Here is a 57671-nt window from a genome sequence, read left to right as displayed (position 1 = left end):
TTGGTCCGGTTGGGCCAATGGCACCTGTAGCTCCTGTAGATCCTATAACTCCTGTAGCTCCGGTTGGCCCCGTTGCACCTCGCGCCCCCGTTGCACCTGTGGCCCCGGTTGCTCCTGTCACTCCAGCATCTCCTCCTCCCGTAGCTCCTCTCAACGCAGCCAGTACACTATCCAATTTACTCTGCAGCAGCCATTGTTTCTTATTCAGTTCCTGCATTGTCTGCCTTATGCTGTCATTGACATTCAAAACATCCTGTACCGTTGCAGGTGGTCCCGATAAACCGGGTATCGTGCCGAGGACATACTGCAGCTTCTCACCTTCGGCATTGATGATATGACTTAATCCCAGCTCTTCCATCGCAATGGAAGTCAGGATTAAGTTAAAGGATTGATCTCGAGTTAAGAGCAAATCCGGAGTTATTTTAGGTGTAGCGTTGTTTTCTGCCATTTCACACCTCCGTCTCCAACACACTCTTCCAAGCAAGTATTACGATCAAAGCATACGGGTTCTATCCAAGGCACCCATGATTTGGCTCATCCTCATTTGCAGCATGACTTCCCTAAGCAGCACATCCTCCATCAACTGACATACCGAATGATTTACGGCAAGCAGATCATGAGCCGCTATATTTTCCATTGGCTCTAAGCAAGGTTGTAACGTTCCGACGACATACTGAATCTTCTCCGCTTCACTATTCACAATATGAGCTAGAGCTATTTCTTCAAGAGCTATAGCTGAGAGTAACAGTCGAATATTGCTCTCACTGACATTCATTGATCCCTCAGGAAAATTACCAAAAGCATCTTCATCAACCAATCCAGATCACCCCTTACGCTTAGATTGTCTCGGTCCTGATTTGGATTTGGGGTTCTTTATTAACAATAGAGGATATGGTGCAGTGCTGGGTTCCTGCGTAATCTTAATGAATCCGTCTCGTATGGAGGATGGATTTGAGCGAAGCACGTATCGGCCCATCTTATCCTGTAACTGCTTAGAGCTTCGGATCATATGTATTTTGACTGGAACCCATGTAAGCTTGTCGTCCTGATCCAGCCATTCCATCGTTATGCTCATCTTTTCATGATACAAATAAAGGAATTGCGCAATGATATGAGCATATGTATGTAAGCGCGGATTCAACCCCTCCTTCGAAGATATAAGCTGGAGCATCTCATGCCAGGATTCTAGCAATTGCTCGAAAGACTCATTCAGGGACAATAGGGAAGGTGCCATCTCCTCGGCAAAAACACGACTTATCGCGTTCTCAGCCCGGTTCTCTACTCTATCATTCCTCGTATTCATCGCAATGTCTCCGATCCTGAATCTCCATGACATTTTCTAGCTTTCGCAGCAGCAACCATTCCTTCATCACGATCACTTCCAGCAGTTTGGAAACCTGATCACTCAGCTTTAACACTTCTGCGCATGATGGTTCATATGATAAGCGTTTTTTTCCTACAAAAGCTTGAATTTTATCTGCCTCCGCGTGCAGTAAATGCGCAATCGCATTCTCTTCCATCGCGATGGACTTCAATAGATCGATAACAACCTCTTCTTCTGTCGGTCTAAAGTTCTCTTCGGGAATTTGCGGCATGCTCATCTTATAGTCCCTCCTTGTGCACACGAGACTGCACCTGAATTATCAATTGGTTTGAATCCTGCATTCCCATTTATTCATTACATTCATATTGATTTCTTACGGTCATTATTCGTGAATCATTGTTAATTTCTTCAATTTATGTCCCATCATCGGTTCATTTCAGATCATAACTTGAATATATATCTATCATATTCTTAAACATCCACCTGAAAATGGAGGTATTTTCATTGATTACAATTAGCTTATGTATGATCGTTAAGAATGAAGAGCGAGTTATCAACCGCTGTCTGTCAACCATTGCCAGCCTCGTTGATGAAATTATTATCGTTGACACAGGCTCCACGGACCGAACCAAATCCATCGTACAAACTTATACGGACTCCATCTATGATTTCACATGGATTGATGATTTTGCCGCTGCCCGCAATTACGCATTCAGCAAAGCAACGAAGGAGTATATTCTTTGGCTGGATGCAGACGATGTATTGCTAGAATCGGATCAACACAAGTTAAGCGAACTGAAAGAATCACTTCCTTCGGACATTGATTCGGTAACCATGTTATATAATCTAAGCTCGGATGAATACGGTAATGTGACATTTAGCTTGCGACGTAACCGTCTGGTTAAGCGAAGCAAGAACTTCCACTGGATCGGACCTGTTCACGAATATCTGGAGGTTCACGGGAATATCACGAACAGCGATGTTGCCGTGACTCATCTTAGTCTGGATGTCGACCCGGATACCGGCCGAAACTTGAGAATTTACGAAAAACGCGAACTGGCGGGCGAAGAGTTCACACCGAGGGATTTATTTTACTTTGCCAATGAATTAAAGGATCACAGTCAACACGAGAAGGCCATCCGGTATTATGAGAAGTTCTTACTTACCGGAAAAGGTTGGATCGAGGACATTCTCACGGCATGCAGCAGATTAGCGGATTGCTATCATGTGCTTGGTGACGATCAGGCTGCTTTCCTGGCATCCATTCGTTCCTTGCAGTTCGCCGCCCCACGTGCCGAATTTTGCTGCCGAATCGGATATCGCTTCTTGGAGCTTGGGCAATATGACAATGCTATATTCTGGTATAAACTTGCAACAGAGCTGGAATTACCTGTGGATTATATGGGATTCCATAACCCATCCTTCTCCACGTGGCTACCGAATCTGCAATTAGCGGTATGCTATGACCGGATCGGAGCGCATGCACTGGCTAATTCGCATAATGAAACTGCACTGACCTATCGCCCCGGTGATGAAACCATGTTGGCAAATCAATCCTACTTCCAAGCCAAACTGGAAGAGCTTGAAGAAGCTGAGACAAGGCGGAGCCTATCATGACCGCAGCGCGAATTCGGATTCTGATCGGCAGTCCTATCAGGCAAAGACCTGAGATATTGAATCATTTTCTCAATTCTTTACTTCGTCTGGAACAAGACAATCTCGAACTGAGCTACTATTTCATCGATGACAATGAGAACGAAGCTTCTAAGGAAATGCTGAACGCCTTTGTTAACAAGGGGCAGCGGGTTGTTATCCACAACACCGTCCATACTGACGAATATGTTCGTAACGACATCACCCATTACTGGAATGAGACGTTGGTCTGGAAAGTCGCGGATTATAAAAACCACATCATGCAGTATGCTTTAGACCTGCGTTTTGATTATGTATTCCTGATTGATTCGGATTTATTATTGGATCCCCGTACTTTGAAATCTCTTATCGAGTCAGACAAGGATATCATTTCTGAGATTTTCTGGACACGCTGGCAGCCTGAATCCCGCCCACAACCGCAAGTCTGGCTCAAAGACGAATATACCCAGTGGCAGCAGGCAAGAGGTGAGATTCTGGACGCGGAGCAGCAGGAAGAGCGCTATCAGCAGTTCGTTCAACAATTAATTGAGCCAGGCGTCTACGAAGTTGGGGGGCTGGGGGCATGCACATTAATCAGCCGCCGAGCGCTGGTACGAGGAGTCAATTACAAACCGATCTATAATCTGTCCTTCTGGGGTGAAGACCGGCATTTCAGCTTACGTGCCGTTGCATTAGGTTTCACTCTATATGTGGATACGCATTATCCGGCCTATCACGTGTATCGTGATGAAGATCTTCATAATGCCGGGCTGTTTATGCAAGCGACAGATTTGAAATCCTCCATGCCCGAACTTTCGCTAACGCAACTGGAGCGACAGACGGATAATGCTCTTCATTGCATCGTGCATCAAGGGACTACCCCTCGTCCTTCGCTAACGCTGTCCATGGTTGTAAAAAATGAAGGTAACCGCCATCTCCGCCAAGCCTTGGAACAGCATCGCCAGTATATTGATCAAGCCGTGATTATCGACGATGGAAGTACCGACAATACCATCGATATATGTATGGAGGTATTAAAAGGCATCCCGGTCCGGTTGATCAGTAATTCGCAATCCAAATTTCATAACGAGATCGAATTGCGCCAACAACAATGGCGGGAAACCTTGCACGTACATCCCGAATGGATTCTTAACCTGGATGCGGATGAGTGGTTTGAAGATGGGTTCGCCACTGCCCTGCCCGCCTTGTTGCAGCAAAGCGAACATGATATGTATTGTTTTCGCCTATACGATTTCTGGGATGAAACGCATTACCGGGAAGACGAGTATTGGAACGCCCATCATTACTACAGACCGTTCCTTCTTCGTTATCGTACCGGGATGGTCTATACCTGGAATGAATCAGCCCAGCATTGTGGACGGTTCCCGGCGAATGTATTCGAGCTGCCGCATCAGCTATCCCCTTTGCGTCTGAAGCATTACGGCTGGTCCAGAATTGAATATCGACAAGAGAAATCCGATCGATACCACAAACTTGACCCTGAGGCTGCTTATGGCTGGCGTGAACAATATCAATCCATATTGGATGCAGCACCCGTACTGAAGAAATGGCAAGAATAACGATTCAGCAAGGAGGTGGATCATGGTAAGAATCATTCATTCCCTTCCCTTATTCATCCGGGAGAGCTCACGCGAGAGCGACCTGCAAATGGCAACCCTTGCATTAGATTCACTCAGAAAATCTGATGAATCGATGATCGTTATTTATAATCAAGGCTGCCTGACGCACGAAGAATTGCAAGTATGGCTGGATGCGAGGGAAATCATAGGTACGCTCTTAGGAAGTGGACAGAATGTGGGTATTGCGGCTGCTAGACAAGCCTGCTTCGAGTACATATGGACACAGTATCCTGATGTGGAGTATATCTCAGAAATTCATGTTGATATGATATTTCCACCTAACTGGTATGAACCGCTGCTTGCCTATCTTGAACGTTCTGGAGAACCCATGGTGTCTCCAGGCATACTAACGGCCAGCGGAGAGCTGCAGCCTCTCCAAGAATTCATAACGCTGCCTGACGATCCAGATGAGCTCATCCGTACACTGCAACACTTATCACGAGAGGACATTGCCCAGGGCTTCGTGCACCCGGTTATACATCAAGCCTCCGTATTGCGCCAAATTGGTGGTTATGACACCCGATTCCTATCAGGCAAACAAGGATATGAGGATGACAGTCTACTTCTTGGTATGCGCTACTACATGGGAACACGTACGGCGTGGCGGCCCAAATGCTGTCTTGAATCTTGGGTGTTCCACACCACCATGGCCCAACGGATGTCACTACCTGATAAACATATCGATTTTGCCAGAAATGAAGAAGGTTTATTCAGGCAGTACGGGGTGTATGGTATCAACGAACTGCTACGGATACACGGTGAATCCGATTGGTTTCGTTACCTGCACGACAAATATATTGCCGACTACGAGGGAGTGAACGATCGACATGCTAAAGAGTGAGCAGCAGAAGCAGATATGGGATCGGCTCTGGTCTCATGAAGTATCCTACGACTGGGATTCACTAAGCCAGACGATCTATGAGAAGATCGTGCAAATTACGGGTGAAGTACAAGGGAAAGAGATCGTTGAGGCCGGCTCAGGCACGGGAAAAATCTCACTGCGCCTTGCGGCTGAGCGTGCGAAGGTGACTCTTGTCGATTATTCTCAGAATGCACTGGAAAATAGTAGAAGTGCCTTTCATCAAACGAATCTGCCCGCCACCTTCATCCTTTCGGATATCCAGAATATGCTGCTGCCGGATCAACATTTCGACCTGACCTGGAATGCTGGCGTGCTGGAGCACTTCGAAGAGGATGAGCGGGTCGTCATCCTGAAAGAAATGAGAAGAGTTACCAAGCCGGACGGGATTGTGGTCGTTCTTACTCCTTACGCCCTCTGTCTGCCATATCGTGCCGGAAAGGAAGCTGGCGAAGAACTGGAAACCTGGATGTACGGAACCGAATATCCGATAACCTCACTGCAGGATGAATTTGAACGGAGCGGTCTGACACTCATCGAAGAGCACAGCATTGGCTTTCTTAACAGTCTGGATTTCCTGGATTTCATCGAGAACTCCGCCAGCGTCAAACAGTGGCTGACCGCTTGGTATCATAGCTTGGATGAGCAGGAGCAGCGGCAAGTGCCCGGTTATCTGCTTGTCAGCGTAGGTCAACCCAAGGATGCGTCGTCTTTGTCTATTGCCAGATCCAATCTCCCTAAAGATCAGGAGCTTAGTTCAGAGGAACGACTAAAGCGTGCACAAGCGATCATCTCCACATATCATGACCGACGAGAGCACAGCCACTATTTGTCAGCTTACCGAGCAGAAGAAACGACATATTGGCTGCCACTACTCCCCATTCTCGATTCTTTGCTTACCGTTAAGGGAAGCAAGGTACTTGATATCGGTTCCGCTTATGGGACGCTGCTGATGTACAGTGTTCTGACAGGGGCAAGAGGGTTCGGCCTGGACATGATGCCAGATTACTGGTCGCGTGAGCTTGAAGCCGATTACGGCCTGTCCTTCAGTCTTTGTAACGTCGAAGCGGATCCCCTCCCCGGTCACGATATATATGACATCATCCTATTTACCGAAGTGCTGGAGCATATGAACTATAACCCGATTCCCGTGCTAAGAAAGATCAACGAGCGACTTATGCCGGGTGGCAGCCTACTCATCTCAACTCCGTGGAAGCGGCATTTTGCGCCGGATCATGCCTATCCAAGGCTTGAGGAAATGCCCTACTACAAACCTGGCGATACGTTTATAGATGCCGAGATTAGATACTATTCGATAGATGAAATGTATGTCCTTGCTCATTCCTCCGACTTTCAGGTTCGCTGGTTAGACGTTTACAACGGGCATCTGCTCTCATGGTTCATCAAACCATAACCGTTAACAAGAACAAGAACCTTCATATCCGCCTAGTAAGGGGATGATGAAGGTTCTTGTTCATTAAATTCTCTATTTTACATAAACCGTGATGCTCACGGTCTTGGAATTGTATTGCCCTTTGATGCGAGCAGTCCCTTTGGAAAGAGCTTCAATCCGACCATTGGTAACCTTGGCCACACTGGAGTTGCTCGTTGTCCATGTTGCACTGCTTCCGACACTCGTCTTCGCGCCTGTATCAAATTCCGCCGTTACGGTGACCGTCTTAATATCGCCCGGCTTCAGATCCAGTCGCTTGTCGCTCGCAGTCAGCTTCGTCATCCTCGGAACAACATTGACCTTAATGCTCACTTCCTTGCCTTGATAAGAGCCGGTAACAGTAGCTGTACCTTCCGCAACGGCTTTCACCGACGTTCTGGCTGCTGTCACGATCGCGGTATCCGAGGAAGTCCAGTTCATCTTGGATGAAAGTGCGACCGTCTTGCCATTACTGTAGTATCCTGTTGCTTTAATCGTTTTGGATTTCTTGATATTCAGATCAATTGTTACTGGGTCCACCACAATCTTCACGATTTCTTGTTCTACGACAACGGGAATCTTCACGTCTTTGTTCAGGTAAGTGCCCTTTAGCGTAGTTGAGCCTTTAACCAGACCCCTCATCGAACCGTCTCTAATGACGGCTGCCGAACCGGTAAGCGACCATTTGACAAGCGATGACACATCTTTCTCCTCGCCATCTTCGAAAACAGCCGTTACGCTTGGCAGCGGCAGCGTTTTGCCGATGACCAATTGAAACTCTTCCGCATCCGGAAGGAGCACAAGTACCTTCTCGTTAACCGTCACTTCCACGGTAGCGACTTCTCTGGAGCCGATTTTCCCAGTAATCGTGGCGACACCTGCATCGATCGCTTTGATTTTCCCATCATCAGTCGTTACGACATTCTCATCGCTTGTCGTCCACACCACCGAGCTGGTGAAATCTTTCTCCTCGTCATCGAGCAAGGTTCCCGTAACTTTCGGAAATGCTTTGTTCTCGCCTTTTAACACATCGATTTCCGTTTCAGCCGCTTCGAACTTCGTTACGGTTGGATGAACCGTAACCGTAAACTCCTTGCTTATTCCAAGATAGCTAACTTTAACCGTAGACGTTCCGGCTGATCTTGCTGTAATGACGCCGCCATTCACAGTGACCGCCAGCGGATTGGACGAAGTCCATTCACCGTTGACTTCAATCGACTGCGACGCAGCGTTTCGAACCTTGGTCTTAATCGTGACCGAATCATTCATGAACATTACCGGATTCTTCACAAAATCCGATTGATCCAGAATCAATGCTTCATACGGATTACGCACATATACATCAAGCGTAGCTGTTGTGCCCAGATAACTCACGCTGATCGTTGATTTACCAAGCGCAACCGGCTTCAGCTTCCCGTCTTCAATAACGGCAACAGCCGTGCTAGAGGATTTCAGTTCCACCTTGTCCGTCACATCTGTGCCTTGTCCGGTATCCGATTCGGATTGTTTGGCATATACCTTCAACTCAATTGGTGCATCGCCAACCAACAACTCTTGATCCTCACCAGGGACGATCGCCAGTTTCTGATAAGGAGCGATAACCTTAACGGTATAAGAAGCTTTAAGGCCTTTGTACTCGGCTGTAATCGTTGCCGTACCCAGACCGGCAAGGGTCAATTCCCCCTTGCTGACTTTGACCACACTGTCATCGGACGTGCTCCATTTGGCTTCTGTGGTTACATCATTCGTACCATCTGCCAACGCTTTCACTGTCAGTCCTTCGGTCCCGAGCTTATGCTCCACCTTATCCGGCTGATCCAATTTAAATTCGTCGATGGCGAATCTCACATCTACATCGATGGTTTTGATGGCGCCTTTGTGCCTAGCAGTAATACGGGCCGTGCCCTTCTCCAGCGGCGTAAGAAGCCCGCCGTCAACCTTAACGACTCGCGTATTGGAGGATGTCCACGTCGTCTCGTTGGTCACATCCTTCTTGGTAGTCGAACCTTCAATGTTAGCCAGCACGCGCAGCTGCTCTGTCGTTTCATTCACGGTTAAATAAATCTTAGTGTCATTCGTATCAAATTCAATTGACGTTACATCCCCGGAGGCGGCGAATACGCTGGTTGGAAAAACCATCGCCAACATCATCACAACGACAAGGAAAACCTTCGTTGTCTTTCTGTTTACGCTCATTCATTTCTCTCCTTTGTACCTTATGTCTCACAGGCTTTTTACCAGACTAACTGTTATATCGACCGTCCTGGTTTCATTCGTTACCTTTCGAGGACAAATTGGGTACAAAGTAGGATGAACACCGCCTTATTAACTCATTTTTATGAGTCTGTAGTTGTTCAGCAAATAATGAACTCCCGAATAGATCGTCAAGGCAACTGCCGCAAGCATTAATAGCTCATCCATCTGAATGAACGTGATAAATTGGAACGGGTAGTTATCCCATAGTACAGCGGCAATGGCCACCACTTGCAGCACCATCTTCCACTTGCCGAGGTTATCGGCTGCCAGCGCAACTCCTTGCTCCGATGCAACCATGCGAAGTCCCGTAATGACAAACTCCCTGGCGATGATGACAACTGCGATCCAGGTTGCGACCAGCCCCGTCTGAACCATCATGATTAAAGCCACCGAGATCAGCAGCTTGTCCGCAAGCGGGTCTAGCAGTTTACCCAGATTCGTAATCTGGTTGTATCTTCTGGCGACATAGCGTCCAGCTTATCCGTGGCCGAAGCGAGTATGAAGATCGCCAATGCCCAGTACCTGCCGTATGCCTGAATATACTCGAAGAATGCGCTGCGCTCGATCAGCCAAGCCGGATACTCGGCGAAGAACAGAATAAAGAGCGGGATGAGCATCATTCTGGCCATCGTTATTTTGTTGGCAAGATTCATTATCGCACCTCTGTCCGTTCGCTTGGGATCATTCATAGAACACCATATGATCTTTGTCTGCTCTATAATACTCGAGCCGATCATTCAGACCTCCCGTATGAAATTCGAACATATGACCATCCGGATCGAGGAAATAAATCGACTTCTTATCTCGTTCATCACGTGAACGTCCTGGCAGTATTTCTACGTTTAACGACTGGAGCTTTGATAAAATGGACTCGTAATCCCCAGCATCGATTGTGAAAGCAATGTGCGTATAGCTCCTGACTACTGCTATCCTGTCAATATCCTCTTGATTTAATGCCAGCCAAAGCCCATTAAGATCAAAATAAGCAAGCTTTCTCCCTTTAACCAGCAGTTTCGCACCAAATACTTCCTGATAAAAATGGATGGAGGAATCCAAGTCAGAGACGGAAAAACAAAGATGATTCATAGCTTGAATGTTCATCATTTGGATCTCCTTTCATTTATAAATGATTAACGTGTATCATTTTGTCGGGTAAAACATAACGGTCTCTTCCAGGATATTCCCCGTGGCTTCGTTCCAAATCTCGCTTAATTCAAAGGTACCTTCCTTGAAGAACAGCGGAAACCTGCGTTTAAACCAATCCTGCATCGGCAGATTCATGGCCTCTACGATGTCAACCCATACAAGCTCCCCCTCCGGTGGTTGCTCCAATAGTTCACCTTCATAGGATGTAGCCAAATAATTGAAGACCATGCTCCGCTCACCTGTCACGGGCTCACATGATTCTTCCAGCCCTTTATAAACAATGTCCTTGACTCTTAATCCGGTCTCCTCCTGTACTTCCCGGATCGCCCCATTTACGATACTTTCCGGAAAATCCACCTTCCCCCCAGGAGCGATATAGCCCGGAGAGCCTTTACTTTCCGGCCTGTTTATTAATAACACCTTGTTGCCATCTTGGATCATGCACATCGTATACATTTTAACTTCTCGAAGCATGTATGGTGTCCTCTCGTTTCCAGTCTGCCATGTCATTAAAAAAGCAGCTATTTCTCTTCATTATAAAATAAAGAAAAATAACTGCATATAGCGCATTAGGCGCTCATTCTCATGTCCAGATTATTCGTTGATGAAATGGACTGCATCTGTACGGGTGCCATGATGCCAATCGCTGACACTTCGTCTGTATTGCCCTGCATAAGTCGAACGACAGCCTCCACATCACCGGATTGATAAGCTTCTGCCAAGGCCTGAAGATTCAAAACGGCGTCCTCATCCTCCGGCATGATGAGTGCAAGTTCCTCGTCCGCCCAGTGCTTGGACTTCAGCACCTTATGCGCCCGATGCAGGGCTGCTTTCACCGCTCCATCGGTTGTACGCAGCATGACAGCCGTCTCCGAGACCGAGTAATCGAAGACGTCGCGCAGCAGCAGTACCGTTCGTTGCAGCGGGGACAATTGCTGCTGTAACCAATGAAATGCCAGTTCAAGCTGGAAGCGGCCAGCTTCATTAGCCGCTTCTCCATGGGTCTTTGTTCCAGCTTCTCATCCAAGATTCTTCTATATAACTGCTCCCTTCGAGCACGGTCGATCCACGTATTCTTCGCGACTCGCAGCAACAGTGCTTCCGGATTCGGATGAGACCGATCCTGAGTGTATTCCAACGCCTTCAACCAAGTATCTTGCACCAGGTCCTCAGAATCCCATTCGGAGCTGGTCAGTGATAGGCAATATCTGTGCAATAATGCATTCAGTTCCTCCAAACCAAGTTGTGGCGATGCAGGAACGACACTCCACCGATCGAGGGTCATCGAGAACCAACTCCTTTACTTAGCCATAATCAATACATCATCTACTTCGTAAACGAGTGAGCGAGGGAAAGCGTTACGCTTGCAGCGCCATTATTTTGCTGACAGGAATTCCGTATCCTTTGGGCTCCTTCGTTCGTTTACATGCTGTAACAAGAAATATCCTAGGAAACCGGAGGTATGCAAGTATGAGTATCATCCCATATGTTGTTGAGCAGACCAGTCGCGGGGAACGGTCGTACGACATTTATTCGCGCTTGCTCAAGGATCGGATTGTATTTGTAGGAACCGCCATAGAAGATGGCATGGCCAACAGCATTATCGCACAGTTGCTGTTCCTGGCGGCAGAAGATCCCGATAAGGACATTCATATGTACATCAACAGCCCAGGGGGTTCCGTAAGTGCGGGCTTTGGCATCTACGATACCATGCAGATCATCAAACCTCAAGTGAACACCATATGTACCGGAATGGCCGCTTCCTATGGAGCCATATTGCTGGTTGCCGGAGCGAAAGGAAAGCGCCTGGCGCTCCCCAACAGTGAGGTGATGATCCACCAACCGCTCGGAGGGGTCCAGGGTCAAGCCAGTGATATTGCAATTACGGCCAAGCGCATTATGAAAACCCGTGAGAAGCTGACACAGATCATATCCGAGCGCTCCGGCCAGCCGATTGAGCGGGTTGAACGCGACATCGACCGCGATTACTTCATGTCGGCCGAGGAGGCGCTGGAGTACGGGATCATTGATGAAATCGTCACGAAGTTGTGATCAGTGGACGCATGAACCAATATTGAAGGAGTGAGCGCAGAATGCTGAAAAGGTTAGAGAAGCAGCGGGTCGCGGTTTATTTCGTGGATGGAAACTATATTCAGAACGGCACGCTCGAAGAAGTAGGCGACCAATTCATCCTCTACCAGGATGAATATGAGATGCTGTACATTCCGATATCCGCGATTCGTTACGTCAGTGTGGATACGAAGGAACGGGATAAACCGAGAGTTGGTTTTTCGCGATAACGAGGCTGCATAGTGAAAGAGCATTGGAAGGGGATGCAATCACTCATTCTCCTCCAATGCTCTATTTATCCACGCAGGGTTTCGTTCATAAATGCGACTACGCGTTGTTTACAAATATCATTGGACTCCTGCTTATGGAAACCGATAAATTGCATGCCGTGAATGATCGAATAGAAATCAACCCGTTCACGCTGCTCTTCGCTCAAACCTCATTCGCTGCATAGCGCTTCAATATAAGGCATGCCCGCAATGCCAATATCGGATACGATCGCCGTCTGCGTCAGGGCCAGCATATAGAAGGGGTCACCGTAACAGACCCAATCCAGATCGATGATGCCTTGCAGTTCTCCCGCATGAATCATCACATTCTTGATCGTAATATCGTCGAGGAAACAAATAGGCTGAACCTGCCTAAAGCACTGCTCATAGTCCTGATATTTCTGGTGTAGTCGATTCATGATCTCGCACGGGAGTTCCCCTGTCAGATGAAATTACTTTTTCGCTTCGCATAAACGTACGAGTTGCTGATGTGCAGCGTCTGTACCATCGTTGGATGTTCGGGTTCAAAACCTCCGATTAGCGCTTGCTCCATGGATTCAACTTAGAGATCGGCGTAATGTTCGACGGTTGGAAACGGGTCGTAGAAATGGTGCAGCAGTTTTTTCCAATCCTGATATTCGGGGGATTGACGAAAGCCCACCGTATGGTCCTCGAGCTTCTCCCACTGAACCAACAGAATATACTGGTGATCAGCTTCGATGCAGCGTTTGAGCTCATGCTGGATATAACCGTTCATGCCCGCGATAATATGGGACGCCTTCGCAAAGCTTGACTCAAATTCCAGGTTCATTCCTGGCTTCACGTTCAGAATAGCTACTTCGAGTATCATCCGTTGGCAACCTCCTTCAACCGTTGTCGCTCAAACGAGAATCCCCCCTTATCATCCGGCTCCAAGCGATATACCTTCTGGATCGCGTTCAGATTAAGACGACCATAAATATGGGGGAATAATTGGTTAAGTCCATACAAATCCTCGTACACAACCTCTGCTTCAACCTGCTCTTCTGAAATCTCGAGCACTAATAGATCAACCTTGCCATTATAAAAGGTATTAGCTACTTCTGACACCTGAACCTCGGTTGAGCAATGAATAAACTTGTCCGTTGCCAAGCTGTCCGGCTGGTACACGCCTTGTGTTCGTACCACGGCCCACTCCGAGCTGGATATAATGTGAAAGATCATTATGCCATTCTCCTTCGCTTTAATGTGTTGCACCTATTGTGCCATAGGATTGGGGAAAGGAATAGGCAGCAAAAAGATATAGCTTAGATCAACACATCTTCGAGGGCTCTTCTGGGACTCGGATGCACCGAGGTCATCGGATAACCGATACGGAACAGAAATATCGCTTCCTCCCCTGCTTGATCCGTTAATTGTTCAAGCTGTTGCCCGAATGGACGAGTAAGATTATGTAAATGCAGTTCGCGATCTCTCATCTCCATCGGTTGATTTAAGGGATGCATGGCTAATCCCTCCACCGTGCCCTTCAAGTGAATTCTCTGCCATACCCGTCCGGCCTTCACTCTGTCTTCTGGGTTCTTCAGATCTGGAACGGTGATCAGACCATACGCGCCCGCTGTATGAACATGGGTCTGGCGCGTGGATTTCAACCAGAATTGATTGGCACTGTCATGCGACACGTTCGGAAGCATTTTGCCAGCCGCACGAATCCATGCTGCACCTCCCTGTGCGTCCAACGTCAGTCCATCCCGGTGAGCCTGCAGATCATCCCAATCTCCGCGGAACCAGCGGTTACTATCATGACTCATTTCCGCGTCGGCAATGATTGCTTCGGTTGAGGAAATGACAAGCTCCCCTGTCCTGCGTTTGGCTTCTTCTGTCGTTAGCCAAATCAAATTTACGCTCCGTTCAGATTTATCGAGACCTGTGTCATGCAACTGCTGCAGTAGTTCTGGACGCAGTGCTTGTTCGGTGTCATAAGCACCGCGATGGGTATGACGCTGAGAAATGACTTGCTGTAGCGGTGAGCTCTCGATCGTACCTGGTGCCAAGTCTACCCTGGCGATATAACTCCTATCCGATGATTTCGGAAAATAACGAATTTCAGTGCGGTATCCTCTGGCCGCTGCCGTCAGCACCATATTCTCCAAAGCACAACCGAGACCCATGTGCATTTCTCTTAGAAGCGGATCCATGGTTCCCAGGTTCCTGGTCGTATCCGCATACATCTCGATGGATGTCTCGCGAACCCGGAATAGCCAAGGCTGGCTGTTATGGGGATTCGAGGCGAGGGTTGCTGCTTGAATCATGGCCATGGGATCAGATAACGTTGAAGTTTCATCCTCTGACCACAACTCATAGGCTGGACCTTTACCTGTACTGAAGACTCCCTGGTCAACTGCCCTCCATATCAATCCACCGAATGACACAGCAAGTAAGGACGCACCGGCTTTCTTCAAAAACTCTCTTCTACTTGTTCTAACCATATATTTAGTTCACATTCCTTCCCATACATGTTCTATTTCGACTCCGTCAGATAAGGCTTGAGTATGGTCAGGATCAACTCGATACCACGTTCAACCTGACTCTCATCCGTCGGCATACCGCTGCTCTCGAGAAAGGACAGCCAGTAATTGCTTATGATCCAGCATGATGTCAATAAGGACTCCATTTCAGAAGGTCGATCTAAGTGGATCACACCCGCGTTCACGAATTTCAGAAAAAAAGCCTGCTGCTCCTGCATGCGATCCTTCTGGATCTGTTCATGCAACTGCTGAAGCGTCGGGTCTGCTTGATAAGAATGATCAGCTCGCGATAAAAGAATCGGTACTTGAGCTGTAGCTGAAGATTAATCCGAATAATCCACTTTAAATCTTCTACAGATGGGCTCCAATCGTCCTTGGGCGTTATCCACACGGAATCCCAATCCTTTACCATCACATCGAGGATCGCTCGGATGATATCTTCTTTATTGTGGTAGTGATAATACAGATTACCAGGGCTGATCCCCGCCGCTTGAGCGATTGTATTCGTGGAAATTGCCCCTGTGCCATATTCATTAAATAACTGGATGGCCGTATGAATGATATGGTCTTTCGTCCGGCTTGAACTCATTGATACACCTGCCTCCATGTTTTAGAGTAAATACTCTAGATATAAATATAGAGTATTTACTCTAAATGTGCAACTCTAAGGTTCATACTCAACCGAATGAAAGAACTGCGCACTATCGTGGTGATAGTGCGCAGTCCTATAAGAGATGGTGGAGTTTATGCCGATGATAGTTGTTCATACTGATTCTGATGCCGATGATTTCATTCATGCTGGCTCAGTTGAACTGTGGCGGACATAGGATACCTTATTTGCCATACTTCGTGCCGAATCTGAACATTGGCGGACATAGGATACCTTATTTGCCATACTTCGTGCCGAATCTGAACATTGGCGGACACAGGGTACCTTATTTGAGCGAAATGATCCATTATAATGCCCCAAACGCAAGCATAACGGATCTGGTGTCCGGGAATTGTCAGAAAATGCTTGAATTACTCAAAATAACGGATCTCAGGTCCGGCCAGCAACACTAATCGTCCTGGTTAGAAGGCTTGTACTGACCAGCATTGCCCTGGATCATCATGTCCTAAGGCGTCGATCTCGAACAAGACCTCTCCAATCAAACCAGTTGTAGCCATTTCATTTCGATAAGCCAAGTGTTGACCCTGCACGAACTCACGTACAAAGGCTATCGCTGCCCTGCTGATGACTTGTTGAACTCCAGTAACGTCACCCTCATTAAACAGTACCGGGATATCACTAAAGGTCATATGACCGGCTCCCTGCACTTTCAAACTTGATCTAAACCCCGTTAGTCCGAAGTACAGATCTTTATAACCTTGAATGAAGGGCTCAAGCACCTGCTCTGAAAATAAAGGTTGTAATTCCTCGCGTGTACAAGCCTCCTGCCTCATAAGCAGCAATGGAATATCAATTCCTAGCTCGTTATACATCTCCATGAGATGAAAACTTGGATCAAACAGCATGGCCGCGTAGAAACGAACTGCCGATTCCCTTTGCAACGCTTCAACAACTGCGGCACCGCCGAGCGAATGACCTACAAGTCCTACCTGGTGGTACCGGATGAATGAATCCGGAAAGTACCGAGCCAGTTCAGACAAATTCGCTGTAACATATAAAATATCTGCAACTCTTGTCTCAAGTAAATCATTCCATCGTTTTCCATCTGTACTCTCGATATCTCTCAATGCTTGTGCCTGTCTCCGGAATTGCCCGTCCGGTAACACAGTAAACATCGATTCCCCGACAGTGCTTATTGCAACCACAACCAATCCTTGCTTGACCAATTCCTGCACTAGAAACGTATACATATCACCTGTGATCCCAAATGCAGGGGCAAGCACGATAACTGGGCAAGGATGTACCATCGCACACGGCTCGGCCGAGTTGAACACAACAGATGGGAGAGATGCCAGGAGATCCGTGTCAGCTCCCATTTCTTGCAGCATTTCCATAGCTTGCGCACCACACGGAGAGAACACTTGATCATAACCGCGGGCATGTTCCTGTGACCCGGTCTCCGCGGGGTAGTATACACTTACGACAATATTCCTGCCTAAACGTTCAGTAACATCATCTGCCGCGCCAATCCGTTCACTTCGCGAAACATCATGAAATACGTGTACTAATCTTCCAACACCCAAGCTGGTCCCCTCATTTCTTGCTTCCTTACCTGCGACTATCTTGCTCTCGTATGGCAAAAGCGAGCTTGTACAGCTCCGCGATATCATATCGCTCTTGTTGTTCGAAGCGATGGACCGCCGTCTCGAGCGAAACGACTTCGACCGCGACCACTTGCTCTCCATCCACGGGATTCAGCGGTTGCCCTACAAGCTTCACTTCACCGTAACCGACCAGTCGGACGAAGTGCGGATGGGGGATGTGCGGTCGATAAGGCTGAGCGCTGCTCGATTCACATTGAAAATAACCGAATGGATGGTAGGAGAGCAGTTCTGCACCGAGTTCTTCCATCACTTCACGCTTTAACCCATCCAGGTAGGTTTCACCTGGCTCCAACGTACCACCCGGCAGTTCCCAACGACCGTCAGCAATCTGAAAAATAACGCAACGCTCTCCAACGAATGGAAGGATCGTCACGTTGCTCACTTTCGCCTCATCCACAGCGTCTGTGTTGGCCAGGGCAAACCGTGCTGTTACGACTCCCCAGTGAATATTTTGGGATAGTGCGGGATACAAGCCCAACCCCATATGATCGTTCATAGACCTACACCCTTTCCATGCTCAAGACGCCGTGACTGTCTGCTGTTCATCATACGCTCGAACCATCAATACTTGTTCCATGGTCGTCACATAACCGAGTTCATCAAGCAATTCAACCAAGACAGAGTTTGATGAACGGATATTAAAAGCTGAGCGTTTCATTGGCTGATCCGGATGCAAGATTTCAGATAAAGCCGCGTTGATAATCAACTTGCCATCCAGGCGCCTGGTGCCGCTTCAAACCGGAATAGTGTAATTCCCGTTACCTTACCCTGCTCATCAAAACTGCGCTTGAACAAGCCATAACCGACCAGGTCATCGCCATCATGTACCAATACACTCTCGCCGTCCTTCATGTTCGGAATATCCGTCTGCCACACCTCGCCCGGGTAATAAAACGGCACGCCTTGGGCTTCGATTGCCAGCCCTCGCGTCGTTCTATACGACGTATGATTCACGATAGGCTCCATAACCGCCTGTTCCATCCCCATAATTAGTAGTCGGTCGACAAGGGTGTAGCCCACGCTTTCATACAACTTAATGGCGGGTTCATTCGTACTAATAGCCTCCAGATAAGCTCGCTGCACCCCATGCTCTTCATATATAGCTGAATTGGCGTCCATCATGCTTTCCCAAGACCCTTGCCTCGATAATCCGGAGCAATTGCCGTTCCACCATTACGCGCGATAAGGACCCCATCATATTCCCTAAAGCCATTCATCACGATTCCCGCCGGTTGTCCATCCACATAACAAGCGAGCGAGCGTTCCATGCATAAGCCATCGTTTCCTATACGAGCAATGAAGCGATCCAGCGGCATGGAAGAATTCACGATATAGCCCTCAAACGACTTGTTCCACAGCTCTGAGGCCTGCTTTATCGGCAATTCACTAAGGGGTTTGTATGTAATGTTCATCTTCTTCCTCCATTTCGTTCATCGAAAAAATGCAGGAGGGACCTGGTACCCAAGTCGTCATCCTGCATCATCTTCAAATCCCAGTTATATTCGATTGTTACAGAGCTTTGTCATCTACGCTGTCCAACCATGACTCAATGCTGCCAATGACGGACGTGACACAACCGTCTTCGAATGGGGAGATCAAACCGGCCTCTTTCACCAAACCGGTGAACGACTTGCTTCCGCCTTGACGGCACAGGTGCAGATAAGATGCCCAAGCAGCGTCTTGATCCCCGTGCATCTTCTTCCAGAATTGGAAGGCACAAATTTGAGCCAGTGTGTAATCAATATAATAGAATGGCGTGCTAAAAATATGGCCTTGTTTATGCCAGAAACCGCCTTGTTCCAGATACGTATTGTCATCATAGTTGCGGTGCGGAAGGTACTTCTTCTCGATCTCACGCCAAGCTTGCTTGCGCTCCGTTGGAGTTGCATCCGGATTCTCGTATACAAAATGCTGGAACTCATCCACGGTCACGCCGTAAGGGATGAAGATCAATCCGCTGGCAAGATGGTCGAAACGATATTTGTCCGCCTCATCCTGGAAGAACAGATCCATCCAAGGCCAAGTGAAGAACTCCATGCTCATCGAGTGGATTTCACACGCCTCATGTGTTGGGAAACCATATTCAGGTACCTCGAAGCCTCTGCTCTCGTACACTTGGAAGGCATGTCCCGCTTCATGCGTAAGCACGTCGATATCTCCAGAAGTACCGTTGAAGTTGGAGAAAATAAACGGTGCGCCATACTCGCTAATGTATGTACAGTAACCACCGCTCTGCTTACCTTTCTTGGCAACCAGATCCATCAATCCGTTGTCCTGCATAAACGTGAAGAATTTATCGGTATCCGGTGATAATTCTGCATACATCTTCGCACCATTGCTAACGATCCAGTCCGGATCTCCCTTCGGTGTGGCGTTACCCGATTTGAAAGCAAAATTCTCATCATAATACAGTAGTTGATCCACATCAATCCGCTGCTGTTGGCGTTCCTTCAGCTTCGAAGCGATCGGCACGATGTGCTCCAGTACCTGATTACGGAAATTAGCGACCATTTCCGCGTTATAATCGGTGCGGGCCATGCGGGCGTAGCCCAACTCAACATAGTTCTCGAATCCAAGCTTCTTCGCAATCTTCGTTCTTACTTTAACCAGATCATCATAGATTCGATCTAATTGTTCCTCGTTCTCAGCCATGAAACCGCTCGAAGCTTCCGTTGCACGTTTACGCATATCTCGGTCCGTCGATTGCTGGAACGGGATCAACTGTGATAACGTGCGCTCTTCGCCTTCAAACTGAATCTTAGCGGAAGCGATCAGTTTCGAATACTCGGTTGTCAACTTGTTCTCCAGTTGCAAATCCTCGATAATCTCGGGACTGAAGGTCTTCAGCGAAAGCTCTGCCAATTGAAACAACTGACGTCCCCACTTATTCTCCAGTTCGTTTCTAAATTTGGAATTCACCAGTGCACGGTAATAATCGGTTATGTATTCCTGAATAACCGGACCATTCTCATCAATGAAATCCTGCTCCGCCTTGTAGAATTCATCGTTGGTGTCGATGGAATGACGGATATAAACGAGCTGGGCGAGCGTATCAATCTCGCTGCGGAGTTTATTGATTCCGGTCATCGCTTGATCCTGCGCTTCATAAGACTCTGCAGAGTTAAAGACGTTCAGGAGCTCTTTGAATTTCTGTTCGAATTCCTTCACATCGGGACGCTCATAGCGATATTCACTAAACTTCATAGTTACAACCACCCTTTCCGAAATAGATACATCATATAAACGCAACGCTTAATAAGTTCAATAAAAATCGAACTATAAATAAATTCTATACAATGGTCAAAAATCCTTCAAAGGTGGTAAATTTTCTCTGAACCGATTATGTGATCATTTTCAGGCCGATTGCTGCAGCTAATATTAGGCTGATGAAGGCAATCCGCCGCCACTCCTTCGGCTCTTTGAAGGCAAACATCCCAAGCAAAGTACTGCCAGCGGTTCCCATTCCAGTCCACACCGCATATGCGGTTCCCATGGAAATAAATGACATCGAATATGAAAGTAACAGGAAGCTGGATCCAAGGGAGCATACGAGAAATACATAGGATTTCATACTTCTCTTTTGAGTTACTTGTCTTAACGCGATGACCCCAAGCACCTCAAATAATCCAGCACCAATCAGAGCAAGCCATTCCATTACGCTTCACTCTCCTTCTCACGGATATCCGCCTCACCAGTGACTAGCTTGAGTCCTAACACACCGGCCGCAAGGACACCAATGAGAACCAGCTTAAGCGGATTAGCAGCTTCTCCAAAAATAACGATCTCAGCGAGGACAGTTCCTGCTGTGCCTAGACCCGTAAAGATGACATAGACCGTACCGATTGGCAACTTCGCAGCCGAATCTAGGAAGACTTTAAAGCTAAATACAATGGATACCAGTGTAATCAGCCATTGCCACCAGTTTCCAGCATGCTTAAGTCCCGAAACCCACACAACCTCCAGTGCTCCCGCCAATAATAAAAGCCACCATTCTTTTCTCATGAAACGATTCACTCCTTATCCATCTGCACTAGATTTATTGGTCGTTGTGATTGTAATTCAAAAATGGCATACCGTATAATGATAGTTATCGATTGTGCCATCAATATAAATGATGACAATATGAGGAGGGATTACAGATGGAACTGACGGATTTAAGGATATTTCTGAGAATTGCTGAGGAAGGTAATATAACCCGTGCCGCTGAGCAGCTTGGATATGTGCAGTCCAATGTGACTGCCCGGATCAGGAAGCTAGAGGGTGAATTAGGAGTTCATTTGTTCAACAGACACTCCAGCGGAGTATCATTGACAGAGAAAGGTAAGACGTTTCGTGAGTATGCCTGCAGTATTGTAAACCTGTCAGAGGAAGCAGTTAAAGCTGTGCAGGGTACACCCTATCCGAGTGGTTCTTTACGGATTGGGGTGGTAGACACGGTACATTGTGTAAATTTCATACAATCCTTATCCGATTATCAAACCATGTACCCGGAGGTTCATCTGTCACTGGGGACAGGAAGTTCGGAGGAACTCATCTCTCAAGTTCTGAATTATCAGCTTGATGGAGCATTTGTAATAGGAGACATTACAGCACCCAAACTGGTGGCAGATTATGTGGAGCAAGATGAGGTGAAACTATTAACGAAGTCGAAGGAAGTGCCTTTTCCTGATCTGATATCTGCCAAATGGGCCGTATCACCAGAAGGTTGTCCATTTCGTAATGCGCTTGAATCCTGGTTGCTTAGCGAGGGGATTCCTCTCAACCATATGATCGAAATCTCCTCGCTCGATACACTGCTCGGAATCGTCAGATCCGGTCTTGCCGTGACTCTCCTCCCCAGTTCTGTGCTCTCTGGGGAATGTGCCGATCTAGGTAGCTTTCCGATTCCTGCTCCCTTCAACTACACCACAACAAGTCTGATCCGGCGCAACGACAGGTTTCGGAACCATGCTTATTCAGCATTTGCAGATCTGATCAAAGTCAACTTTGAGCGTAAAGTATCGCCATCATTGTGATTTGACGATGGAGTAGACCAAAATATCCTCATAACGGTCTTTAACCTTTAAGTAGTTCCGGAGTCTACCCTCCAGTTCCATTCCCGTCTTCTCCATCACCTTAAAGGAACCAATGTTGTCAGGGTGACATTTGGCCTCGATTCGAACCAATTGCAGCTTATCAAAGCCAAATTGTATTACCCTTCGTATGACCTCTGTCATTAAGCCGTGATTCCAGTACACATTAGACAGCACATACCCGAGCTCCGCTTTCTGGTTACGGTTATCCCAATCGATAAAGCTGCATGTTCCGATCAATGTCCCGCTCTCCTTATGCTCGATCCCCCAAGGACCCACCTTCAGCTTCGCATAGCGATGCAGCACAAATTCGACGAAGCGCCTCGTGTCCTCTAACGACTGATGCGTATTCCACATCGTATATTGTGAGACCTCAGGAACCGAGCAGTACTCATAAATATCCCTAAGGTCCTTAGGGGTTATGGGACGAAGACGGGTGCGCTCGGTCTCCAAGATCGGAAATGGAACAAACGATTCTTCTATGGTATTCATTAGTCCAACCTCCCAAGATACAGCCTAGATCTCTTTTGCCAAATCCATCGGTCAACCATCAAAGCGTTTGCAGATCAATCAATGTCAATTCTGTTCCTTGTAACAGTTCACTCCATGCTGATTAACCATGCCTTGAACAGCGTGATCTCCTGCATGGTCGGCATCCAACAATCCAAGACGTATCGTAGTCTGAATGACATGAGTGTCCGGTTTTAACATCCCCGCCCATGGCTCTTAACGTTCGCGCCCGCAAGTAGATGATCGTTATGTATGATGTCCCTCATACACTTTCGTCGTATGGTATCTATGGTCAAACGCCTTCTGAATATATCGGGCTACCCCGTCCATTTCATTCGAATCGATAATCTGATCCGCCAACTGTTGAATATGTTCATGCGCATTCCGGACTGCAATCCCGATACCAGCCGCTTCGATCAAACCCACATCATTCATGTGGTCTCCGAAAGCCACGACATGCTCTAGCTCGATTCCCATGTGGGTTCCCCATAACTTGAGCCCGTCACTTTTGTTCGCTTTCGCATGGCTGAATTCAAGGAAATAGTGATTAGGGATGTAGTAATCAGGCATCATGTGCGCATGAATCAGATCTCCGAACCGTTCTGTTATTTCAAGCCGAAGCGGTTCCAGTTCATCAAGCAGACCGATGTATGTTAAAGCCAGCGTTCGATAGCGCACTGGACAGTCCAGCGAAACCACCTGCTGAAACCTGGGATCGTTCGGACGGCTTAAGTAGAACGCAGTCTCTCCCTCACGTCGTAGTTCCTCATGTAATACCCGCTCACGCTGATTCTCATCCATTGAGAAATAAAACGGTGTGATTCCATGTATTCGTCCTGCCTCGATGATGGCGTTCGAGATGTCCTGATCCAGCCAATACCCGTCAACGACCTTTTGGTTCAAAGCATCATAGATCAATGCACCGTTATACAATATCGCCGGATATTTCCACGGAATAGCGGAAACCACCTTTTGTGCGCTAATATGGCCGCGCGCCGTCGCATACGTAACGATCACACCTTGATCCAGCGCCTGGCTCATAACATCTATCGTGTACGGCGAGAGCGTCTGATCCCTTCTCAGCAACGTTCCGTCCAGATCTGTGACGTAAGCTATTTGATTCATCGACACACCTCTTCCATTAGAATTTTAGGTATGGCAAAACCCAGCTTCAGAAGATCCATCTAAAGTCTGGGTTTAATTTAACGTTTACTGCAAAGCACCTTCTATGATTATACATCCCGCCTTGTATGTTGGAAAAGGTTCTTTGACTACTTTCTTATACTACGTCTGTGTTCGAGCCTCGCGGATTAGCTTCAAACTGCTCGAGAACATGATTAAGGCAATCACCGGATGTAATGCGGACAACCATCCAATTCGTGCGGATAAAATGGCCGTCAAAAACATGCCGATAACCATACCAAACAAACCAAGGCTACGCCATATCCATGGTTTTGGCAATCTCGCCAATCCGGCAACAAGCGCCATAATTAGAGGGACAAAAAAGATGTACCTTGCAAACGTCACATGCTGATTAAATAAGAGGGGCTGATCAGCCCCCTCTACCTCTAAATCCCTTCATCCCTTATATAGCTATAGAAATCCTCGCGCTTAAAATTCGAAACATCACCGCCATCATCAGGCAAGTGTTTCTCCAGAGTTTCCATGATGATAGCAAGTGTCGTGTCTACATCGTCTCTCGAATTTAGTATTCGATACTCATTTGGAAGCGTCGGTCTTCGCCGAATGAGCGCATTCGTCTTGATCGATTGCTGCCAGTCTGTATACTCGTTGCCATTATCTCTTGTAAGAATTCTTTGCTTGAGGACCTCGTCATGATCCGTATACAGCGTTAAAATGACGTAGGTAAAACCCTTCAATACGATGGAAATGTCCAGCATCCTAACATCGTCCAAATCGGTAAGTATGACGTTTTTGTAGCCGTGAGCGTTGTAATTCTTCGCGACGAGGATCAGATTTTCAAAAGACAGCTGCTCCTCCTCCCTTTGCGAGATGGGCATGGAACGGGTCCGCATGCGGAATTCCGGAATCCAGCCGAATTCGAAGTATGGCGATTGAAGCTGTTCATGAAGTTTTCTACTTAATGTAGTCTTCCCGTTGCCGGGAGAACCGTGAAGAATGATAAAATCAATATTCATGCTTCCTTCCCCCTTAAGTTAAGGTCCTAAGTAGGACGTAACTGAGTGTCGTGTGCAGACCAAGGAACAGAAGCAGTGCTGCATGTCCTGCAACTGCTGCGATCTGTAACCGCGTGAACTTGTTACTCTCCTTGGAGGCCAAAGAGATGATGATCATTATAGAGTCCGAGAAATAGGATAGCTCTCTCTTTATTCGACCAAATCCCATGTCTGAACGAAGCAAAGTTTTGTCCATATCAATCATCAAGCCTTTCTTGGTAAAACTAATAACTAATTATTCACTCCCGTCATGCTGACTCCAAGAATCGTCTCGCCTACTGGCAGAGCCGACTTCGCTATAACGATTAGTGCTGTAACACTAGCTTCACCGGCGTAATCTTTTGTGCTCTCATCCTGCACCGATGATAATTTAATATTTAATATAGGCTCTTCTCCTAATTCTTCCTCTAGCATATTAATGGATTCGATTTCGAATCCATCCGTGGCAGCCATCATACCTGCGCTAACGATCATATAAATTTCCTGTTCGGTTTCCTTGACGATGTAGCCGCCGGGTGCAATCGGGATTTTCTCCTCATAGCGAAGTCTGGTGTCTTCATCGAGCTCTACGGTGCTGAACTCCCATGTGAAGTCAGATGCAGTTTTGGTATACAGAACTGGTGAATATGGAATAGATATCACCTTACCAACCTGTAGCTCTTCCGCTACATACTGGTCATTATGATCGGCAGCTGTACCACCACCAAGACAACCGGATGTCAGAATCGTGATCATAATTATCCAGAACAATTTAGTCCGTTCTTATAATCCATCATCATTAATCCCATACCACCTCCGTACCAGCGACAAAATCGTGAATGGAGCGCCGATCTTCCCGGATCGCAACCATAAAGCAACTGACAATGATACCGATGCCAAATGTCAGAACGTAGATAATAGCGGCTACGAAATTGCGAAGCAACATGGTTCCAAGCCCGGGCGGCTCATGATCGTTAACGCGGCGAATGCGAATTCCGCATATTTTTTTGCCGATGGTGAATCCTTTCCAGATGACCGGTAGCAATAAAGCATACAGTATCGACAGGACATTCGTGATCGGTTCACGGTCAAAGTTCTGCCCTGCAATCAAATAACCGATAATACTTAACGGAACCCCGACGATCAACCCATCCAACAATCCCGCACCGAAGCGAACCCAGAATCCAGCCTCTTCCTTGTACATACTTCTTCCCCCTTAAACCAATACGTGATTCGTCAAAACAATGTATTTATGAATTCTCCTTGCTCGAATTCTCCGTATTCAGATCATTCCAGTTAGACCGTCGTAAATCCGCCTCATGCCACTTGCGAACACTTGGACCAAGTAAGCAGAACATGCCGATAATCAAACTAGTGATGCTCAAGATTAGCGGTCCTTTGCCCGTATAACTCAACATCGATTCGAACAGTTCACGGCTCCAAGACAGGCTGCTTGATCCGTATATGGCAGCCGTTATATGCCGCACTCCATACAGAAATGCCGCCAAACCAATAAAAAACATACCCAAGATTTTGTTATTCATACCTATGTCACCCCCGGTTCAGTTTGTTGCCCCGCAACTCTGCCCTGGCCTCGATCAACCATGGATGAACCAGCTTCAACTGTTGTCGCTGCTCCCATACGTGATCCAAATACACGAGTACTGCGCCATTGAGGTCGGATTCATGGATCCGTGCCCGCATCTGTACCTGAAAAACATCGTGAACTGGCGATTCCCAAGACAGCTTATCCGCTACGAACTTCTGAACGGCTTCGTTCACTACATTCAATATATGCTCATATGTACTCAAGGCATCATGAACTGTAAACAACGCCTCGATGTCACGCTTCAAGTCACCTGTAAATTCGATGCCTCTTGTTATTTCTCCGAAGATCACGCTACTCACTTTGGAATATTCACCTCATATCTCAGGATTTCCCACTTCCTCATTGTAAGCTTCGATCTGAGGATGAACAATATCTTTTTCCTTCCAAAACATATCTGACATAGACGTTTACACCTAAAACAGGATTCCACTATAATATATATAACAGGTACGATACAAGTAATATAATTTTATTCCCCATATGTAACCTAGAGGTCATCCTCGTAGTGTATGCATGGATCTGATGAAGGAGGTGGATAACCTTTTAGGACAAACAAGGTATACAAAAAATGGATCAACGATTCTTAAGCTGTAATTCTACATCCTAATTCCATAGGGGAGGAATATTCGTGGACAAACGGTGGTCACATTGGACAAAGCCCTCAAGGCTGATGCCTGCTTGGTTTGTTGTTCTCATGCTTCTGACTGGACTCGGTACAGCCTATGCCCAAGAGAACGCGCTAAGTAACGGCGGGTTCGAGTCATGGACGAATGGCGCGCCTGTCGACTGGAGAGTTTATACCGATGCAGGGGGGACGGTTACTCAGCTCACATCACCCCAAGATGTAGCCGAGGGCAGTAGTTCCATCTCACTGAAGGCTCCTGCTACCGGCGATCGGGCAGATCTCCGTCAAGGCCCTTTTCCTGTCACAGGTGGCGAAACCTATGATGTCTCCTTCTTATATCGCAAGCCGGCTAGTCCAGCTAATGCGACCCTTTACTTTAAACTAACGTATCGGATGGCCGACGGCACAGCCATTACGCCAACTTATGTTGAACGGCTTCCTGCAGCCGCAGTCTCCTCCTATCAGCTTCACGCCTCACAAGTCGTCGCTCCGCTGACCGCAACATCCGTCATCCTGGAATTCGATATTCGCAACGGTGGCGCCGTTGATATCGATGCAGCTTCCTGGTCCGTGCATGTACCTCCGCCAGAAATGCTTACCTTTGACAAAAAACCTTCGCAGCAAGCTAATCTTCCACTTCCCATCGATCTGAACGGACAGAGCGTAACCGGTATTTACAATGGTACGGAGGCACTTCACGCAGGTGTCGACTACTGGGTCAACCTGGACGTCATCTCGATCAGTCGTCAATATCTCTCCCAACTCCCGCTGGGTATCCTGTCTTTTACCGTGGAATATGCCTCGAACGATCAAGATACGATTGACATTCTGATCGTTGATAACTCGCTTGCTGGCAACGGTCCGAATCTGCTGTCAAACTCCGGTTTCGATACGTGGAGCGGAACAACGTTACCAAGCTGGAGCTTCCAGACGCAAGGAAGCGGAAGCACCACGCGCTCGACGGCTGCAGGATTCCGGTTAACGGGAAGTGCCGTTCGCTTGGAAGCTCCGAACGCAGGTGATCAAGCTCAGGTTACGCAAGCGAGTATACCCGTTAGTCCTCTTAACACATACCGTGCATCGTTCAAATACCGAACTTCTTATGTTGAAGGCAGTGCCACGCTGTTCGTTGAATTTAAGGATGCGGACGGACAAACGATTCATACACAATCGACCCTGTTGTTCCGCGAAGAGCAGGACCGTTTCGCGACACTAGCAGAGCTGGATGCTACGGCACCACCGCAAGCTGTCACTGCTTCGATGTCTATCCAGACTCAGCATGGGCTCGTCTGGGTGGATAATGCCGTCTTTCAAGAAATCGCGAACCAAATCGTGAACGGCAGCTTTGAGCGGGAGACCCCGGCAAACGGTTGGGACTTCTACGCGGCACCAGGATCCGTCGATGCGAACGCCGTTTGGTTAACCACAGGTGGTTATGATCTTGGCGGCACGCTGCAGACGTCAACCGCCTCTACTTTAGATACGATTACGCTGACGCAAACCGGGCTTCCACTTGCTGAGAGCCGCCGCTATAAAGTCAACGTTGTCTACAATAACGTGGTGACTTCAGAGGGATATTCATCCAGGGTGCGTCTAACCTGGCTGGACAGCGGTAGTGACCCGCTGCAATGGGAGACGTACGAAGCCGAGGCATTTGACCTCTCTGGTGAATGGCGACGATTAACGCAAGTTCTGTTCAAACCGGCTGGCGCAGCTCGCCTGAAGATCGAGCTCATATCCGGTGGAGGTACAGGCGAAACCTTATGGGACGGTATTGTCGTTGAGCCTTGGCTTGATCTATACAAGGTGGATGGAACACCCGCTACAGACATCCAAATTTCTTACGAATGGGCCAACGAGATTAAACCTGAAATATTCTGGCCGCACGTGCCGGAAGCTGTCACGACCAGTCCTGATTCGTCGGTATGGAGCAGCGAATTGATCAGGCGTCACTTCTTCGGTTTAGACGGATACTATTATCTCAACTATTGGTCAGCACCGAGCACCAAAATTCGTGAGTTTAACCTGCCTACACTAGCTGCAACGGTTGGCATTGTGCCAGGTCCGAATGATCCGGGCAGAGCTTTTGCCGGGGATATTCCCTTCTCTCCGATCGTATCCCCGAGTGGAACGGGCGGCGAGTATTTTCCTGGAGGTGCTCAATCGACAGCGGGAACGAACTCGACTCTGTACACATTAACCGGAGACTCATCTTTTCTGGATCGTTCGAATCAAATGGTAAACTATGCATTTTATTCCCAATACAAAGCAAACGGCGACAACGAATTTGTTCGTACTCACTACCCGGATGAATGGCAGAAGGTGCTGGACACTGGACGTAATGAGCAGTACCGCGGCGGATGGGATTACAAGTTCAATTGGAACTGGACGAACGTGTATGGTTACACTTATCCGAAGCACTCGCCGGACGGTCATGTGAACTCGCAAATCGGTGCGCGCTTGATTCATTCCTATCAAGTTAACAATGACCCGGCACTGCTTGATGCTGTGTACGATTTTGCATATTACCAGCTGCCAAGAAACGGATACAATCATGGATTGTATAAAGACCGTCCTTACTACTTTTTCGGCTACGGCCCTTCCACAACAGGCATACCGAATGATGCGAGCAACCCGCTTGGAGACGGAGCGGATAATGTGAACGCAGCCAAGGCACATCTGCTTGCCAAGCTTGGATACTTGAAGAACGACCCGAAGATGCTTGAGCTTGCGCGCGGGTTACTCTGGTATCTGGCACGAGAATACGAATACGATGGCGCCTTCTATTACGATACCGCGGAGAATCCGCTCAACACTACAAGAGCTGTGCTCGACCAGAGTCATGAAATTATGATGGTATGGGATGCAATGCATGCTTTTGCTTATCTGAAGGAAGCCGGCGTGGATGTTGGACCTGAAGAGCTCGTATGGAAGGAAGCTTACGATGCGACGGCTGCAAGCGGACTGTGGTACCAAAGCTCCCTGCATCTGAAAGCGCTGAAGGCTTATGACGGCGAGCCGGAGCCGAATGAAACCATCAACCCTGTCACGTATGTTCAAGTAACAGGTAAGGGTCCGTACCACGATGTCAAATGGTTCGATCAGCTAGGGGATGAGACGCTGCGTCCTGCCAATCTGGATGTCAGAATATCCAGAGTCATTGCGCCGAATGCAGCGGAAACGGATTGGACGCTGGACTCATCGCGCGACATCGTGCTCAGCGTTGATCCCGATGTACTGGAACAGGAGGGCATAATTTTACCGTGGTCCCTGAGCCAAGGCGAAATTTATCGGATCTCTTATCAAGTCACATTAACGGCAAACTTTGATCGGTTGATCCATACGATGCCAAATGCAGGGCTTAACGTCGCAACCGATTCGGGCAGCGGTCTTCGCAATGAATGGATCGGAGCTATGGCCCCTTCACTGAAGATCGATTATAACGTCCATGCATCCAGTATGCTAAGTTATCCTGCGAACTTGTATTTTCCTTTTGACAGCGCGACGGGAGCGCAACTCCAAACAGGGGCGGCCCCGGCTTCTATACCATACGCGCCCGGATCGTGGACGCCAGCAAGCACTTCCTCACGCATTCACTTCAAGAATCTGACGCCTTCATCTGTCTATAACGATTATTTCAGTGGAAGCATCTATGGTCAGATCGAATTCGAACAATTCATCGAATACGATATTTATGTACCGGCTAGTTCATCATCTGCCTACAACGTAACGCTCGAACGCGTGCTTGGCAATCTCACATACCAAGTTTATATCGATAATGTCCAGCTCCCAACCGATGTGCTGCTCTCCTCCACCCTACGTACATCGTTCCATGACCTGGGTAGTATAACGCTCGCACCGGGTTGGCACAAAATACGTTTCGAGACGCCTGGATCCATGAGCATACTGAATCTTACCTTAACGGCGGATTGATCATTCCGACTAATTTTTAAGCACCTCATTAACAGGAACAGGAGCCGGTTCTATTCTAAAAAGCTATCTGGATTTCTATTCAGATGAAAAGCCATAGCGGTGGTACTCACCGCTATGGCTTGTTTTTGTTTCCAACGTACCATGTAACCTTGGGCAGGTGAAAGGATGCAAAGTGCAGGCTTTTCCACCAAAATTTATCCCTTTAGTAGAAAAGGATGCATATGTGCAGTTTTTTATCACCTATTCGACCGATTAGCCCTGGTTTGAGTTAAAAGCCTGCACATTTGCAGGTATTTCTGTAAATATCGCATCATCGACCCACTAATTCCTGCATAATTGCAGGAATTTCTCTCACTGGTGATCTAATCTACCGGATTAATCTAACGGGGTGATCTATATCGGATCTCCATTACGAACAATGGGACGATTCATGCACGACACGAGGCGTCTATGCACAGCAAGAAGTAATAAGAGCCGCCCTGCAAGATCTAGGAAGATCTTTGCTCGACAGCCCCCAATCCCGTGATTCACGTTATCGATATAAAGTCATCGGCTAGTCTTACGACCTGCCCTGTTTCGCGCGATACGTTCGCGGCTTCGAGGAAACGAACGATCTCCAGCGTCTCAGACAGTGGTACGTCCGGTTTACCGGTTGCGAACATGTTCATCACCTCATCCAGCAAGCTGGCGTAATACGGCTTGGGGTGCTCCATCAGATCCACGAATCGACTGTCCTCCTGGCGATGGATCGTAATGCCGAACCTGCCGTTACCCGCGCGATTGCCGCGAACGGTGCCGATGCGGCCGTCTTGCCATACTCCCGTCAATACTTCATGCTGCTCCGTTGCCGCCACGTGCACTTGTGTACAACCTTCACCCAGCACGCGATAGAGCATCTCGCTGCATGAATGCCATACCAGAAGAAACCCGGCTGGGTGGGCTGCAGGTGAAGCGGACCGGCACAATCGACGCCGATAATCCCTTCCTCGCCAGCACGCGCAAGTTCATCCTGAAGCCCTTGCGCGTAACGAAGGGACGAGCTGCTCATGATCGTGACTTGATGTTTCTGCGCCAGCTTAACGATCGCAACGGCATCCTGACTGGTTATCGCAAACGGCTTGTCAATGAACACAAGCCGGCAATGCGGGGCAATCTCGCGGAAGAGTGCAAGGTGCGCCCTGCCATCAACGGCTTCGAGCATCACGCGTCCACACTCTTCGCCACGTCCGCCGGGCTGTCCATGATTTCCGTACCCCATGCAGCCAACTCCTCCGTATACCCTTCCACCCTGCTTATGCTTAGCTCGAAATCCGGGGATCCGCCAGGAAAGGCTGCGGTTACACGTCCGCCAGGGATATAATATGGATGTTCCTGATCATGCAGCATTTTAGAAAAAATCGAAACGTGGGACGTATCCAGACCAATCATGCCAATTGTTATAGTCATATCAATGGCTCCTCTACTCTGTGATTATTTCAATCCTAGTAACGTCAACCTCATGTCCGGCAGCTGATGAACGATAGATACACTCGATAAGCGCAACAGCTCTTGAACCATCCTCGCCGGTTACGAGCGGGGCTCTGCCAAGGCGAAGAGATTCAACGATATCCGTGAGCTGATGCAGATGCGGTTCCCATGAAATATGGCCAGGATCGCTCACACCACCACCAGTACCGGATGAAGTACTTGGTGGGCGATCCGTACCTGGTACGCACCAGACCGTAATATCCGAGCCCTCTACTACAATCGTACCTTGTTCACCATATAACGCAAGCTTGGGTGGGAATCCCGGTTGAATGCTGGTTGAAGCAAAAATCCGCCCCAACACGCCGCTCTCGCTCTGAATCGTAGCTAATGCCATGTCTTCCGCTTCCATGCGATGAGTCTGTGTAGCCACTTTGCCGTACGCCTTCACAATTGGGGATGCAATCATCCAGAGCAATAAGTCGATGGAGTGGATGCCTTGGTTCATCAAGCACCGCCATCCTGATCCATCCTGCCGCGCCAGTCAGCCGAATCATAATAATCCTGGCTCCGATAATAGGGACATGACACTTCGGCCATCAGTAATCGACCAAGCTTGCCCTGCGACAGCACATCCTTGATGATGCCATGCTGGGGCTCGAACCTTCGCTGAGAGATCACAGAGAGCATTAAACGGCGCTCTGCGGCGGTGGCGATCAGTTCATTCGCTTGCTCGGCTGTCATGGCAAGCGGCTTCTCGACCACTAGATGCTTACCTGAGCGGAGAACCTCCATGCCAATCTCATAGTGACTTCCGCTGCTCGTCGTAACGCAGACCACATCCAACTCCTTGATACGCAGCAGTTCACGATAATCCGTCGCTGCATAACAGCCGTGTTCAGCCGCTATGTTCTTGGTCTGTTCCTCTCGCCTGCTAGCTACGCCAAGCAGAATCGCCTGCTCGATCCGGTTGATCGCTTTGAGATGAAATTCTGAAATCATCCCGAGGCCGATGACGCCGAATCGAACGGGGCCATCCACCTTGGGAATCGGAATTCTATCGAGCATAGGCCAAGGCTACCTTGCGGATGGCTATAATCATGCTCTCGATATCTTCACTGGTAAAAAATTCATTGGGCCTGAGCACAATGGCGGTCCGCAGAATTTCTTCCGCATTCGGGCACAGTCCCTCCCCATATTCCGCATCAGACAATTCAAATGGATAATGACTGCCAAGATAGGCCTGCTTATTCTGGAACATTTCGCTCATGTATACGGTTGTTGGAATATATCCCGCACTATTCGGAATGCCTTCCGCTGCCAGCGCAGCCGAGAATTCGTCACGGGTGCAGGTCAACTTGCTCTCATCGACGCGAAGCATATAGAACCAATATGAACTCCAGCTATCTCTCGTAATGTCGTGTGCATGAACGCCAGGCACACCTGCTATTCCTTCTCTGATCCGCTCTCCGTTCGCATGCCGACGATCGCATATTCCCCGCAGCTTCTTGAGTTGTGCAATACCTACAGCACCTTGAAGCTCGGTCATTCGGTAATTGGGTGCAAGATAGCTAAGCCCTCGATTCACGGCGCCCCCAAAGCGCTGATAGTTCTTGTCTGCAAAAGCGTGCACTCTGCGGTAATCTTCTTCATCGCCGGAGTTAACAGTAACGATTCCGCCATCCCCCGTCGAGATATGCTTGAAATCATTCGTGCTGAAGCAGCCGTAATCTCCGATCGTGCCGGCCAACTTACCGTTGAACTCCGTCAGATAACTCTGGGCGCAATCCTCGATCACTTTCAGATTATGCTTGCGCGCAATGGTCATGATGGCATCCATGTCGCACGGATTGCCAGCAAGATGCACGACGAGGATCGCTTTGGTTCTCGGCGTAATTCGCGCCTCCACCGATTCCGGCAGCAAATTATACGTATGCGGGTCCAGATCCGCAAAGACGGGAACCGCATTCTGATACAGAATTCCGACAAGCGTGCCTTGATCCGTAATCGGACTGGTGATTACCTCGTCACCAACCGTAACCCCGGCTGCGCCAAGGGCGATATGAATAGCAGCGGTGCCCGATGAAGCAGCAACACTATAATCCACACCGTATATGCTATTGAAATCAGACAGGAACGTCTTCACTTTGTCGCCATTATGATAGAACAGCGTGTTTTGCTCCAATGCTTCGACTAGCTCCTTAACCTCTTCCATTCCGAATCTTTTTCCAGTTCCGAATGGCGTTGTTTTGGTCTTCGGTCCACCTTGGATTGCCAGCTTCTCAACGCTTTTTATGGACTCACTCATAAGTAAAGCCTCCTCTGATATTTTATCGTCCTATACCGCCGACGGTTTACGTTCGGAAACGACCTGCTTGCGACACAGGTGCCCGAATCTGATCTGAGCGCTTGTGCCGGCTGCTTCAGCGGACTTCACCGGTATCCATACGACGGTTCCGGGCTGAGCCTGATGCACAACTACCTCCCCAAGCTCATTCACCCCATCGATAACTGTCATGCGCCTGGCTCTGCACCATTCGTTAATCTGCTCGCAAGTCCAGAATTGAAATCCGCGCCGACGGGCTTGACGTACTAGCATGCGCATGGCATCCCGTACCTTCTCCTGGCGATGGATATGAACCTGATGAAACAGAAAATGTGCAACCCCGTCTACCCGTTTAACCTGATCAAGAAAGGGCTCGATAATGGTGCTGTCCGCCCAACCGACTAAATCCATGTCCTGTGTCAGAAACCCAATCTCTAATACATCGTAGAGTCGGTTACCGTCTTGAAACCATGACATCGGATAGTAGGGATGGCAGGTACCGAATAGGAATCCGACATTCCCTGGCTTGCTGGGTCCTCTCGTCTGGTCCGCCTGAATCCCTTCACGTTCACACCATTCAAATAACTCGCCCCAGCCTTCAAAGCGGGTATAGTGATTCTTGTTGGATATCGCGTTCGGTATGGCGGTAACGTCCCTGAACCATTGATGCTGCCGCGCCAGCTCCTTCGAGTCCCAGCGCCCCCCCTGGATCTCCAACGCATTGTAATGAAGAGCCAGTTCATGGCCTGCTGCCTTCACACGCTCATACACAGGTGCACTGTATCCCGGCTCGATCATGCACCACGTAGACTTCACGCCAACCTCGTCCATCAACTCAAGCGTCGCTTCCGCATGCGCATCCTGATTCTGGTCACTGTCAAAAGATATCATCGCCATATGGTCAACACCCTCCGGCCAGTACCCGATGAAAGGAATCGTCATTCCGAATTCGAGAGCCACCGATACGAGATGAGATATCAAGCATTCGCGCCACAAATCCGCATGGGGAACGGCAAAATGCTTCTGCCCGCTGACCGTGCTTGCTCGGTCGTGATGCCAATCCAGCGCAATGGCATCATCGGCCTTCAGAATGCCTTCATTGACTTTGCCCGTTCCATCCAGCGCGGGTATCCCATCTTCAAGCACAGGCTCTATTCCTTGCTGGAGCAGGACAACTTCACGTGGAATATTGACCGCCCAGCGGTCGATTCTGCCGAGCCCATATGGAATCTGATGCAATAGCGTCCCTGCGCTCAAGGTCGTGTCTCCAGCCGTATAAAGAAAACCTAATGCTTGCAGTACAACACCGGTTACTAACTTGTCATGACATGACCATGGCGAAGCTCTCGAAAGCGAAGCCGTACCGACTCACTTGTCTCCGGACGAGATAAGGCATACTCGGCATATCCTTCACCTATTCGTTGGGACCTTACATATCCAAGCTCCTCGGCTGCCGAATGCAGTCCACCATAAGATATGACCCTACCGCCTTGCCGCACGAAGTCAAGCAGCGAACGCTCCCCGCGCTCGTCCGTCACGGCGGCAATGATGATATCGTAGCCGCGATCAACCAGTGTGCCACTGTCTTCAAGCCAGTCATGCTGAATGCCTGCATGCGACAAAATCTCGCCCACATACTTCTGAAATAAATTCTGTCCGTAAGCTTGACGTCGTTCCGCGGTCATCCTATCGCACAAGATTCCAATACGTGCTATCTTCAAGGCCGTTCATCCTTCCCGTGTGGCATGCCGAAATTGCATACCAATATCATACTTGTATTGTTTTTTAGAAAACGATATGCTAATTCTAGTCGGTACTCCGATTAATATATAAGATTGGGTGTAGGTTCAATGAAACGCGATCAACAATTCCGTTATATTACATTAGCTAAGGCGCTCCGTGATCAGATCATGACCGGGTATATCCAGCCAGGACAATTTCTGTTGTCTGAGAATGAGCTTTGCCGTCATTATGGGTTAAGCCGTACCTCGGTACGCAAAGCATTAGATCAACTACAAGAAGAAGGGCTTATCGTCAAACGGGTCGGGCAGGGAACCATCGTATCTCCGGACTTGGTCATTTCGGATATCAATCCGACAACCACGTTGCGGATTCTGGCAACCTCACCCTCCTATTTCGCCGACTACGCTCTTCCCATCATAGAACAAGAATTCAAACGCAGGATGCCCCATGTGGATGTTCGCATCATGTCACTTCCTAATCAATCGTTCCATCACTGGTTTGAAACCAGCCGCGAGCTCGGATTCAAACCCGATCTGCTGTTCGTCAGTGACAAGCAGTATCACGAACTACAAACAGAGAACAGCAGCGAGTTCCTGCCACTAGAGCCTGTAATCAAAGATTCGCTTGCAGTGGTCTACCCAAGACTGCTGCAAGGCTTCGGTGGAGATAACGCGCTGGCAGCCCCGGTGTCGTTCTCACCAATATACCTGGCATACAATCCGGAGATGTTCAGACGCTTTGATGCTCCTCTACCGCGCAGTGGATGGTCCTTGGAGGAGTTCTACACGGCTGCGCATGCGCTTACCCGGGATACAGACGGAAATGGAATCATGGATACATATGGAATCGCCTTGTCATCCGCAATGACCCGATGGCCCGCTATCGCCATGCGGAACGGAATCCGTTTCCAGGTTGACGATGATTCTGGATCCTTGCAGAAATCCTTAACAGCCATTCATGATATGTTGTTCCGCGAACGCATCGCCACGCTGGTGGGAAGCTCATGGCTCAACACGGAAGTATTCATTCGGGAGAAGACGGGAATGGTATTAACCACCGCTTTCGAGCAATCGACTTGGAAACAACGGGGAATCAGTTTCGATCCATTGATTGCCTCCATGCCTTTCGGTGATGATCCGTCTTCCTTATTGATTGCCAATGCGTTCATGATTCCGCAGGACAGTGAAAATCATGAGCTTGCCATGCAGTTCCTGTCCACCGCTCTATCCGAGAACACGCAAATGAAGATCGGACAATCGAACGTATTCTTGTCTGTACTGCCAAGCGTGAACGAATTTCTATTAAGCAAGGAAGACGTACAGACACTTGGGCTCAGCGGAAGTACGCTGGACAGCAGCCTCTTCTTGCATGAGATGCTCCCTGATCTGGAAGATACCGAAGAGTTGGAGAGGCAGATGGCACTCTTCTGGGTTGGACTGGAATCAGCCGATCAGCTAGCATCAAGGTTGCAGGATATAATCCATCAACGCTAAGTCCCAAATATAGCTTGTAGTTTTCATGATTTAAAAAGCCCCACGGTGGGCTTTTTTTCATGAGCAATTCTCCAAACTGCATCCCTCCAATTCGTCACTTTGATCAGAAATCAAAGTTTATTTTAGTTAGTTGTACGATACCTGTATTATAATTATAACGATAGGATATTGGGCCGTCAATGCGGATTCTGTGATCTGAGGGCTGCCGAATAATAGGTACAAGGCATGAGTTCCTCTTGCTCCGTCTTATGGCGATAGGAAAGGACCCTCCAGATGACTACCGGGAATCGCCTGGATGGTTTCCTTATCCTGCATCAAGCGTTAACCTTGACAACGTTCTCATCGAACGATTCCACGTCAACATACAACGTACAATTAGCATGTGTGCGCAGGATGGATGCAGGACACTCTGTATGAATATTACCCATTATCGTGTCCGTAACAGCCTGACATTTTGCAGGTCCAGGCACCATACAGTATAGATACTGGCCTGATAACAGCGTTGGAATCGTAAGCGTCAGGGCTTCTCTGGGCACATCATCCAAAGTCTCGAAACAACCATCATTAACTTGTTGCTGGCGGCATGCTTCATCAAGTTCAACAATCTTCATCGCTAATGGATCGGTAAAATCGGCTACTGGCGGATCATTAAAGGCAATATGGCCGTTCTCTCCGATTCCCATGCAGACGATGTCGACGGGAGCTTCATTCAGCAGGGCGGCGTACCGCTCGCATTCAGCTACCGCTGTGTTTGTTGTGTCCATGTAATGGACCGCTCCGGGACGGACGTGGTCAAACAATCCATTTTTCAGAAACAATCCAAATCGCTGAGGTGCCTCCTCCGGCAAGCCGATATATTCATCCATATGGAAAGCGTCGATCCGCTGCCAGTCAATCTCCTCATCACGGATCAATGCTCGCAGAAATTCATTCTGGGAAGGTGCCGCGGCAAAAATCATGCGAACACGATCCTGTCCGCTCAGCAGCTCTTTGATTCTCCCGGCCACCTGAGATGCTGCTGCTTCACCTAATGAAGCACGATCTTGATAAACTTGAATGAACATCGAGTCTTTCGATATTTCTTGAATTGGCGTGTTATTTGACATGAACATATCCTCCTTGTTTACAACGGGACTATGATTCAAACCATTACCTTAAACGTATGCAGCCTCCTTCTCTTCCATTATCATATCACCATCCCATACTAATAGACGCGACTTTAATTGGTCCATTAATACACAGAAAAAAGCTGCATCGATCTGTTGGGCAGACGCTCGCAGCTGTGCGGAAGTTCCATATGGCTTCGTATGATTTCATTGTACATGATCGGAATATGTCAAGTGATTAGTGTCGTTGTATAATGTGCAGTCCCAAGTACCGCTCACTTTCGTAAGCAGGGTTAATGAAGCATTATTTATGTAGGTCGTAGCAAATCGTTCAGGTAACAGCTTTTGCAGAGACAAGCCGATTATTGCACCATGGCTAACAACCAGTACACGTTGTCCGCTATAGCTTCGCCACACTTCTTCGAGGAACTGAGTCCCCCTTGCAGCGATCAACTCGAAATGCTCCATGCCTAAATCCTGTTGCCTCCAGTCTGCTCCCCATCTCGCCAATCTTTCATCCTCTGTGGTTCCTTCGATCAGCCCGCAGTCCATTTCACTGATACTTGTACACTTTATGATGTTCTGCATCTGTATTCCCCGGGCAAGAATCTCTGCCGTCTCCCTGGCTCGAATCAACGGGCTAGTCACGATAGTATCCCAGTGTTCATTCATCAGTCTTTGGGCTAACCAATGAGCTTGTCGCCTCCCTTCCGCGTTCAGCGGAATATCTGTCCGACCCTGCGCCCTGTTCTGTGCATTCCAATCCGTTATACCATGTCTTACGAGTCCGATAATGGGCATTCCAATTCCTCCTCTCATCTTATAGGACACCTCCCTCACGACTGCCGAAATACGTTGCCATAAAGTTTTCCCATGTAAAAGAAAAGAGGGTCGCAACGACCCTCCACTCTAACTTACTTCTGTTTCCTAACAGGAACCCAAACTTCTGTGTTTGTATCGTCGCCTCTAACAAATTCAGGAGCTTCAGCTAATTCATAACCAGAGGTAGGGAACCATTCGGTATATACTCGCTCCCATGTCTTCAATAATGCGTCTGGCATTTCTCCCATGGTTTGAAATACCGCCCATGTTTGAGCAGAGATCTCCAATTGCTCAAGTACTTTGGGACATGGCTTCGTAGTCGCTGTCGCCACATAGTAATCGATGTCCCCGTTCTCTTTTGTCAAGGAAATCTGTAATGTACCGGGAAACGAAGTGTTATCGTAGGGCTTAACACTTTCTTCGATCTCGTCGAGATGCACCCACAATTTCGGATTGAATTCGGCTCCACCAGCAACTGTTTCCTTTTTCCCCACGACGGTAAAAGCTTTTTTTTCAACAAACTTGTAATTCATTTCTACATCTCCTTTAATCGCGATTTGAAAGGTCATCCGAGGATAAGCTTTTAATGTAACGTCAGAGTGTTTAACTGAACTAGGAGCTACTTCGTGTAGAGTTTGAAATGCTCTTGAGAACGAATCCGGTGAATTATAGCCATACTTTATAGCTACATCAATCACTCTCATGTCACTTTCCTTCAAATCAAAAGCAGCTAAGGTCAGCCGTCTTCTACGAACATATTCCGCCAAGGATATACCCGCTATGAACGAAAACATTCGTTTAAAGTGATGTTCAGAAAAGCATGCAATTTTTGCAATCTCACCATAATCGATCTCTTCATCCAAATTGCTTTCAATATAACTTATTGCTGCATTCATTTTTTCAAGCAAATCCATTGGAATAACCTCCCTTCGCTTTAAAGGTAACAGAATGATCGTTCAATGATCTGATAAAATCCGTTCAGGTTTGTCGGGTCTGGATAGAAATGGCCACCGCCGATCCGTCTGGAGATGGCGGCTCTTCTGATGAGTATCGTAACAAGCTTGAGCCCCTTTATTTCAAATCCGGAATCGACATCCAGGCACGTTCGTTCTGCCAGCTCACCTCCACCGGCGTCTCGAAGAAGGAAGTCAGGTTGCTACTTGTCAGCATCTCCTTGGAACTTCCTTGACCGAATACGCTTCCCCGGCGAATGAGCAAGGAATGAGAGAAAATCGGCAGGATTTCTTCGATATGGTGGGTGACGAACAACAGCGTCGGCGCATCCGGCTTCGCTGCAAGCGCGGTGATACTCGACAGCAGTGCTTCCCTCGACAGAAAGTCAAGCCCGTTGCAGGCTTCGTCCAAGATCAACAACTTCGGCGAAGCCATTAAGCCGCGAGCGATCAGCAGCTTCTGCTTCTCCCCTTGCGAACAGGTTTCGTATGTACGACCGAGCAAATGGAAGCAATTAAAGTCCTTCATCAACTGTTCCGCTTGTTCCCGATCAGCTTCATCAATCTTCTGATACAAGCCGATGGAGGCATGTTTACCGCTAATTACGACATCAAGCGTGGATTCGCTTGGACGAATTCTCTCCTGCAGAGAGGAACTGACCCAGCCTATCGATTTGCGCAGCTCTCTTAAATCCACCGTCCCGAAGGGGTGGCCGAGTACCGATACGCTGCCACTCGTCGGCCAGATATATCCGTTGATCATGTTCAGGATGGTCGTCTTCCCGGAGCCGTTCAGCCCCAGCACCGCCCAATGCTCTCCTGGTCGTACAGTCCAATCCACACCGGTAAGAACGGTCTTCTGATCCCGTTTCCAGGTCACGTTATGAAGTTCAATCGTTGTGTTCATTTCAGTTCCCTCTCCTTCTTCAGCTGCGATACCGCTATTTTCTCTTTTCCGAAGATTATACCAGCAATGACATAAAGCATGAAGAAGAATCCTGTGAAATTTAGATCCAGCACATCTCTAAATGCCATGTATACGTGCCGCCAGCTGGTACCTCAGCTACCGCACTTTGTCCCATCGCATACGAAAGATCGTCGAGAAGCCCGGTAGCAGGCTCAATCGCCAGATGGTACTGTCCCTGATAACCGCCGTAGTTCGCCCATATCGATAAATAAGGCACCTGTTCTTTAGGAAAAAGCACGCCGAGTCCTTCCCTTGCGACCGGATCATAGATTGAAGCCCTTCCGTCTGGCAGCTCGCCTGTAAAATAAAATTTCTCTGCGGATGCTTCCAAAGGATTGCCGGTTCGATTTAAGCGGATATCAGGTCTCTCCTCCAACGGCTTAGGCCATTTCCCGATAGCGCCGGTCTCGCCCAACCTGCCTTGGGCGGAATACGATACAATGATTTCCCTCAGCTCTTCTGGAACGATAATCTCCATCCCCTCCTCAATCTGAAACAGTGGATGGGCCGCCCATAAGAATGAGAACGGGAACGGACTCGGATTGTGAACAGCATAATCGATCCGCAGACAATCCTCGCGGGGGAAAGAGTAGGTTTTGCGCAGTTGATAAGGAATTCGGATTCCCTGCACACTGCAGTGAAGCTGCTCTTGCGCGCAGTAAGCTTCCCAGGGGATGGACCACACCTCGCCATGATCCGGGAGCTCCGCGCCCTCCCATGGAAATGCAGGATAGCGGCATGGATTAATCGTAGGAAACATCTCATCCCAGCCGCTGCCGTCACGATTCCCGAAGGAACTTGCATATTCGCTTCTTTCCAACTTACCGCCAGGCTGCGTGAGCCACTCTCGTCCCGTTCTGCGGTTGCGAAGCGAGATGACCCGGCTTCCGAGTTCGGGTACCATGACCATCTCCATAGCCGCCGTACGCCCTGTCCAAACCTCATATCCATCCAACGTCCCCTTGCTCCAAATCATGATTATACGCCTCCTCCGTTGTAGTCCATGTAACACCCGGAATGCACAAATTCTCAAGGACCGCACTTAACGGTCCTTGAGAATCAAGTGTGAATCCCTTAAATAGATGCCTCGCAAAGCTCCAGATGCTGAGCAGCCCCCTGATGATGCGGCTCCAGCTTGAGCGCCTGCTTCAAATGCTGCTCCGCCTCCTGCCGCTCACCCAAGCCGAGATGACCAAGCCCCATCATATAATGGCAATGAATCTCGTTTCTTCGGTCCAAATCCTCGTCGAACACAAGGAAGTCCGGCAGCGATACGGCAAAATAGTCAATGCTCTGCGACTCAAATATATGCTTCTCCCCATAATCAATCAGCTTGTTAAAGCGGCTTCGCGCCTCAAGTTCTCTGCCCAACCGTCTAAGCGCAGCCCCTTGATAAAAGATCATGTGCGGCGGCTGATCATTGTAGTACATTGCGCCTGTCGGCTCATCCAGACCCTCGGATGCTCGCAAGAAGGACGTCTCAGCCTCTTCGGATCGGTCAAGCCCCTCATAGGCACAGCCCAAGTAGTAGTCGATGTTATTCTCTTGCGCGCCCGTGAGCTTGCCTTCATTGATGTTGAGCGGATACTGCTTGGCTGCAAGCAGCTGGTTCACGGCTTCCTCATAGCGATTCTCCTGAAGTAGACGCTTCGCGATCTCCACCCGAGCGAATACGTATTGGGTTGGAACCTTGCCCTCGCCGCCTTCCCAAGGATGGAAGTGACGTTTCAGAATCAATGCCATTGCATCCTCGTAACGATCCAGCGTATTGTGCAGCGTCACGTACTCCAGATATAAGTCATCACGAAGCTCTACGAGCTCCATGTGCTCCTCCATCGCTTTCAAGCGATCAACAGCCGCATGGCCTAGCTTCTTATACAGTTGGTCCAGTTCATAGAAGACCCTTGCGTCTGCCGTGTTAAGTGAGAACGCTTTTTGCAAGGAGGCCAAAGCTTTGTCGTGATCCTGGTTTTTGTTATAGTAAGCCAGCGCCAGATTTCGATGCGGCGTAGCAAAGCTGTCATCCAGAGCGACCGAAGCCTCCCAACTGCCGATGGCTTCCTGATAACGTTTCTTGTCGTACAGCAAATTTCCTAAATAGTACAAGGCCTTTGAGTCCTGGGGATATACCTCAAGTGCTTGCTTCAACGTCACATAGTCATGCACGGAATTCGGAAAGCAGTATGACGGATCGCCCTCCGCGGCCTTTCGATAATAGCTGATGCCTCTTCCACTTCATTCCGTTTCATATGGTAGCTGCCCTGATAGTAATGAACCATTGGGTATACTCCCTGCCCCGTGCGACGTTCTAAACGCTGCAAGATATCTAACGCATCTGCATAATGCCCGGCATCTGCATAGTCTTGGGCAAGGACGATATAATGGTGCGGGTCGTCACGCATGAGCTGCAAGAGGGATTCATAGGCACGCTGACTTGTCTCCTCTTGCTTCTGTTCACGATATACGATCATCAACTCGTTCCTCGCACTCGCATCCATAGGATCCATCTTGATCGTTTCCTGAAGCCACAACTCCGCATCAGCCAAGCGTCCCAACCTTCTTAAAATCATGCTCTTGAGATGGCGCGCTTTGTAATTCCGGTACTGGGCAGCAAGGGACCGCTCGATGAGTTCGATCGCTTCCCCATACTCCTCCTTCTCGCAGGCAATCTGCGCTAAAGCCAGATATCCGGCACCTTGCCAGGCTCCCGACCAAACGGATTTGTAAAAATAGGCGTATGCTTCATCAAGACGTCCCTGCCATTTCAGGCTTTGCCCAAATGATAGAACGGCTCGCTGTCATACGGACGCGCGTTATGGCGAGTCAGGGTCTCGATGGCCTTCTTGAAATAAACCTCGCTCTGTTCAAGGCAACCCCTACGCAGCAGCAGCAAGCCGTAAGCATTGTTCAATCTCACGTCCCCCGCATCGCGTCGCAGCCCTTCCAAATAGTAGGCTTCCGGCTCATAGGTGGCATGCCGGTACTGCTCCAGATGCTGCCCTGCCAAGTAAAGAGCCTCGGTATTCTTCAAGTCCTCCGGTGCTCCGATCGCTGTGGCAGGGTCCGGTGTTCTCTCCAAGGTACGCGGCTTGGGTTGGTATGAGATCAGTTCACTGCCGTCCGCAGCGTAAACAGCTAGCCTCATATTCTCTTCACTTACATCTGCATCCAGTTCGATCACAGTCTTGAAGGTATCGGTCGGTGACAGTTTAACCTTCCGATCCAAATACGTGCGTCCCGCCCCGGTCAATAATATACGTGCCTCTTCTCTAACCGAGGTGGCATAGGCATGTACGACGGCCTGCTTGCCCTGGATTTCCAGGTTGACAGCAGCATCAATCGAAGCGTTCTTCACCATTCCGATATCTTTATACGGCATGAAGTACTGATTGAAACTCTTCTCCTCATAAGGCGCAAGCCAGGTGAAATCGGGCTGATTGTCGGTGTACACACCGGTCATAAGTTCAATATACGGTCCGTCTTCATCGGTCAGATTACGATCCCAGGCTTGACCAAATTCACCGTGACCCCACGTCCACTGTTTTTTGCCGGGGGAAATATGTTTATTGGCGACATGCAAAATCCCTGCGTCCAAGCGTGATCATAACCGCCCACGAAATCGTAATCCGAATGGTAAGCCATATAAGAAGTTGGTACCGGGATGTTACGGTACTTGGAAATATCTACGCCAGCCGAATAATCCTGTTTATAATACGTACCGGTTGCGATCGGGAACTTGGACACATCCCGTTTGCCATGGTCGAAGACCGCATGGACATCCGGGGGAAACACGGACTGGGTGTGATCATTGACGGCCACGGCTGGATTCGCCCACCACAGGAAGGTCTGCGGCTCGGAGGTGCGATTGTACATCTGGGCATGAATTTCCAGATAAGCTTTGCCCGGATAGAGCGTGAACCCGGTGGACACTTTCGTCCCATACATCCGGTCGATTTCGCCGACCCACACCGTCTTGCTGCCATCCGGATTCTCCTCGATTCTCCAATCCACCTCGCCATAAGTGTTCGGACGGTGATGCTGAGGCCAGTTAAACTCGATTCCCCCGGAAATCCAGGGGCCCGCAAGGCCGACCAAAGCCGGTTTGATGACTTGATTGTGGTACACAAAATCATAGTTGTTGGTTTTGTCGATGGCTCGGTAGATGCGTCCGCCGATCTGCGGCATGATCTGAATCTGCACGTACTCATTTTCAAGGAAAATGATCTGGTAAGGTTTCAATACTTTTTCATCGTGAATTTTATCAATAACCGGCAGCGGGTATACTCGCCCCGAACTTCCCTGATAAACGCGTTTCTCCAGAAACATGGGGTTCCGGTCAGGTTCGCCCACCTCATACGTGGGGATCTCTACGGTCTTCTCCCATACGCTAACTTGCGCTGGTTTTGTGGTCATGATGATCATCCCTTTCTATTTCGTAAACTCGGCTGCTTCTGTCTCTATCTTATAGGGCCGGGTTGGCAAGAGCCATTGACGATCTCATGTTCATGATGGATTATATTCTGATTATTGCGCATGTCATTCGGTTGACAAAATCCAACCCGCAAATCATAGTAGAAGTATGGATACCCTACGAAAATCAGACGGATTTCAGTCCCAGAAAATTATTGTCCTGCCGGATCATATTATGAAGGAAGCTGCCCAGCATCCGCTGGTACATCCCCTGCATGTGACGGATATCGGATATTTCCCGCGTGCGCTACATCATTATCGGGAACGACCGGAGGGCAGTGGAGCTTACATCGTTATGTATTGCGTGGAAGGAGAAGGCTGGTACCGGTTGAACGGTAATAAAACATATCGACTGCTCAAGGGCCAAGTCGTTGTCATTCCGCCTGGTACTCCGCATGAATATGCCTCTGCGGAGAATCATCCCTGGAGTATTTACTGGTGGCATATGAAGGGAGCGCATGCCGAAGTTTTTTTCGAAGGCTATAGCGACACCGCCGAGCCCACTGTCATTGCCGTTGATAAGTCACGACAGATCGTCGAGTTGTTCCAGGAGAGTTATGATCTATTGCAAAAAGGATATACGCTGAACCATATCATCCATGTCGCGCAGTTAACGGGCCACTTGGCGGCCATCCTCCGGCTCGCTCAGCTCCAGCCGCAGCGGGGGCATCAACAGCAACGCAAGCACGATATGGACGAGACGCTGCGCTACATGACCGAGCATCTGGAGCGCAATGTAAGCCTGAAGGAACTTGCCGCAGCGGCCAATCTATCGATTCCCCACTTTACATCTCGGTTCAAGGAGGCGACGGGCTACTCCCCCATTGATTACTACCTGCGCCTTAAGATCCAGCTTGCCTGCCAGCATCTGGACCTGACCGGCCAGAGCATCAAGGAGATCAGCCACCGCCTCGGGTTCCAGGACCCCTACTACTTCTCGCGGCTGTTCAAGAAAATCATGGGAAAATCCCCTTCCGAGTACCGAGATACCCGGAAGGGGTGATTTTTCACAATGATACACCCTTTAATCAGGATCATCCTAATATCTAAAAAAGCGCCGTATAGCCGGAAGGCAATACGACGCTTTTTGCATTTAATTCAACTTCTGGATCCGATAAACCAAACTATCGAAATCGCCGCGAAGGGGCAGCTCGATTCCGATGTTCATTAAGGCCCTGCCGCTCCACGTGCCCGGCAATCCTTCAATGGCATACGATTGATCGGCTTGCAGTCCCGTAAGCCGTAATCTCGGTAACGGTTCGCCCAGCTTCTGACTGTGCAGGAACGCAAACAGAACGTTGTCGCTTCCATCCTCACTGCCATACTGCACAGCTGTTACCCCTTTATGTTGAAGCGAGGACAAGCGATATTGGCTGCCGAACTGCACCAGATGACGAATGGACTTGTACAGCGCAACATACTCGGCTGATTGCTCAATCAGCTCATCACTCCATTCATTCAGGTTGGAGCCGATCCCGAGCGTCCCCATCATCGAGCTGTGGAACCGATATTTCAGAGATACCTCTCTCTTATTCATGCCGGTCGGGGACTCCGTTACCCAGCAGGTCATCATCCGCGGTGCATACGTATACGAGAAGCCTTCCTGGATACTGAGACGGTCAAAGGCATCGGTGTTATCGCTCGGCCAAGATTGGTCGGCATACCGGAAGATTCCGAGGTCAATACGCGCACCGCCCCCGGCACAGGTCTCAAACGCCACATGCGGGAATTTGCGCCGCAGCTCCGCCCAAATCTCGTATATGCTCTGTACGTGACGAATCCATATCTCCTTCTGCCGATGAAGCGGATGATCCTTCATGCCAGGTTCTGTCACCGTGCGATTCATATCCCATTTAATGAACTTAATGTCGTGCTTCTCCAGCAGGTCGGTCATAAACTGCAGAATGTAAGCCTTAACCTCCGGCTTCGAAACGTTCAGCAGTAGCTGATTGCGAAGCTCGGACCGCTTCCGCGTCTCGAAATGGTACACCCAATCCGGATGCTCACGGTACAGATCGCTGTCCGGATTGACCGCTTCGGGCTCTACCCAGATTCCGAATTCCATCCCGAGCTCATGTACCTTGTCGATCAGTTCGCCGAGCCCATTCGGGAATTTGTCCTGGTTCACGAACCAATCGCCTAGCCCCGCCCGGTCATGATTCCGCTGCCCGAACCAGCCGTCATCCACAACAAACAGCTCAACGCCCATGCGCGCCGCTCGCTCGGCAAGCGCCATCTGATCTTTGGCATTGACATCGAAATACGTCGCTTCCCATGAGTTATACAGCACCGGTCTGGTTTCACTGCTAGGCAGAACATCCGAATACTGATAACGATGCAGTTGACGACTCATCCCGCCAAAGCCGCCGCTGCTGTATCCACCGACAAAGCTTGGCGCTTCGAAGACTTCTCCCGCTTCCAGTACCCACTCACTATCAAAGTCATTAATGCCTCCGGTCACCCGGACATGATCGAATACCGTCCGCTCCGCCGTAATCTTCCAGTTCCCGCTCCAGGCCAGCGCGCCGAACCATACCTGTCCATTCGATTCAGTCGCTTGTCCGTCATCCATCGCAAACCATGGGTTGGCATGGCTATCCGTAAAGCCTCTGCGGGACTCCAGCACCGTCTTCCCTTCACTGAGGAAGGTATTCCGCAGTTGGAACTCACCGGACCATTTTCCCGTCACATGCGTCAGACGATATTCTGCCAGGTAAGGCATGACCCAAGCGGCGGACTGCACATTTTCCAGAACGATATCCGCCTCGCCGCGATTCACGATCCGGGCCGAACGTTCAATCAGGTCATGTTCGGGGATTACCCGGTAAGCGAGCTGAACCTCAAGCGGATATACGTCATCCTTCATCGTGATGATCAGAGTCTTCCTGCCATCTAGCTCCACGGTCTCATGCCCGGCATAACGAACAGACAAATCACGCACCCCGTCAGGCATGCGAACCTTCAGGCTGGGCTCGCTGTATTTGACCCCGCCCCAGAAGCTGTATTCCTCTACCTCGGAGTGCACTTCCGCGTCAAACGAACTGTGCGATCTCGGCTGAAGCAGCGGTGCCGCATCTTCAATCTCGACAGGCGATCCCCAATAGAGGTGCTGCAAGCTTCCTTCTTCGTTAATTCCAAATAGATAGGTGCTGTTATTCGTCTGAATCGCAAACAAGCGATGCTGATCTTGATATTGTATAGTCATTGAATATCACCCTTCCAGTGCACGTTGATGTTTGTTGAATTATAAAGAAAAGGGAGAGTCAAAAGAAGCATCTTTTGACTCTCCTTAACCAGCTTACTTATCCCACAATGCTTGTCGTTTGTTATAATTGTCCGTATAAATCTCTTCCAGTTTAGCTAGTCCTGCTGCCTCTACCTCCGCCATCATCTGGTTATAGGACTCCTCCACTTGACTCTCGGATGGAGACAAGGCCATTTTCAGGAAATACGAGTTAATGGTATCATTCACCTTTGTCTCCATAATGGCCTCTGGCGTTCCGCCTGCAGGTCCCAGGTTATCATAAGGTGCTGTATCAAACGACGTGTCCGCCAGATTCTTGATTGCCAGTTCCGTTACCGGATCCGTCTGATATCGACCCATCAGGTCATAAGGGGTTCCATCTTCGCCAGGACCGTTCTTGATCATCCAAGTCCACTTGCGGATGCCCGTTGTGCGAGAAGCTTCATCCCAGTTCCGCTGGAAATCATCGAGCACTTCTTGTCTTGGAACATGTTTGCCGTCCTTCATATCCCAATGCTCGCCTTCAATCCCCCACATCAACAGGTACTGACCTTCTTCACTTGCTAGGAAATCCAGCAGTTTCATCGTTCTGACCGGATCCTTGTTGGAGCGGCTGATGGCGACGCCATCCCATCCTAGGGAGCTCTTCGGTCCGTAGGTTGTCTCGTCAGCCTTCACGCCTGGTGCAAGTACTTTATATTGATAGAATTGACGCTCATCCTCAGTTGCCTTATCGGTTGCTTCGGCTTTGAGGAGCGTATTCGCATTCCCGACATTCCACAGCGCTTCTGCCGTTGCAAACACATTCCCGTTACCTAGCTTCTGCTCGTATTGCTTGGTCTTCATCGTAGCCCATTCCTTATCCAGTAGCCCTTTACGGTACAAGGAATTCAGGAATTTGACCATCTCAAGATAGCGCGGATCACGAATGTCCTTCTTCAGTTCCCCATTCGTTTCGTAATACGGCATCATGCCGTACATCCCTTTGAGACTACCGGATACGCTTCCGATATTCTCGCCGTTGAGTGCCATCGGAATGCTCGCATTACCATCGATGGTCGGATATTCCTCTTTGAATTTCACAAGCAATTCTTCGAACTCCTCCGCCGTGAACGGCTCCCCGTTATCGACCTTAGCGCCGACACCAAGCTCCTTCAAAATATCCTTACGCATCATGAAGCCGAACACCGGGTACTCTTCCAGACCGTACCAGTTGGAGAAGTAATAATTGTTGCCGTCCTCGTTTCTCGTTCTGGTTAACGTATCGCCGTACATTTTCTGAATATTCGGTCCATGCTCTTCGATCAGATCATTCAGCGGGATGACCGCGCCGGAGGTAATGTACTTGTTCATGATATCGCTTCCACGACTCATCAGAATAACATCGGGAAGATCCCCACTGGCTAGCATCAGATTCAGCTTCTCAACCGGATTGCCCGTTGGCTGCTGAATTTCGACGGTAACCCCCGTCTTCTCTGTGATGACTTGCGCCACCGGATTCGTAAAGGCATCCCCCGTATTCTGGTCAAACCAGGTTAATGTAATGGGTGCGTTACCGTCATCATCGCCACCGCCCGTTGCCGACTGTGGCTGCCGCCGCATGCCGAAAGCGTTGTCATAACGAGCGCTGCTGCCAGCATTAATTTTAGTTTCTTCATTCCCTGAACCCCTTTCTAAGGTCGTCATATTCATCTGATTGAATATAGCTATAATTGTAAAAATCGGGAGTTCAATGTTCTATAACGCAATCTTACAATTCATAGTGCAAAGTGTCTGTCATTCCAATTGTATAGGTTTGCTATCCCGTTGGTTTGCAGGATGCCTATCGGAAATTGCAGGTATACGGATCGTTACCGCGGTCCCGATGCCCAGACGACTAAAGATGCTGACACCATATTCCTCCCCGTAGGTGAGCTTGATGCGGTCATCTACATTTTTCACGCCATACCCGGATAGATTATCCGATTTGTCAAAGGTTGATCCAACTGTTCAGTTGTCATCCCAATCCCATCATCGATAACCTGGAGCAAGATGTCCTCCCCGTCACGCTTCACCTTCAGGATAATGTTGATCCCCGATTCGTCCCATATGGCATGATTGATACAGTTCTCGATGAACGGTTGCAGAATGAGCTTGATCGTCGTGGTTCCAAATAACTGCTCATCCAGATCATAATGCATATGCAGCTTATCCCGAAACCGTATCTTCTGAATCGCAACATAGTTCTTCACCAAGTTGATCTCCTGCTCCATTAGAATGATGCGCTTTCCCTTATTCAGCGAGACTCTGTAATACTTAGCCAGATAATTGACCATCTGATACACCGGCATGGCCCCTTCCTTAATAGCCAATGATGATATCGAGGACAATGTATTGTACAGAAAATGGGGGTTGATCTGCGCTTGAAGTATGTTCAGCTCCGACTCCTTCCTTGCGATCTCCTTCTCATACACATCGTGAATCAAAGTCTCAATCGTGGACGCCATCTTATTGAAAGCAAATGAAACCTGGCCGATTTCATCATGTCCCATCGATTTGATCGACAACCGGAAATCCCCGCGTTCCACCCTCCGGATCTGTTGCAGCAGTACCTCAATTCGCTTGGTCATGACCTTGGTCGTAAAATAGAGCAGCAGGATCGCAATGAGAATCGCCACCGCAGAATACCAGATGATATTCTTGGTCGCTTGATTCGTATTGGCCAGCAGTTCGTCATAAGGCACGGTGATAACCGTAAACCAGCCATTGCTCAGCTTTTTATATGTGAAGAAACGCTCCTGCCCATCGATCCGAATATCGAAATTACCAGCATCATCTGTCAGCTTCTCTTGAATGGGAAATACAGCAAATAGATCGTTGGACTTGAACTCCTGATCCCCCGTACTGATCACGCCACCGTTCTCGTCGATGATATAGACGCTCTTGTTATAATTCTCCATCTTGATCAAGGAGTAGAATTCGTTATCGTTAATGTCCATGGTCAGCATCCCGTAGGGATGCTGCAAGCTGAAGTAGCTTAAAGAACGGGCAATGGTAATATAGGCATCGTCGGCTAAGGAATCCCCGGAATGGAAATACATCGTATTTCCGGCAGCCTGAAGGATCTGTTCCTTCATCGATGGAGGCATCTCTTGCGTATACTTGACGTATTGGCCGTCGGAATACAAGGTTTGGTTATCCGTATAGATTGTAATGCCCAGAATGTTGGCGTTCAGGGTCATCTGGGACGACAGCGTCCGGTTGATGTATTCGAAGGCATCCAGATAATAGTACGCCTGCTCATAATCGGTCGATAGATAATTGCGGAGTTGCGCATCCATATAGAAAATGTTCGACAGCTGATGGTAATACTCCAGTCGTTTCTCCACGTTCGTATTAATCTGTGCCAACGATCCGTTCAACGCCGTATAGGTATGTTCTGTAATCGTGCTGCGGGTCGAAGTATACGAGTAATAGATCAGCAGCGAGAACGGCAGAATGATCACGATCAGGAAGATGAAAAAGAACTTGTGCCGGAGCCGCCAATTGGAATAAGCGCGCTTGTGACCAAACGGGAAGGAGCGTGCCAGGCGGCCGAGCCAAGTGAGCGGTTTACATGTGTTTGCGGTATTCATTAGGCGTGACTCCTTGGCTCTTCAGGAATAAGGAAATGAAGTAGGACGTGCTCTCGTAGCCGACTCTTTGGGCGATATCCTGCACTTTAAGCGACTCATCCGCCAGCAGTTCCTTGGCTTTATTCAACCGGATTCTCGTTAAATAATCATGGATCGTCATGCCGGTCTTCTCTTTGAAGATGGAACGCAAGTAGTTGGGCGAGAGATATACTTGATCGGACAGACTGTTGATGGTAATGGATTGATGGAAGGTCTGATCGATGGTCGTTCGAACCTGATGCACCAGCCTCGCATTCTTGTCCATGAACCGGTGTTCGAGCGTATCGATTGCATGCTCTGCATACGCCATCACGATGCCCTCGATTTCAATAATGGTGCGACACTGATAGATCGAGTGATACAGCTCTGCCCGCTTATGACTCTCCGTCATCGGTTCATGAATCTGCTCCAGCAGGCGTTCCACCAGACCAATTGCAAAGTCACACACCTCCGTTTTTGTAATCCGCAGCATAACCAGCCGCTTGAAATACTCCCGCAGCTTCTGTGCGGCTTGTTCGGATGCCAGCTGATGTATGTCTTCGAAATAAGCCGTATCTTGAAACGGCGGGATCTGCCGACTGCCCAGCTGCCGCTGCACATCCTTGGCGTATATCACTCTTCCATTCCCGACGTAGAACATCTCATCGAGCATGAACCTTGTCTCTTGATAGCTATTCTGGATTCGTGACAGCTCCTCCGGCTCCTCGTTCACTGCTGCTGTAATGGTAAAGCCAAGCTTCTCCTGCATCTGCTTCAGCACATCCTCCCACGCAAATCGGCTCAGATGGTTGGATGAATCCATGAAGATGCCAAGCTCTCCTTCCCGGCAGACGACAAAGTCAGCTTGCAGCTTCTTATCCACAAGCCACTCCTCCATATAGGAGTGAAGGCGTGTCATACCATCTTCAAGGGACAAGCCCGGCACCGTACCACTCGGACTGTCCATGCTCAGCAGCGTAAGCGTATAGGTTTTTGGCTCCGTATGGCGGGACAGCTTCTGGTAGCTGCCTGCAAGATTGATTAATCGTTCCTCGTCCTTCTCAAAGATCATCTCTCTTAAAATATTGGATTTCGTTACACGAATCGAGCGGTTCTTCATCCGCACTTCCTCGCAGCGCTGTTTCACTTTCTCGATAACGCTTACAATTTCGCTCAGATCAAGCGGCTTTAATAAATAGCCGACCGCTCCCACATTCAAGGCTGACTTCACATAATTAAATTCATCATGTCCGGTCAAGAATACGAATTGAATCCAGTCAAACTGCTCACTCACCTGCTTAGCCATTTCAAGCCCGTTCATCACAGGCATCTGGACATCGGTCAATACGATATCAGGCTGGATCACCTCGATCTTCTCCAATGCATCCTTACCGTTCAGGGCTGTTCCGGCGACATATATCCCCATCTCTTCCCAGCGAATATAGTCTCTGATCATCTCAAGTTCAAGCTCTTCGTCATCCACTAGAAAAATGCTATACATGTTCACTACCCCCTGTGTCAGCTTATCCCTTAATATTATAGCGATTTCGTCATTATAACTATGGGAACATACAATGTAAGTTATTTTCAAGCATCTTTCGTTACATTGTCATATCGACACTCATTTTTTCGGAGTCTTATAATTTTAGATAACTTGAGATGCGAGGTGCCCCATATGAAACCTGCTACAACTTTACAGACGCGGAGTGACCTGAATCTTAGTCCTCCCCGAAAAAACCGCTGGACCATTCTAAAGCAGCAGAAGTATTTATTCCTGATGATGCTGCCCGGTTTGATCTGGGCGATTATTTTCGCGTATACACCCATGGTCGGTTTATACATGTCGTTTGTCAATTACCAGCCGACGCTGGGCGGCTTCTGGTCGACCCTATTTACGAGTGAATTCGTAGGCTTCGAATGGTTCCGTTACTTCTTCAACAACGGCGACTTCTATATCGTCATGCGGAACACGCTGGCTTCAACGCTGATCACGCTACTGTTCTCCTTCCCGATGCCGATCCTGATTGCCATCGCGATTAACGAGATCAAGAGTGTAAGGTTTAAGAAGACGGTGCAAACCGCCTCCTATCTTCCGTATTTCATTTCCTGGGTAATTGCGGCGAACATCATCGTTACCCTGCTGTCATCCGATGGCGCAATAAATGGGATACTAAAGTTCTTCCACATCACCAATGAAAGCGTTTTATTCCTACAGAATGGTCAATACTTCTGGTGGATCGTTGCGCTCGGTAACACGTGGAAGGATATGGGTTACAGCTCGATTATGTATCTGGCGGCGATTTCGTCCATCAACCCAGAGCTGTATGAAGCAGCCAAAGTCGATGGCGCGAACCGATTCAAGCAGATCCGGTTTATCACCCTGCCTCACTTGAAACCGACGATTGTCATTCTGTTGATCCTGGCACTCGGCGGTATTCTGAACGCGGGCTTCGACCAGCATTTCCTGCTGGGTAATGATCTGACGCGGGAATACTCAGATGTACTGTCCACCTATTCGTTCCGCTACGGTATCCAGAACGGCATGTTCTCCTATGCGGCAGCCGTCGGCATGTTCAGCTCCGTGGTCGCTTTCATCATCGTGGTCATCGTTAACTACACGGCGAAGAAGCTGAACGGTCAGTCCCTATTCTAAACATAAGGAGGTCCACCCATGACTAGCAAAAAAACCGCGTCTGAACGTATCTTCGATGCCGCTTTATATGCATTTCTGACTTGCATCTTTATCGTGACCTTCTACCCGTTCTGGAACATCCTGGTCATCTCCTTGAACGATGCGACCGATACAATGCGGGGCAATCTGTACTTCTGGCCGAGAGTGCCGACCATCGAGAGCTACGTGACCATCTTCCGGAATCCGGAAATATGGAACGCGATTAAGGTTACCGTACTCCGGACGGTTGTCGGAACGGCGGCATCCATCTTCTTCATCACCCTGCTCGCCTATCCACTCAGCAAGCGCAGCCTGCTCGGATGGAAATACTTCTCCTTCTTCTTTGTATTCACGATGTATTTCGGCGGCGCTCATTCCAACGTATATGATTATCCGCTCCCTGGGATTGATCGACTCCTTCTGGGTCTACATCTTCCCTGGCCTGATCGGCGTGTTCCTGATGATTCTCGTACGTACCTTCATGGAGCAGATTCCCGGCGAGATCGAAGAATCTTCCAAAATCGACGGTGCCAACGACCTGCAGACGTTCTTCCGCATTATTATGCCGCTGTGCGTGCCGGTGCTCGCCACGATTGGTCTGTTCCTGGCCATCGGCCACTGGAACTCCTGGTATGACTCCTATGTGTATACGTACAAGCCGGAGCTCAAGACCTTGCAGGCCGTCCTGGTGAAGATCCTCAACCAGTTCCAAACCGCCGGCATGATGTCCGACGCCCAGCAGCTGGCCCAGGGCTCCAAGCGAATCCCGGTATCCAGTGAAAGCATTCGGATGGCGGTGACCATGGTCGCCACGCTGCCGATCATTATGGTGTATCCTTTTGTGCAAAGGTACTTTGTGAAGGGGATTATGATGGGGGCTATTAAGAGTTAGAAGTTTTGTGGGGAAAAGAAGAGCGCCCTTACCCGGGAGGGGTAAGGGCGCTTGATCTTTAATTTACAAAGCTAACAATCATATCACAAGCATTATCTATTTGTTATTCTCCTTTGACTTTAGCTTCGAAACTTTATCCCTTCTTGTTTTGCACATCGAATCTCAAATAATCTTTAGTTTTAATTATTAGAGTAAACATCTCATCAATGAGAGGTTCTTGTGAGTCAATAACTAGCTATATTTAATAGATATGACCAGGTTGTGGGATTGTTTTCAAGAGCTGCTTCTGACCAAGGGATCAGTTCATCGGTTTATGTGCGTTTTGCACAGATACGTTGACTTTTCTTTAATTAATTTATTGGTAGCTTTCGAGTTATTATGGAATTTCACACCTTTTCAACTTGATGAATTATGCATTATTTTACAATAGAGCATGGGCGACTACCTTTTTCATTCGTTTTCCTCCCTTCAACGAAAAAAAGCCGATTGCGCTATAATTCAGGCATTCGGCTTTTAAAGAATATTTATATAAAAAGAAAGCGCCCAGCAAGGG

Annotated in this window: 60 protein-coding genes and 4 pseudogenes (1 of these 64 only partly in view); 12 read left to right on the top strand and 52 right to left on the bottom strand. The window is 48.7% G+C overall.

Annotation, left to right across the window (positions count from 1 at the left end; translation table 11 throughout):
* The 4 genes from JCM10914_RS30285 to JCM10914_RS13375 form a co-directional block, all read right to left on the bottom strand.
* On the bottom strand, window positions 1–448 hold part of the coding region annotated (locus JCM10914_RS30285) for a collagen-like protein (protein ID WP_036718098.1) (this coding region is incomplete at its 3' end). Its footprint begins 235 nt before the window's first position; 448 of 683 annotated nt are visible.
* Between the two features lie 45 nt (window positions 449–493).
* Entirely contained in the window at window positions 494–817 is a 324-nt protein-coding gene (locus JCM10914_RS13385; RefSeq protein WP_023961705.1) for a hypothetical protein, read from the bottom strand.
* 6 nt (window positions 818–823) lie between these two features.
* Entirely contained in the window at window positions 824–1303 is a 480-nt protein-coding gene (locus tag JCM10914_RS13380; RefSeq protein ID WP_023961704.1) for a hypothetical protein, read from the bottom strand.
* Window positions 1287–1601 carry a hypothetical protein gene (locus tag JCM10914_RS13375; protein WP_023961703.1) on the bottom strand — a complete coding sequence of 105 codons (315 nt, stop codon included), beginning with the start codon at window positions 1599–1601 and terminating at the stop codon, window positions 1287–1289. The genes JCM10914_RS13380 and JCM10914_RS13375 overlap by 17 nt, the downstream gene beginning before the upstream one ends.
* A 227-nt stretch (window positions 1602–1828) precedes the next feature.
* Between JCM10914_RS13375 and JCM10914_RS13370 the strand changes: the two genes are divergently transcribed.
* The 4 genes from JCM10914_RS13370 to JCM10914_RS13355 are packed head-to-tail and all read left to right on the top strand — an operon-like array spanning window position 1829 to window position 6869.
* Window positions 1829–2941: a glycosyltransferase gene (locus JCM10914_RS13370; protein WP_023961702.1), complete on the top strand. Its 1113-nt coding sequence runs from the start codon at window positions 1829–1831 to the stop codon at window positions 2939–2941.
* Window positions 2938–4536, top strand: coding sequence for a glycosyltransferase (locus JCM10914_RS13365; RefSeq protein ID WP_023961701.1), 1599 nt, complete (start codon window positions 2938–2940; stop codon window positions 4534–4536). The genes JCM10914_RS13370 and JCM10914_RS13365 overlap by 4 nt, the downstream gene beginning before the upstream one ends.
* Before the next feature lie 22 nt (window positions 4537–4558).
* Entirely contained in the window at window positions 4559–5437 is an 879-nt protein-coding gene (locus JCM10914_RS13360; protein WP_023961700.1) for a hypothetical protein, read from the top strand.
* Window positions 5424–6869, top strand: coding sequence for a methyltransferase domain-containing protein (locus JCM10914_RS13355; protein WP_023961699.1), 1446 nt, complete (start codon window positions 5424–5426; stop codon window positions 6867–6869). Before JCM10914_RS13360 ends, JCM10914_RS13355 begins: the two co-directional genes overlap by 14 nt.
* Window positions 6870–6941: 72 nt before the next feature.
* On the opposite strand, the gene JCM10914_RS13350 is transcribed toward JCM10914_RS13355, so the two are convergent.
* The 7 genes from JCM10914_RS13350 to JCM10914_RS30275 all read right to left on the bottom strand — a co-directional run bounded on the left by JCM10914_RS13350 (window position 6942) and on the right by JCM10914_RS30275 (window position 11574).
* Window positions 6942–9083, bottom strand: a complete 2142-nt coding sequence (locus tag JCM10914_RS13350) for a hypothetical protein (protein ID WP_023961698.1) — start codon at window positions 9081–9083, stop codon at window positions 6942–6944.
* A gap of 129 nt (window positions 9084–9212) precedes the next feature.
* Entirely contained in the window at window positions 9213–9569 is a 357-nt protein-coding gene (locus tag JCM10914_RS31845) for a CDP-alcohol phosphatidyltransferase family protein (protein ID WP_370570247.1), read from the bottom strand.
* Entirely contained in the window at window positions 9563–9796 is a 234-nt protein-coding gene (locus tag JCM10914_RS31840) for a CDP-alcohol phosphatidyltransferase family protein (protein ID WP_023961696.1), read from the bottom strand. The genes JCM10914_RS31845 and JCM10914_RS31840 overlap by 7 nt, the downstream gene beginning before the upstream one ends.
* 28 nt (window positions 9797–9824) lie before the next feature.
* Window positions 9825–10244 (bottom strand): metallothiol transferase FosB, encoded by a 420-nt coding sequence (gene fosB, locus JCM10914_RS13340; protein ID WP_036718095.1) that lies wholly within the window; start codon window positions 10242–10244, stop codon window positions 9825–9827.
* Between the two features lie 39 nt (window positions 10245–10283).
* Window positions 10284–10763 (bottom strand): 8-oxo-dGTP diphosphatase, encoded by a 480-nt coding sequence (locus tag JCM10914_RS13335; RefSeq protein WP_036718093.1) that lies wholly within the window; start codon window positions 10761–10763, stop codon window positions 10284–10286.
* Window positions 10764–10858: 95 nt separating this feature from the next.
* A complete protein-coding gene (locus tag JCM10914_RS30280) occupies window positions 10859–11221 on the bottom strand; it encodes a sigma factor-like helix-turn-helix DNA-binding protein (RefSeq protein ID WP_023961693.1) in 363 nt (120 codons plus the stop codon).
* Window positions 11122–11574 carry an RNA polymerase sigma factor gene (locus JCM10914_RS30275; RefSeq protein WP_231638639.1) on the bottom strand — a complete coding sequence of 151 codons (453 nt, stop codon included), beginning with the start codon at window positions 11572–11574 and terminating at the stop codon, window positions 11122–11124. Before JCM10914_RS30275 ends, JCM10914_RS30280 begins: the two co-directional genes overlap by 100 nt.
* 185 nt (window positions 11575–11759) lie before the next feature.
* Between JCM10914_RS30275 and clpP the strand changes: the two genes are divergently transcribed.
* Both clpP and JCM10914_RS13320 read left to right on the top strand, forming a co-directional pair.
* On the top strand, window positions 11760–12341 hold the full coding sequence (clpP, locus tag JCM10914_RS13325; RefSeq protein ID WP_023961692.1) for an ATP-dependent Clp endopeptidase proteolytic subunit ClpP: 582 nt from the start codon (window positions 11760–11762) through the stop codon (window positions 12339–12341).
* 41 nt (window positions 12342–12382) lie between these two features.
* Window positions 12383–12589, top strand: coding sequence for a hypothetical protein (locus tag JCM10914_RS13320; protein ID WP_023961691.1), 207 nt, complete (start codon window positions 12383–12385; stop codon window positions 12587–12589).
* A 209-nt stretch (window positions 12590–12798) separates the two neighbouring features.
* Here the strand turns inward: JCM10914_RS13320 and JCM10914_RS13315 are convergent, their stop codons facing one another.
* The 14 genes from JCM10914_RS13315 to JCM10914_RS13255 all read right to left on the bottom strand — a co-directional run bounded on the left by JCM10914_RS13315 (window position 12799) and on the right by JCM10914_RS13255 (window position 21411).
* Window positions 12799–13047 (bottom strand): phosphotransferase, encoded by a 249-nt coding sequence (locus tag JCM10914_RS13315; RefSeq protein ID WP_052019765.1) that lies wholly within the window; start codon window positions 13045–13047, stop codon window positions 12799–12801.
* Window positions 13048–13190: 143 nt separating this feature from the next.
* On the bottom strand, window positions 13191–13478 hold the full coding sequence (locus tag JCM10914_RS13310; protein WP_023961690.1) for an antibiotic biosynthesis monooxygenase: 288 nt from the start codon (window positions 13476–13478) through the stop codon (window positions 13191–13193).
* Window positions 13475–13831 (bottom strand): DUF952 domain-containing protein, encoded by a 357-nt coding sequence (locus JCM10914_RS13305; RefSeq protein WP_023961689.1) that lies wholly within the window; start codon window positions 13829–13831, stop codon window positions 13475–13477. The genes JCM10914_RS13310 and JCM10914_RS13305 overlap by 4 nt, the downstream gene beginning before the upstream one ends.
* 83 nt (window positions 13832–13914) lie before the next feature.
* A complete protein-coding gene (locus JCM10914_RS13300) occupies window positions 13915–15069 on the bottom strand; it encodes a hypothetical protein (RefSeq protein WP_052019763.1) in 1155 nt (384 codons plus the stop codon).
* Window positions 15070–15128: 59 nt separating this feature from the next.
* Complete coding sequence (locus tag JCM10914_RS13295) at window positions 15129–15353, bottom strand: TetR/AcrR family transcriptional regulator (protein ID WP_023961687.1); 225 nt, start codon at window positions 15351–15353, stop codon at window positions 15129–15131.
* A complete protein-coding gene (locus JCM10914_RS13290) occupies window positions 15326–15724 on the bottom strand; it encodes a TetR/AcrR family transcriptional regulator (RefSeq protein WP_023961686.1) in 399 nt (132 codons plus the stop codon). Before JCM10914_RS13290 ends, JCM10914_RS13295 begins: the two co-directional genes overlap by 28 nt.
* Window positions 15725–16206: 482 nt before the next feature.
* Window positions 16207–17328 (bottom strand): alpha/beta hydrolase, encoded by a 1122-nt coding sequence (locus JCM10914_RS13280; RefSeq protein ID WP_036718090.1) that lies wholly within the window; start codon window positions 17326–17328, stop codon window positions 16207–16209.
* A gap of 25 nt (window positions 17329–17353) precedes the next feature.
* Complete coding sequence (locus tag JCM10914_RS13275) at window positions 17354–17905, bottom strand: NUDIX hydrolase (RefSeq protein WP_023961684.1); 552 nt, start codon at window positions 17903–17905, stop codon at window positions 17354–17356.
* A gap of 21 nt (window positions 17906–17926) precedes the next feature.
* The gene (locus JCM10914_RS30270; protein ID WP_023961683.1) at window positions 17927–18115 is read right to left on the bottom strand and encodes a hypothetical protein; all 189 of its coding nucleotides are present in this window, start codon (window positions 18113–18115) and stop codon (window positions 17927–17929) included.
* Window positions 18112–18531, bottom strand: coding sequence for an N-acetyltransferase (locus JCM10914_RS30265; protein WP_023961682.1), 420 nt, complete (start codon window positions 18529–18531; stop codon window positions 18112–18114). The genes JCM10914_RS30270 and JCM10914_RS30265 overlap by 4 nt, the downstream gene beginning before the upstream one ends.
* Window positions 18528–18821 (bottom strand): GNAT family N-acetyltransferase, encoded by a 294-nt coding sequence (locus JCM10914_RS30260; RefSeq protein ID WP_023961681.1) that lies wholly within the window; start codon window positions 18819–18821, stop codon window positions 18528–18530. Before JCM10914_RS30260 ends, JCM10914_RS30265 begins: the two co-directional genes overlap by 4 nt.
* A 97-nt stretch (window positions 18822–18918) precedes the next feature.
* The gene (locus JCM10914_RS13265; RefSeq protein ID WP_023961679.1) at window positions 18919–20613 is read right to left on the bottom strand and encodes a M3 family oligoendopeptidase; all 1695 of its coding nucleotides are present in this window, start codon (window positions 20611–20613) and stop codon (window positions 18919–18921) included.
* Between the two features lie 136 nt (window positions 20614–20749).
* Window positions 20750–21064, bottom strand: coding sequence for a multidrug efflux SMR transporter (locus tag JCM10914_RS13260; protein WP_023961677.1), 315 nt, complete (start codon window positions 21062–21064; stop codon window positions 20750–20752).
* The gene (locus tag JCM10914_RS13255; protein ID WP_023961675.1) at window positions 21064–21411 is read right to left on the bottom strand and encodes a multidrug efflux SMR transporter; all 348 of its coding nucleotides are present in this window, start codon (window positions 21409–21411) and stop codon (window positions 21064–21066) included. The genes JCM10914_RS13260 and JCM10914_RS13255 overlap by 1 nt, the downstream gene beginning before the upstream one ends.
* Window positions 21412–21548: 137 nt before the next feature.
* On the opposite strand from JCM10914_RS13255, the gene JCM10914_RS13250 reads away from it, so the two are divergent.
* Window positions 21549–22424, top strand: coding sequence for a LysR family transcriptional regulator (locus JCM10914_RS13250; protein WP_023961673.1), 876 nt, complete (start codon window positions 21549–21551; stop codon window positions 22422–22424).
* Here the strand turns inward: JCM10914_RS13250 and JCM10914_RS13245 are convergent.
* The 9 genes and pseudogenes from JCM10914_RS13245 to JCM10914_RS13210 all read right to left on the bottom strand — a co-directional run bounded on the left by JCM10914_RS13245 (window position 22416) and on the right by JCM10914_RS13210 (window position 27076).
* Complete coding sequence (locus JCM10914_RS13245) at window positions 22416–22973, bottom strand: GNAT family N-acetyltransferase (RefSeq protein WP_023961671.1); 558 nt, start codon at window positions 22971–22973, stop codon at window positions 22416–22418. The genes JCM10914_RS13250 and JCM10914_RS13245 overlap by 9 nt on opposite strands.
* Window positions 22974–23057: 84 nt before the next feature.
* Window positions 23058–23192 carry a hypothetical protein gene (locus tag JCM10914_RS31385; RefSeq protein WP_269433882.1) on the bottom strand — a complete coding sequence of 45 codons (135 nt, stop codon included), beginning with the start codon at window positions 23190–23192 and terminating at the stop codon, window positions 23058–23060.
* 45 nt (window positions 23193–23237) lie between these two features.
* Window positions 23238–24116, bottom strand: a complete 879-nt coding sequence (locus JCM10914_RS13240) for a Cof-type HAD-IIB family hydrolase (RefSeq protein WP_023961669.1) — start codon at window positions 24114–24116, stop codon at window positions 23238–23240.
* Window positions 24117–24275: 159 nt separating this feature from the next.
* A pseudogene (locus JCM10914_RS31835) lies at window positions 24276–24527 on the bottom strand (DUF6220 domain-containing protein); the annotation flags it as partial.
* Between the two features lie 32 nt (window positions 24528–24559).
* Window positions 24560–25150, bottom strand: a complete 591-nt coding sequence (locus tag JCM10914_RS13235; RefSeq protein WP_023961667.1) for a hypothetical protein — start codon at window positions 25148–25150, stop codon at window positions 24560–24562.
* 270 nt (window positions 25151–25420) lie between these two features.
* Window positions 25421–25939: a hypothetical protein gene (locus JCM10914_RS13225; protein WP_036718085.1), complete on the bottom strand. Its 519-nt coding sequence runs from the start codon at window positions 25937–25939 to the stop codon at window positions 25421–25423.
* Window positions 25940–25967: 28 nt separating this feature from the next.
* Window positions 25968–26372 (bottom strand): RDD family protein, encoded by a 405-nt coding sequence (locus tag JCM10914_RS13220; RefSeq protein ID WP_023961665.1) that lies wholly within the window; start codon window positions 26370–26372, stop codon window positions 25968–25970.
* A gap of 46 nt (window positions 26373–26418) precedes the next feature.
* Entirely contained in the window at window positions 26419–26712 is a 294-nt protein-coding gene (locus JCM10914_RS13215) for a hypothetical protein (protein ID WP_023961664.1), read from the bottom strand.
* Window positions 26713–26719: 7 nt separating this feature from the next.
* Window positions 26720–27076, bottom strand: a complete 357-nt coding sequence (locus JCM10914_RS13210) for a hypothetical protein (protein WP_052019761.1) — start codon at window positions 27074–27076, stop codon at window positions 26720–26722.
* A gap of 329 nt (window positions 27077–27405) precedes the next feature.
* On the opposite strand from JCM10914_RS13210, the gene JCM10914_RS13205 reads away from it, so the two are divergent.
* Window positions 27406–31335: a X2-like carbohydrate binding domain-containing protein gene (locus tag JCM10914_RS13205; RefSeq protein ID WP_036718082.1), complete on the top strand. Its 3930-nt coding sequence runs from the start codon at window positions 27406–27408 to the stop codon at window positions 31333–31335.
* A gap of 527 nt (window positions 31336–31862) precedes the next feature.
* On the opposite strand, the gene JCM10914_RS31830 is transcribed toward JCM10914_RS13205, so the two are convergent.
* From JCM10914_RS31830 to JCM10914_RS13180, 8 genes are read right to left on the bottom strand one after another with little or no spacing between them, the layout of a single operon-like run.
* Window positions 31863–32162, bottom strand: coding sequence for a hypothetical protein (locus JCM10914_RS31830; RefSeq protein ID WP_370570242.1), 300 nt, complete (start codon window positions 32160–32162; stop codon window positions 31863–31865).
* On the bottom strand, window positions 32159–32593 hold the full coding sequence (locus tag JCM10914_RS31825; RefSeq protein ID WP_370570241.1) for a hypothetical protein: 435 nt from the start codon (window positions 32591–32593) through the stop codon (window positions 32159–32161). The genes JCM10914_RS31830 and JCM10914_RS31825 overlap by 4 nt, the downstream gene beginning before the upstream one ends.
* Window positions 32536–32781 (bottom strand): hypothetical protein, encoded by a 246-nt coding sequence (locus JCM10914_RS31820; protein WP_023961657.1) that lies wholly within the window; start codon window positions 32779–32781, stop codon window positions 32536–32538. Before JCM10914_RS31820 ends, JCM10914_RS31825 begins: the two co-directional genes overlap by 58 nt.
* A 13-nt stretch (window positions 32782–32794) precedes the next feature.
* Window positions 32795–33307, bottom strand: coding sequence for a Gfo/Idh/MocA family oxidoreductase (locus tag JCM10914_RS30255; protein WP_023961655.1), 513 nt, complete (start codon window positions 33305–33307; stop codon window positions 32795–32797).
* Window positions 33307–33867 (bottom strand): Gfo/Idh/MocA family protein, encoded by a 561-nt coding sequence (locus tag JCM10914_RS30250; RefSeq protein ID WP_023961653.1) that lies wholly within the window; start codon window positions 33865–33867, stop codon window positions 33307–33309. Before JCM10914_RS30250 ends, JCM10914_RS30255 begins: the two co-directional genes overlap by 1 nt.
* The gene (locus JCM10914_RS13190) at window positions 33857–35107 is read right to left on the bottom strand and encodes a DegT/DnrJ/EryC1/StrS aminotransferase family protein (protein ID WP_023961651.1); all 1251 of its coding nucleotides are present in this window, start codon (window positions 35105–35107) and stop codon (window positions 33857–33859) included. Before JCM10914_RS13190 ends, JCM10914_RS30250 begins: the two co-directional genes overlap by 11 nt.
* 30 nt (window positions 35108–35137) lie before the next feature.
* Window positions 35138–36382, bottom strand: coding sequence for a hypothetical protein (locus tag JCM10914_RS13185; protein WP_023961649.1), 1245 nt, complete (start codon window positions 36380–36382; stop codon window positions 35138–35140).
* A gap of 56 nt (window positions 36383–36438) precedes the next feature.
* Window positions 36439–36846, bottom strand: coding sequence for a hypothetical protein (locus JCM10914_RS13180; protein ID WP_036718079.1), 408 nt, complete (start codon window positions 36844–36846; stop codon window positions 36439–36441).
* Window positions 36847–36975: 129 nt separating this feature from the next.
* On the opposite strand from JCM10914_RS13180, the gene JCM10914_RS13175 reads away from it, so the two are divergent.
* Window positions 36976–38361: an extracellular solute-binding protein gene (locus JCM10914_RS13175; protein ID WP_023961646.1), complete on the top strand. Its 1386-nt coding sequence runs from the start codon at window positions 36976–36978 to the stop codon at window positions 38359–38361.
* Between the two features lie 314 nt (window positions 38362–38675).
* On the opposite strand, the gene JCM10914_RS13170 is transcribed toward JCM10914_RS13175, so the two are convergent.
* The 6 genes and pseudogenes from JCM10914_RS13170 to JCM10914_RS13145 all read right to left on the bottom strand — a co-directional run bounded on the left by JCM10914_RS13170 (window position 38676) and on the right by JCM10914_RS13145 (window position 46622).
* Window positions 38676–39467 carry a glucosamine-6-phosphate deaminase gene (locus JCM10914_RS13170; protein WP_023961644.1) on the bottom strand — a complete coding sequence of 264 codons (792 nt, stop codon included), beginning with the start codon at window positions 39465–39467 and terminating at the stop codon, window positions 38676–38678.
* Window positions 39468–39674: 207 nt separating this feature from the next.
* Window positions 39675–40268, bottom strand: a complete 594-nt coding sequence (locus JCM10914_RS13165) for a histidine phosphatase family protein (protein WP_023961642.1) — start codon at window positions 40266–40268, stop codon at window positions 39675–39677.
* 113 nt (window positions 40269–40381) lie between these two features.
* Complete coding sequence (locus JCM10914_RS13160; protein WP_023961640.1) at window positions 40382–41203, bottom strand: AraC family transcriptional regulator; 822 nt, start codon at window positions 41201–41203, stop codon at window positions 40382–40384.
* 157 nt (window positions 41204–41360) lie between these two features.
* Window positions 41361–42149, bottom strand: a complete 789-nt coding sequence (locus tag JCM10914_RS13155; protein ID WP_023961638.1) for an ABC transporter ATP-binding protein — start codon at window positions 42147–42149, stop codon at window positions 41361–41363.
* A 100-nt stretch (window positions 42150–42249) separates the two neighbouring features.
* A complete protein-coding gene (locus JCM10914_RS13150; RefSeq protein WP_023961636.1) occupies window positions 42250–43185 on the bottom strand; it encodes a hypothetical protein in 936 nt (311 codons plus the stop codon).
* Between the two features lie 98 nt (window positions 43186–43283).
* Window positions 43284–46622 (bottom strand): annotated as a pseudogene (locus JCM10914_RS13145) (DUF5107 domain-containing protein).
* 166 nt (window positions 46623–46788) lie between these two features.
* On the opposite strand from JCM10914_RS13145, the gene JCM10914_RS13140 reads away from it, so the two are divergent.
* Window positions 46789–47682, top strand: a complete 894-nt coding sequence (locus JCM10914_RS13140) for an AraC family transcriptional regulator (RefSeq protein ID WP_036718071.1) — start codon at window positions 46789–46791, stop codon at window positions 47680–47682.
* Between the two features lie 90 nt (window positions 47683–47772).
* Here the strand turns inward: JCM10914_RS13140 and JCM10914_RS13135 are convergent, their stop codons facing one another.
* The 4 genes and pseudogenes from JCM10914_RS13135 to JCM10914_RS13120 all read right to left on the bottom strand — a co-directional run bounded on the left by JCM10914_RS13135 (window position 47773) and on the right by JCM10914_RS13120 (window position 55056).
* A complete protein-coding gene (locus tag JCM10914_RS13135) occupies window positions 47773–49884 on the bottom strand; it encodes an alpha-galactosidase (protein WP_023961624.1) in 2112 nt (703 codons plus the stop codon).
* A gap of 93 nt (window positions 49885–49977) precedes the next feature.
* Window positions 49978–51581: pseudogene (locus JCM10914_RS13130) on the bottom strand (ABC transporter substrate-binding protein).
* Window positions 51582–51860: 279 nt separating this feature from the next.
* On the bottom strand, window positions 51861–53537 hold the full coding sequence (locus JCM10914_RS13125; protein ID WP_023961620.1) for a sensor histidine kinase: 1677 nt from the start codon (window positions 53535–53537) through the stop codon (window positions 51861–51863).
* Window positions 53515–55056: a response regulator gene (locus tag JCM10914_RS13120; protein ID WP_023961618.1), complete on the bottom strand. Its 1542-nt coding sequence runs from the start codon at window positions 55054–55056 to the stop codon at window positions 53515–53517. Before JCM10914_RS13120 ends, JCM10914_RS13125 begins: the two co-directional genes overlap by 23 nt.
* A gap of 174 nt (window positions 55057–55230) precedes the next feature.
* Here JCM10914_RS13120 and JCM10914_RS13115 point away from each other — a divergent pair, with 174 nt between their 5' ends.
* Both JCM10914_RS13115 and JCM10914_RS13110 read left to right on the top strand, forming a co-directional pair.
* On the top strand, window positions 55231–56208 hold the full coding sequence (locus JCM10914_RS13115; RefSeq protein ID WP_023961616.1) for a sugar ABC transporter permease: 978 nt from the start codon (window positions 55231–55233) through the stop codon (window positions 56206–56208).
* An 18-nt stretch (window positions 56209–56226) separates the two neighbouring features.
* Window positions 56227–57118: pseudogene (locus JCM10914_RS13110) on the top strand (carbohydrate ABC transporter permease).
* The last annotated feature ends 553 nt before the right edge of the window (window positions 57119–57671 follow it).

This window comes from Paenibacillus sp. JCM 10914 (assembly GCF_001315105.1).
GTDB lineage: Bacteria > Bacillota > Bacilli > Paenibacillales > Paenibacillaceae > Paenibacillus_AQ.
This window is presented reverse-complemented; position numbering and strand designations above follow the sequence as displayed.

Bases quoted from the DNA above. Each gene is read 5' to 3' on its own strand.
- JCM10914_RS13190 (WP_023961651.1), bottom strand. From the start codon at position 35,107: ATGAGTGAGTCCATAAAAAGCGTTGAGAAGCTGGCAATCCAAGGTGGA.
- JCM10914_RS13245 (WP_023961671.1), bottom strand. From the start codon at position 22,973: ATGAATACCATAGAAGAATCGTTTGTTCCATTTCCGATCTTGGAGACC.
- JCM10914_RS13140 (WP_036718071.1), top strand. From the start codon at position 46,789: ATGGATACCCTACGAAAATCAGACGGATTTCAGTCCCAGAAAATTATT.
- JCM10914_RS30265 (WP_023961682.1), bottom strand. From the start codon at position 18,531: ATGATGGACGCCAATTCAGCTATATATGAAGAGCATGGGGTGCAGCGA.
- fosB (WP_036718095.1), bottom strand. From the start codon at position 10,244: ATGAACATTCAAGCTATGAATCATCTTTGTTTTTCCGTCTCTGACTTG.
- JCM10914_RS13220 (WP_023961665.1), bottom strand. From the start codon at position 26,372: ATGTACAAGGAAGAGGCTGGATTCTGGGTTCGCTTCGGTGCGGGATTG.
- JCM10914_RS13305 (WP_023961689.1), bottom strand. From the start codon at position 13,831: ATGATCTTTCACATTATATCCAGCTCGGAGTGGGCCGTGGTACGAACA.
- JCM10914_RS13120 (WP_023961618.1), bottom strand. From the start codon at position 55,056: ATGTATAGCATTTTTCTAGTGGATGACGAAGAGCTTGAACTTGAGATG.
- JCM10914_RS13125 (WP_023961620.1), bottom strand. From the start codon at position 53,537: ATGAATACCGCAAACACATGTAAACCGCTCACTTGGCTCGGCCGCCTG.
- JCM10914_RS13250 (WP_023961673.1), top strand. From the start codon at position 21,549: ATGGAACTGACGGATTTAAGGATATTTCTGAGAATTGCTGAGGAAGGT.
- JCM10914_RS13265 (WP_023961679.1), bottom strand. From the start codon at position 20,613: ATGAAGTTTAGTGAATATCGCTATGAGCGTCCCGATGTGAAGGAATTC.
- JCM10914_RS30250 (WP_023961653.1), bottom strand. From the start codon at position 33,867: ATGCTCGATAGAATTCCGATTCCCAAGGTGGATGGCCCCGTTCGATTC.
- JCM10914_RS13295 (WP_023961687.1), bottom strand. From the start codon at position 15,353: ATGCAGGAGCAGCAGGCTTTTTTTCTGAAATTCGTGAACGCGGGTGTG.
- JCM10914_RS13155 (WP_023961638.1), bottom strand. From the start codon at position 42,149: ATGAACACAACGATTGAACTTCATAACGTGACCTGGAAACGGGATCAG.
- JCM10914_RS13240 (WP_023961669.1), bottom strand. From the start codon at position 24,116: ATGAATCAAATAGCTTACGTCACAGATCTGGACGGAACGTTGCTGAGA.
- JCM10914_RS13310 (WP_023961690.1), bottom strand. From the start codon at position 13,478: ATGATACTCGAAGTAGCTATTCTGAACGTGAAGCCAGGAATGAACCTG.
- JCM10914_RS13175 (WP_023961646.1), top strand. From the start codon at position 36,976: ATGAAACGCGATCAACAATTCCGTTATATTACATTAGCTAAGGCGCTC.
- JCM10914_RS13360 (WP_023961700.1), top strand. From the start codon at position 4,559: ATGGTAAGAATCATTCATTCCCTTCCCTTATTCATCCGGGAGAGCTCA.
- clpP (WP_023961692.1), top strand. From the start codon at position 11,760: ATGAGTATCATCCCATATGTTGTTGAGCAGACCAGTCGCGGGGAACGG.
- JCM10914_RS30275 (WP_231638639.1), bottom strand. From the start codon at position 11,574: ATGACCCTCGATCGGTGGAGTGTCGTTCCTGCATCGCCACAACTTGGT.
- JCM10914_RS13335 (WP_036718093.1), bottom strand. From the start codon at position 10,763: ATGCTTCGAGAAGTTAAAATGTATACGATGTGCATGATCCAAGATGGC.
- JCM10914_RS31385 (WP_269433882.1), bottom strand. From the start codon at position 23,192: ATGTTAAAACCGGACACTCATGTCATTCAGACTACGATACGTCTTGGA.
- JCM10914_RS13160 (WP_023961640.1), bottom strand. From the start codon at position 41,203: ATGGATTTGCTTGAAAAAATGAATGCAGCAATAAGTTATATTGAAAGC.
- JCM10914_RS31825 (WP_370570241.1), bottom strand. From the start codon at position 32,593: ATGGGGTACGGAAATCATGGACAGCCCGGCGGACGTGGCGAAGAGTGT.
- JCM10914_RS31840 (WP_023961696.1), bottom strand. From the start codon at position 9,796: ATGAATCTTGCCAACAAAATAACGATGGCCAGAATGATGCTCATCCCG.
- JCM10914_RS13255 (WP_023961675.1), bottom strand. From the start codon at position 21,411: ATGAGAAAAGAATGGTGGCTTTTATTATTGGCGGGAGCACTGGAGGTT.
- JCM10914_RS13365 (WP_023961701.1), top strand. From the start codon at position 2,938: ATGACCGCAGCGCGAATTCGGATTCTGATCGGCAGTCCTATCAGGCAA.
- JCM10914_RS13380 (WP_023961704.1), bottom strand. From the start codon at position 1,303: ATGAATACGAGGAATGATAGAGTAGAGAACCGGGCTGAGAACGCGATA.
- JCM10914_RS13235 (WP_023961667.1), bottom strand. From the start codon at position 25,150: ATGAATATTGATTTTATCATTCTTCACGGTTCTCCCGGCAACGGGAAG.
- JCM10914_RS13135 (WP_023961624.1), bottom strand. From the start codon at position 49,884: ATGACTATACAATATCAAGATCAGCATCGCTTGTTTGCGATTCAGACG.
- JCM10914_RS13165 (WP_023961642.1), bottom strand. From the start codon at position 40,268: ATGCCCATTATCGGACTCGTAAGACATGGTATAACGGATTGGAATGCA.
- JCM10914_RS30260 (WP_023961681.1), bottom strand. From the start codon at position 18,821: ATGAACATTACATACAAACCCCTTAGTGAATTGCCGATAAAGCAGGCC.
- JCM10914_RS13355 (WP_023961699.1), top strand. From the start codon at position 5,424: ATGCTAAAGAGTGAGCAGCAGAAGCAGATATGGGATCGGCTCTGGTCT.
- JCM10914_RS13260 (WP_023961677.1), bottom strand. From the start codon at position 21,064: ATGGAATGGCTTGCTCTGATTGGTGCTGGATTATTTGAGGTGCTTGGG.
- JCM10914_RS30255 (WP_023961655.1), bottom strand. From the start codon at position 33,307: ATGAACCAAGGCATCCACTCCATCGACTTATTGCTCTGGATGATTGCA.
- JCM10914_RS13275 (WP_023961684.1), bottom strand. From the start codon at position 17,905: ATGAACGATCATATGGGGTTGGGCTTGTATCCCGCACTATCCCAAAAT.
- JCM10914_RS13375 (WP_023961703.1), bottom strand. From the start codon at position 1,601: ATGAGCATGCCGCAAATTCCCGAAGAGAACTTTAGACCGACAGAAGAA.
- JCM10914_RS13115 (WP_023961616.1), top strand. From the start codon at position 55,231: ATGAAACCTGCTACAACTTTACAGACGCGGAGTGACCTGAATCTTAGT.
- JCM10914_RS13350 (WP_023961698.1), bottom strand. From the start codon at position 9,083: ATGAGCGTAAACAGAAAGACAACGAAGGTTTTCCTTGTCGTTGTGATG.
- JCM10914_RS13215 (WP_023961664.1), bottom strand. From the start codon at position 26,712: ATGAATAACAAAATCTTGGGTATGTTTTTTATTGGTTTGGCGGCATTT.
- JCM10914_RS13170 (WP_023961644.1), bottom strand. From the start codon at position 39,467: ATGTCAAATAACACGCCAATTCAAGAAATATCGAAAGACTCGATGTTC.
- JCM10914_RS13150 (WP_023961636.1), bottom strand. From the start codon at position 43,185: ATGATTTGGAGCAAGGGGACGTTGGATGGATATGAGGTTTGGACAGGG.
- JCM10914_RS13290 (WP_023961686.1), bottom strand. From the start codon at position 15,724: ATGAGTTCAAGCCGGACGAAAGACCATATCATTCATACGGCCATCCAG.
- JCM10914_RS31820 (WP_023961657.1), bottom strand. From the start codon at position 32,781: ATGACTATAACAATTGGCATGATTGGTCTGGATACGTCCCACGTTTCG.
- JCM10914_RS13320 (WP_023961691.1), top strand. From the start codon at position 12,383: ATGCTGAAAAGGTTAGAGAAGCAGCGGGTCGCGGTTTATTTCGTGGAT.
- JCM10914_RS13315 (WP_052019765.1), bottom strand. From the start codon at position 13,047: ATGAATCGACTACACCAGAAATATCAGGACTATGAGCAGTGCTTTAGG.